The organism is Microbacterium sp. B35-04, from assembly GCF_010634885.1.
In the GTDB taxonomy this organism is placed as follows: Bacteria; Actinomycetota; Actinomycetes; order Actinomycetales; family Microbacteriaceae; genus Microbacterium.
In genome coordinates this window covers 1-50257 of the sequence record NZ_MWLP01000068.1, presented here as the reverse complement: position 1 = coordinate 50257, position 50257 = coordinate 1, and the positions used below count along the sequence as shown (strand labels likewise).

The 50257-nt window shown below is 71.1% G+C and carries 51 protein-coding genes; 19 read left to right on the top strand and 32 right to left on the bottom strand.

Annotated features, from left to right (window positions below; all coding sequences use genetic code 11):
* The 7 genes from B1729_RS15160 to B1729_RS15130 all read right to left on the bottom strand — a co-directional run.
* Positions 1-327, bottom strand: a 327-nt coding sequence (locus tag B1729_RS15160) for a siderophore-interacting protein (RefSeq protein WP_204318940.1), incomplete at its 3' end; no start/stop codon positions are given.
* 40 nt (positions 328-367) lie between these two features.
* A complete protein-coding gene (locus tag B1729_RS15155) occupies positions 368-1120 on the bottom strand; it encodes an ATP-binding cassette domain-containing protein (protein ID WP_163633568.1) in 753 nt (250 codons plus the stop codon).
* Positions 1120-2112 (bottom strand): iron chelate uptake ABC transporter family permease subunit, encoded by a 993-nt coding sequence (locus B1729_RS15150; protein ID WP_163633567.1) that lies wholly within the window; start codon positions 2110-2112, stop codon positions 1120-1122. The genes B1729_RS15155 and B1729_RS15150 overlap by 1 nt, the downstream gene beginning before the upstream one ends.
* A complete protein-coding gene (locus B1729_RS15145; RefSeq protein ID WP_163618386.1) occupies positions 2109-3062 on the bottom strand; it encodes an iron chelate uptake ABC transporter family permease subunit in 954 nt (317 codons plus the stop codon). Before B1729_RS15145 ends, B1729_RS15150 begins: the two co-directional genes overlap by 4 nt.
* A gap of 80 nt (positions 3063-3142) precedes the next feature.
* The gene (locus tag B1729_RS15140) at positions 3143-4177 is read right to left on the bottom strand and encodes an ABC transporter substrate-binding protein (protein WP_163618277.1); all 1035 of its coding nucleotides are present in this window, start codon (positions 4175-4177) and stop codon (positions 3143-3145) included.
* A 105-nt stretch (positions 4178-4282) separates the two neighbouring features.
* The gene (locus B1729_RS15135) at positions 4283-4468 is read right to left on the bottom strand and encodes a DUF1918 domain-containing protein (protein WP_163618278.1); all 186 of its coding nucleotides are present in this window, start codon (positions 4466-4468) and stop codon (positions 4283-4285) included.
* Between the two features lie 172 nt (positions 4469-4640).
* A complete protein-coding gene (locus tag B1729_RS15130) occupies positions 4641-4865 on the bottom strand; it encodes a hypothetical protein (RefSeq protein ID WP_159842119.1) in 225 nt (74 codons plus the stop codon).
* Positions 4866-4963: 98 nt separating this feature from the next.
* On the opposite strand from B1729_RS15130, the gene B1729_RS15125 reads away from it, so the two are divergent.
* Positions 4964-5881, top strand: a complete 918-nt coding sequence (locus B1729_RS15125; RefSeq protein WP_163633564.1) for an aldo/keto reductase — start codon at positions 4964-4966, stop codon at positions 5879-5881.
* An 11-nt stretch (positions 5882-5892) separates the two neighbouring features.
* On the opposite strand, the gene B1729_RS15120 is transcribed toward B1729_RS15125, so the two are convergent.
* From B1729_RS15120 to B1729_RS15110, 3 genes are all read right to left on the bottom strand, one after another.
* Positions 5893-6309, bottom strand: coding sequence for a VOC family protein (locus B1729_RS15120; protein WP_163618280.1), 417 nt, complete (start codon positions 6307-6309; stop codon positions 5893-5895).
* 148 nt (positions 6310-6457) lie between these two features.
* Positions 6458-7471, bottom strand: a complete 1014-nt coding sequence (locus B1729_RS15115; RefSeq protein ID WP_204260084.1) for a DNA-3-methyladenine glycosylase 2 family protein — start codon at positions 7469-7471, stop codon at positions 6458-6460.
* A gap of 51 nt (positions 7472-7522) precedes the next feature.
* The gene (locus B1729_RS15110; RefSeq protein ID WP_163618281.1) at positions 7523-8278 is read right to left on the bottom strand and encodes a winged helix-turn-helix domain-containing protein; all 756 of its coding nucleotides are present in this window, start codon (positions 8276-8278) and stop codon (positions 7523-7525) included.
* A 588-nt stretch (positions 8279-8866) separates the two neighbouring features.
* On the opposite strand from B1729_RS15110, the gene B1729_RS15105 reads away from it, so the two are divergent.
* The 4 genes from B1729_RS15105 to B1729_RS15090 all read left to right on the top strand — a co-directional run bounded on the left by B1729_RS15105 (position 8867) and on the right by B1729_RS15090 (position 10716).
* Positions 8867-9160, top strand: coding sequence for a GNAT family N-acetyltransferase (locus tag B1729_RS15105; protein ID WP_163618282.1), 294 nt, complete (start codon positions 8867-8869; stop codon positions 9158-9160).
* 113 nt (positions 9161-9273) lie between these two features.
* Entirely contained in the window at positions 9274-9513 is a 240-nt protein-coding gene (locus B1729_RS15100; RefSeq protein WP_163618283.1) for a hypothetical protein, read from the top strand.
* A 1-nt stretch (position 9514) separates the two neighbouring features.
* Positions 9515-10213, top strand: coding sequence for a hypothetical protein (locus tag B1729_RS15095; protein ID WP_163618284.1), 699 nt, complete (start codon positions 9515-9517; stop codon positions 10211-10213).
* A 56-nt stretch (positions 10214-10269) separates the two neighbouring features.
* Positions 10270-10716 (top strand): DUF1622 domain-containing protein, encoded by a 447-nt coding sequence (locus B1729_RS15090; protein WP_204260091.1) that lies wholly within the window; start codon positions 10270-10272, stop codon positions 10714-10716.
* Positions 10717-10720: 4 nt separating this feature from the next.
* On the opposite strand, the gene B1729_RS15085 is transcribed toward B1729_RS15090, so the two are convergent.
* From B1729_RS15085 to B1729_RS15075, 3 genes are all read right to left on the bottom strand, one after another.
* A complete protein-coding gene (locus tag B1729_RS15085) occupies positions 10721-10936 on the bottom strand; it encodes a hypothetical protein (protein ID WP_163618286.1) in 216 nt (71 codons plus the stop codon).
* A 110-nt stretch (positions 10937-11046) separates the two neighbouring features.
* Positions 11047-11778 (bottom strand): alpha/beta hydrolase, encoded by a 732-nt coding sequence (locus B1729_RS15080; RefSeq protein WP_163618287.1) that lies wholly within the window; start codon positions 11776-11778, stop codon positions 11047-11049.
* Positions 11779-11781: 3 nt separating this feature from the next.
* Positions 11782-12342 (bottom strand): hypothetical protein, encoded by a 561-nt coding sequence (locus tag B1729_RS15075; RefSeq protein WP_163618288.1) that lies wholly within the window; start codon positions 12340-12342, stop codon positions 11782-11784.
* Between the two features lie 119 nt (positions 12343-12461).
* On the opposite strand from B1729_RS15075, the gene B1729_RS15070 reads away from it, so the two are divergent.
* The gene (locus B1729_RS15070; RefSeq protein ID WP_163633562.1) at positions 12462-13682 is read left to right on the top strand and encodes an exonuclease SbcCD subunit D; all 1221 of its coding nucleotides are present in this window, start codon (positions 12462-12464) and stop codon (positions 13680-13682) included.
* Positions 13679-16687, top strand: a complete 3009-nt coding sequence (locus tag B1729_RS15065; protein WP_163633560.1) for an AAA family ATPase — start codon at positions 13679-13681, stop codon at positions 16685-16687. Before B1729_RS15070 ends, B1729_RS15065 begins: the two co-directional genes overlap by 4 nt.
* Before the next feature lie 39 nt (positions 16688-16726).
* Here the strand turns inward: B1729_RS15065 and B1729_RS15060 are convergent, their stop codons facing one another.
* Positions 16727-17284 (bottom strand): nucleoside phosphorylase, encoded by a 558-nt coding sequence (locus B1729_RS15060; protein ID WP_163633558.1) that lies wholly within the window; start codon positions 17282-17284, stop codon positions 16727-16729.
* Between the two features lie 221 nt (positions 17285-17505).
* Here B1729_RS15060 and B1729_RS15055 point away from each other — a divergent pair, with 221 nt between their 5' ends.
* Positions 17506-19044: an MFS transporter gene (locus tag B1729_RS15055; protein ID WP_163618292.1), complete on the top strand. Its 1539-nt coding sequence runs from the start codon at positions 17506-17508 to the stop codon at positions 19042-19044.
* A 173-nt stretch (positions 19045-19217) separates the two neighbouring features.
* On the opposite strand, the gene B1729_RS15050 is transcribed toward B1729_RS15055, so the two are convergent.
* A complete protein-coding gene (locus B1729_RS15050; protein WP_163633556.1) occupies positions 19218-20702 on the bottom strand; it encodes a lipase maturation factor family protein in 1485 nt (494 codons plus the stop codon).
* Positions 20703-21009: 307 nt separating this feature from the next.
* Here B1729_RS15050 and B1729_RS15045 point away from each other — a divergent pair, with 307 nt between their 5' ends.
* A complete protein-coding gene (locus B1729_RS15045; protein WP_163618294.1) occupies positions 21010-21588 on the top strand; it encodes a hypothetical protein in 579 nt (192 codons plus the stop codon).
* Between the two features lie 148 nt (positions 21589-21736).
* Here B1729_RS15045 and B1729_RS15040 read toward each other — a convergent pair whose 3' ends face one another.
* Positions 21737-23815 (bottom strand): NAD(+) synthase, encoded by a 2079-nt coding sequence (locus B1729_RS15040; protein ID WP_163618295.1) that lies wholly within the window; start codon positions 23813-23815, stop codon positions 21737-21739.
* A gap of 155 nt (positions 23816-23970) precedes the next feature.
* Here B1729_RS15040 and B1729_RS15035 point away from each other — a divergent pair, with 155 nt between their 5' ends.
* The 4 genes from B1729_RS15035 (at position 23971) to B1729_RS15020 (ending at position 30216) form a co-directional block, all read left to right on the top strand.
* Positions 23971-27717: a bifunctional RecB family nuclease/DEAD/DEAH box helicase gene (locus tag B1729_RS15035; RefSeq protein WP_163633554.1), complete on the top strand. Its 3747-nt coding sequence runs from the start codon at positions 23971-23973 to the stop codon at positions 27715-27717.
* Between the two features lie 91 nt (positions 27718-27808).
* On the top strand, positions 27809-28129 hold the full coding sequence (locus tag B1729_RS15030; RefSeq protein WP_163618297.1) for a DUF3467 domain-containing protein: 321 nt from the start codon (positions 27809-27811) through the stop codon (positions 28127-28129).
* Between the two features lie 225 nt (positions 28130-28354).
* Positions 28355-28912: a hypothetical protein gene (locus B1729_RS15025; RefSeq protein ID WP_163618298.1), complete on the top strand. Its 558-nt coding sequence runs from the start codon at positions 28355-28357 to the stop codon at positions 28910-28912.
* Positions 28909-30216: a type III PLP-dependent enzyme gene (locus tag B1729_RS15020; RefSeq protein WP_163618299.1), complete on the top strand. Its 1308-nt coding sequence runs from the start codon at positions 28909-28911 to the stop codon at positions 30214-30216. Before B1729_RS15025 ends, B1729_RS15020 begins: the two co-directional genes overlap by 4 nt.
* Before the next feature lie 54 nt (positions 30217-30270).
* On the opposite strand, the gene upp is transcribed toward B1729_RS15020, so the two are convergent.
* A complete protein-coding gene (upp, locus tag B1729_RS15015; RefSeq protein WP_163618300.1) occupies positions 30271-30903 on the bottom strand; it encodes a uracil phosphoribosyltransferase in 633 nt (210 codons plus the stop codon).
* A 191-nt stretch (positions 30904-31094) separates the two neighbouring features.
* Between upp and B1729_RS15010 the strand changes: the two genes are divergently transcribed.
* Both B1729_RS15010 and B1729_RS15005 read left to right on the top strand, forming a co-directional pair.
* Positions 31095-31526: a nucleoside deaminase gene (locus B1729_RS15010; RefSeq protein WP_163618388.1), complete on the top strand. Its 432-nt coding sequence runs from the start codon at positions 31095-31097 to the stop codon at positions 31524-31526.
* Between the two features lie 176 nt (positions 31527-31702).
* Positions 31703-32425, top strand: a complete 723-nt coding sequence (locus tag B1729_RS15005) for a DUF2306 domain-containing protein (RefSeq protein WP_163618301.1) — start codon at positions 31703-31705, stop codon at positions 32423-32425.
* Between the two features lie 112 nt (positions 32426-32537).
* Here B1729_RS15005 and B1729_RS15000 read toward each other — a convergent pair whose 3' ends face one another.
* The 12 genes from B1729_RS15000 to B1729_RS14950 form a co-directional block, all read right to left on the bottom strand.
* Positions 32538-33464 (bottom strand): LLM class F420-dependent oxidoreductase, encoded by a 927-nt coding sequence (locus B1729_RS15000; protein ID WP_163618389.1) that lies wholly within the window; start codon positions 33462-33464, stop codon positions 32538-32540.
* A 100-nt stretch (positions 33465-33564) separates the two neighbouring features.
* On the bottom strand, positions 33565-34536 hold the full coding sequence (locus tag B1729_RS14995) for a cation diffusion facilitator family transporter (protein WP_163618302.1): 972 nt from the start codon (positions 34534-34536) through the stop codon (positions 33565-33567).
* A 75-nt stretch (positions 34537-34611) separates the two neighbouring features.
* The gene (locus B1729_RS14990; RefSeq protein ID WP_163633552.1) at positions 34612-35724 is read right to left on the bottom strand and encodes an alpha/beta fold hydrolase; all 1113 of its coding nucleotides are present in this window, start codon (positions 35722-35724) and stop codon (positions 34612-34614) included.
* A gap of 164 nt (positions 35725-35888) precedes the next feature.
* A complete protein-coding gene (locus B1729_RS14985) occupies positions 35889-36563 on the bottom strand; it encodes an SRPBCC domain-containing protein (RefSeq protein WP_163633550.1) in 675 nt (224 codons plus the stop codon).
* Position 36564: 1 nt separating this feature from the next.
* Positions 36565-36963 (bottom strand): metalloregulator ArsR/SmtB family transcription factor, encoded by a 399-nt coding sequence (locus B1729_RS14980; RefSeq protein ID WP_163633548.1) that lies wholly within the window; start codon positions 36961-36963, stop codon positions 36565-36567.
* 66 nt (positions 36964-37029) lie between these two features.
* Entirely contained in the window at positions 37030-37794 is a 765-nt protein-coding gene (locus tag B1729_RS14975) for an aspartate/glutamate racemase family protein (protein WP_163618305.1), read from the bottom strand.
* A complete protein-coding gene (locus B1729_RS14970) occupies positions 37791-39014 on the bottom strand; it encodes an amidohydrolase family protein (RefSeq protein WP_163618306.1) in 1224 nt (407 codons plus the stop codon). Before B1729_RS14970 ends, B1729_RS14975 begins: the two co-directional genes overlap by 4 nt.
* Positions 39015-39099: 85 nt before the next feature.
* A complete protein-coding gene (locus B1729_RS14965) occupies positions 39100-40638 on the bottom strand; it encodes an ABC transporter substrate-binding protein (RefSeq protein WP_163618307.1) in 1539 nt (512 codons plus the stop codon).
* Between the two features lie 11 nt (positions 40639-40649).
* On the bottom strand, positions 40650-41489 hold the full coding sequence (locus tag B1729_RS20640) for an ATP-binding cassette domain-containing protein (protein WP_204260085.1): 840 nt from the start codon (positions 41487-41489) through the stop codon (positions 40650-40652).
* A 2-nt stretch (positions 41490-41491) separates the two neighbouring features.
* The gene (locus B1729_RS20635; protein ID WP_204260086.1) at positions 41492-42502 is read right to left on the bottom strand and encodes an ABC transporter ATP-binding protein; all 1011 of its coding nucleotides are present in this window, start codon (positions 42500-42502) and stop codon (positions 41492-41494) included.
* Entirely contained in the window at positions 42499-43407 is a 909-nt protein-coding gene (locus B1729_RS14955; protein WP_163633546.1) for an ABC transporter permease, read from the bottom strand. Before B1729_RS14955 ends, B1729_RS20635 begins: the two co-directional genes overlap by 4 nt.
* Entirely contained in the window at positions 43404-44342 is a 939-nt protein-coding gene (locus B1729_RS14950) for an ABC transporter permease (RefSeq protein ID WP_204318939.1), read from the bottom strand. The genes B1729_RS14955 and B1729_RS14950 overlap by 4 nt, the downstream gene beginning before the upstream one ends.
* Positions 44343-44584: 242 nt before the next feature.
* Between B1729_RS14950 and B1729_RS14945 the strand changes: the two genes are divergently transcribed.
* Genes B1729_RS14945 through proC form a run of 3 tightly spaced genes read left to right on the top strand, consistent with a single transcriptional unit; the run spans position 44585 to position 47152 of the window.
* Entirely contained in the window at positions 44585-45586 is a 1002-nt protein-coding gene (locus B1729_RS14945; RefSeq protein ID WP_163633542.1) for an ornithine cyclodeaminase family protein, read from the top strand.
* 16 nt (positions 45587-45602) lie between these two features.
* Entirely contained in the window at positions 45603-46280 is a 678-nt protein-coding gene (locus tag B1729_RS14940) for a GntR family transcriptional regulator (RefSeq protein ID WP_163618311.1), read from the top strand.
* Positions 46281-46309: 29 nt separating this feature from the next.
* Positions 46310-47152 (top strand): pyrroline-5-carboxylate reductase, encoded by an 843-nt coding sequence (proC, locus tag B1729_RS14935; protein WP_163618312.1) that lies wholly within the window; start codon positions 46310-46312, stop codon positions 47150-47152.
* A gap of 15 nt (positions 47153-47167) precedes the next feature.
* Here proC and B1729_RS14930 read toward each other — a convergent pair whose 3' ends face one another.
* From B1729_RS14930 to B1729_RS14920, 3 genes are read right to left on the bottom strand one after another with little or no spacing between them, the layout of a single operon-like run.
* Entirely contained in the window at positions 47168-47560 is a 393-nt protein-coding gene (locus B1729_RS14930; RefSeq protein WP_163633540.1) for a nuclear transport factor 2 family protein, read from the bottom strand.
* A gap of 42 nt (positions 47561-47602) precedes the next feature.
* The gene (locus B1729_RS14925) at positions 47603-48274 is read right to left on the bottom strand and encodes a TrkA family potassium uptake protein (RefSeq protein ID WP_163618314.1); all 672 of its coding nucleotides are present in this window, start codon (positions 48272-48274) and stop codon (positions 47603-47605) included.
* Positions 48267-49679 (bottom strand): potassium transporter TrkG, encoded by a 1413-nt coding sequence (locus tag B1729_RS14920; protein WP_163618391.1) that lies wholly within the window; start codon positions 49677-49679, stop codon positions 48267-48269. Before B1729_RS14920 ends, B1729_RS14925 begins: the two co-directional genes overlap by 8 nt.
* A gap of 128 nt (positions 49680-49807) precedes the next feature.
* On the opposite strand from B1729_RS14920, the gene B1729_RS14915 reads away from it, so the two are divergent.
* A complete protein-coding gene (locus B1729_RS14915) occupies positions 49808-50215 on the top strand; it encodes a metalloregulator ArsR/SmtB family transcription factor (protein ID WP_163618315.1) in 408 nt (135 codons plus the stop codon).
* Positions 50216-50257 lie beyond the last annotated feature (42 nt).

Here is a 50257-nt window from a genome sequence, read left to right as displayed (position 1 = left end):
CCCCCCCCCCCCCGCCGCGCCCCCCGCCGTGCCCGCCGCAGGATCGCCGTGGATGGCGAACTCGAGCTCGAGCCAGCCCTCGCCCCATGCCAGCGGTGTGTATTCGCGGCTCGGAGCTGCGCGCAGCTCTTCGACGGACTGCGGGTCGCCGTCGGGGAAGAAGATCCGGAGGTGGTCGTCGGCGCCGAGCGAGGCGAATCCGGCGAGCTCATCGCCCTGCAGGCGCACGCGCACGTACGAGGGGGTGAGCCACTCCCGCGCGGCGAGGGTCACACGGCGGAAGCGCAGCTCGAGGCCGGTGGGCTCGAGCGAGAAGGCGGAGGTCATGGGTTCTCTCTTTCGGTGGCAGTGGGTATGGGCGCTCGGGTCATTCCCAGAGCACGATGGGGCGGCCGGCGATGTCGACCACGCGTGCCGGAGTGTCGTACAGCGCGGCGAGGCGCTCCTCGGTGACGACCTCGGCCACGGTTCCGTGGTGCACGACGCGGCCGGCCCGCATCGCGACGATGTCGTCGGAGTACTGCGCGGCGACGTTGATGTCGTGCAGTACGACGACCACGGTCATCCCGCGCTCATCGGCGAGGCGGCGCACGAGCTTCATGAGCGCCACGCCGTGGCGTGGGTCGAGGTTGTTGAGCGGCTCGTCGAGGAGCAGATGGTCGGTGTCCTGCGCGAGCGCCATGGCGACGAACGCGCGCTGGCGCTGACCGCCCGACAGCTCGTCGAGGAAGCGCCTCCGCACCTCGTCGAGGTCGAGCAGCTCGATCGCGTCGTCGACGTGGGCACGGTCGTCGGGGGTGCGCCCCGAGCCGCCGTGCGGAAAGCGTCCGTACGCGACGAGGTCCTCGACGCTGAGCCGGATCGCGAGGTGGTTGTCCTGACGCAGGATCGCCAGGCGCCGCGCGAGGTCGCGCGACTTCGTGGCGGTCACGTCCAGGCCGTCCACCGTGATGACGCCGCCGTCGGTGCCGACGAGGCGCCCGACGGCGGCGAGCAGCGTCGACTTGCCGGCGCCGTTCGGGCCGATGATGGCGGTGACGCCGGGTCGGATGTCGATCGACACGTCGTCGACGGCGACCAGCGCGCCGTGGCGTTTGACCACCGAGTCGGTGCGGATCATCAGCGGGCCCTTCCGGTGAGAACGAGGACGATGAAGAACAGCCCGCCGACGAACTCGATCACAACCGGGAGTTCGGTGCCGAAGCCGAGCAGACGGGACAGGATCAGCTGGCCGCCGACCAGTGCGATCACGCCGATGGCGATGGCGGCGGGCACGCTGCGCAGGTGACGGTGGCCGACCGCGCCGTACGCCAGGTTCGCGACGATCAGACCGAAGAAGGTCACCGGGCCGACCAGTGCGGTGGATGCCGCCACCATCGCCGCGATCGCCACGATCACCTGCATCACCACGCGGCGGTGCGGGACGCCGAGCGAGATCGCGGTGCTCTCGCCGAGCGACAGCACGTCCAGCTCGCGACGGATCGGCCAGAGCGAGGCCAGCGCCACGATCACGAGGACGCCGGTGGGCAGCAGCAGCTCCCGATCCACCGACGTGAAGCTCGCGAACGTCAGATCCTGCAGGATCGCGAACGTGTCTGGGTCGAGCAGGCGCTGCAGGAACCCGGTGACCGAGCGGAACAGCACGCCGAGCACCAGCCCGGCGAGCACGATCACGTGCAGGTCGAGGCGGCGTCGCAGGAACAGCCACCAGTACAGCAGCACGATCGAGCCCGCCATCAGCACGAGCTCGACCAGCCACGACGCGAGCGGTGGCGCCGACACCAGCAGCGCCGGCCCGATCGCGAACGCGACGAGGGTCTGGATCGCGAGGAACACGGCGTCGAAGCCCATGATGCCGGGCGTCAGGATGCGGTTGGCCGTGATCGTCTGGAAGAGGACGGTGGATGCCCCCACCGCCGCCGCGGCGATCACCATGCCCGCGATGGTGCGGGTGCGCAGGCCCAGCGCGTACTCCCACTTGCCCGGCAGGTCGGTTAAGAGGAACACGAGCACGATCGCGGCCGCGAGCGCCGTGAGCGCCCACAGCGCGCCGGTCGGATGCCGCAGGCTCCGGGTCGCGCGGCGGGCGCCGTCGAGGAAGGTGGCGGTCATCGCGTCGCCTCCTGACGCGCCGGGGTGCGCGGGCGGCGTTGAGCCGCGGCATCCACCGGCTTCGCCGTCCCCAGCAGCAGCCAGAGGAAGACGACGCCGCCCAGCACTCCCATCACGATCGAGATCGGGAGCTCGAACGGAAAGCGCACGACGCGCCCGATGATGTCGCAGAGCAGGACGATCGCCGCGCCCAGCAGCGCGACCAGCGGGACCGCGCGCCGCATGTTGTCGCCGATGAGGCGGCTGACGATGTTCGGCGCGATCAACCCCAGGAACGGCAGGGCGCCGGTGACGACCATCAGGATGCCGGTGACCAGCGCGATGATCGTGACCCCGACGCCCATCACCGCACGGGTGTCCAGGCCAAGGCCGCGCGCGGCGTCGTCGCCGAGTCCGGCCACCGTGAAGCGGTCCGCGGCGATCCAAGCCACCAGCGCTGCGGCCGCCGCGAGGTAGAGGATCTCGTACCGGCCCCGGAGGATGCTCGAGAAGTCGCCGATGCCCCAGCTGAGCAGCTCCTGCAGCATGTTCGAGCGATAGGCCACGAACGTGGTGACGGCTCCGATCACGCCGCCGTAGAGGATGCCGACGATGGGCACGAGCACGCTCGAGCGCGACGGGATGCGGCGGGCCAGAGCCAGGAAGCCGAACACGCCGACCAGCGCGCCGATGGTGGCGAAGATCGCCTTGCCCCAGATCGGGAGACCGGGAACCGACATGAGCACGGCCAACAGCGCCAGGCTCGCGGCATCCGTCGCCCCTGTCGTCCCGGGCTCGACGAACCGGTTGCGCACCAGCAGCTGCATGATGAGGCCGGTGATGGCGAAGGCGGCGCCGGCGAGCACGAGAGCGACGGTGCGCGGGATGCGGCTGGCGAAGAGGATGAATCCGTCGAGTTCGGCGACGCCGATGAACAGCGAGATCGTCGCGAGGGCGGCCACCGTGGCCACCCCCGCGACGATCCAGAGCGTGGGGGAGATGCGGGTCAGGACTCCGCGCTCCCCACTCGGACTTCGTGCGGCACGACGGCTCAGCCGGCGATGGCCTCGTGCACCGAGGTGAGCACGTTCTCGATGGCGGTCAGGCCGTTGATGACGATGTAGAGCTCGCTGGCGGGCAGGTAGACGAGGTGATCGTCCTGCGCGGCGGTCGTCTGTGCCACGAGCTCGTTGTCGAGGGTCTCTTCGGCGCTGGAGCCCTCGCCGGTGGCGGCGCCACGGTCGAACGCGAAGATCCAGTCGGGGTTCGCGGTGAGGATGAACTCGTTCGTCACGGTGTCGCCGTGGGGCGAGCCCTCGGCGCCCGGAAGCTCCGCGGCGACGACCGCCGGGGTCCAGCCGAGCTCGTCGAAGAAGTAGCCGAAGCGCGAGCCCTCGCCGAACGCGCCGACCTCGCCGCCCGAGACGGACAGGACGAGGGCGGTGCCCTCGGCGTCGGACTCGATGGTGGAGACGAGCTCCTCGATGCCGGCGGTGAGCTCGGCGACCTCGTCCTCCTTGCCGAAGATCTCGCCCAGCTGCGCGGCCCGCTCGAGGCCGGCGCTCGGGTCGAAGGTACCGGCGTACGCGCCCGTCAGGTCGATCGTCGTGGCGATCTCGGACAGCTCGTCGTACTGGCCCGTGCTGCGCGCGGCGGTCACGATGAGTTCGGGCTCGAGCTCGGCGACGGCCTCGAAGTCGGGCTCGAAGAGCGTGCCGACCTTCGGCAGATCGGCGTACTCCGAGAGGTAGTCGGGGAGCACCGCGTCGGGGATGCCGACTACGGCCTCGCCGGCGCCGATCGCGTCGAGCGTGTCGAGCGTGGCGATGTCGAAGGTGACGACCGAGGCGGGGTTCGCCTCGACCTCGACGGCCTCGCGGTCGACCTCGGTGTCCTCCTGGTACGACGACTCGCCGTCCCGCTCGACCAGCACCAGGGTGGGCTTGGCGTTCTCGACGACGACGGTCGCCGACTCCGCAGCCGCGGCGGGTTCTTCGGTCGCGGAAGGCGACGAACAGGCGGTGAGGGCGAGAGCGGTGACGCTCAGAGCGGCGGCGGGCAGAAGCAGGCGCGATCTCTTGTGCATGTAGGTAAGGCTATCCTAAGCAGGAGATCGTCTGATTTTGATAGAGTCCGCATCCGCGACGCCGGCACCCGGAAACTCGGGACACGCGTCGTCCTCGGCCGTCCGTCAGGACGCGTGCCGGACTTCGCAGTCGCTTCCGGGGGACAGGATCGCCTCGTGCCCGTCGTCGTAGCGCACCACGAGCAGCGGATTCTCCCCGCTGCCGCGCACCTCGATCACCTCGCCCGAACGCTCTGCCGCTCCTACGATGCGGCCGTGGATGACCACGCGGTCGCCGACATTCGCCTGCATGCGGACCACCTCCTGGCGCACACGATACGACGCTCGGGCCGCGATGGGTAGGGAGTCCGTGAAGCGGATCGGACCGTCGCGGAGGCGCGGCGTATCGTGCCTCCGGCGAGAGCAGCGCGCCTTCGGCGGTGCTGGGTGCGCGCCTTCGGTGGCTAGCGCTGCTTCGGCGGGGCTAGAGCTGGGCGCCGTCGTCGTCGCGGTTCTCCAGGCCCACGCTGCGCCCTCGCCACGACTCGTAGGCCATGAGCCAGCCGATCGATACCGCGGCGGCGAGCACGACGCCCAGCAGCACATTGCCCCAGATCAGCCCGAACACGATCCCCAGTGTGAACATCAGGGCCGTTCCGAGCGCCCAGCCCGAGTGGCCGCGGGTCCAGCCCTTCCGCGTGGTGGTCATGCCGAAAGCCTAGGGGCGCGATCGTGGCCGGGGGCGCATCTGCGCTCCCGGCTCTGGATAGGTTGGAGGTCGACGATCCCGCACACGGAACGGAAGCCATGACCCTGAACGTCAGCCCGATCACCCTCGGCACCTCCGGCCTCGGCCGTAACACGGTCCCGGGCTCCCCCGAAGAGGACGCCGCCGTCGCCTTCGCGGAGCAGCTCTTCGCCACCACGCACGCCTTCCTCGACACCTCGAACAACTATGCGGGCGGTCGCTCGGAGGCGGTGCTGGGACTCGCGATCGCACGCATCGGGACGGATGCCGCGACCCGCGTCATCTCGAAGGTCGACGCCGATCCCGACACGGGCGCGTTCGACCGCGACCGCGTGCTGCGCTCGTTCGACGAGACCGTGACGCGCCTCGGCGTCGATCGCCTGCCGCTGCTGCACCTCCACGATCCCTACACGGTGACCTTCGACGAGGCGATCGGCCGTGGCGGCGCCGTCGAGGGGCTCATCGAGCTGCGCGAGTCGGGCAGGGTCGATGCCATCGGCGTCGCGGCGGGACCGGTCGGGCTCATGGCCCGCTACGTCGGAACGGGCCTCTTCGACGCCGTGCTGGTGCACAACCGCTTCACGGTCGTCGACAGCTCCGCCGCGCCGGTGTTCGCCGACGCCCGTGAGCGCGGGATGACGGTGTTCAACGCGGCACCGTTCGGCGCCGGCATCCTCGCCACCGGTCCACGCGAGGGTGCGATGTACGGCTATCGCCCCGCGACGCCTGAGCTGCAGGAGTGGGTCTCGCGGCTGGAACGCGTCTGCGCGTCGTTCGGCGTGACGCTGCCGGCCGTCGCACTGCAGTTCTCGCTGCGGTCGCCGCTCGTCGACTCGACGGTGGTAGGACTGTCGTCGGCGCCGCGCCTCGCGCAGCTCGAACAGCTCGCCGCGACGCCGATTCCTGACGACCTCTGGACGGAGCTCGAAGCCCTCGGCCCGGCGCCGACGACCATCGATGACAGCGAATACGCCTGACCGACGGGATCTCAGGGCTGCGTCGCGTTGACCGCGACCATCCAGTCGATGCCGTAACGGTCGGTGAGCATGCCGAACCGGCCGCCCCACGGGGGAGTGTCGAACGGCATCGTGACGGTGCCGCCGTCGGCCAGCTTGTCCCAGAACCCCTGCAGTGCCGCCTCGTCGTCGCCGCTCACCGACACCGAGATGCCCGCCGGCTTCTCGTACGGCATGCCCGTCGGGGTGTCGGCCCCCATGAGCGTGAACCCGTCCGGGGTCTCCAGCTGGGCGTGCATCACGAGGTCGTTCTCGGCGGGATCCTGCACCATGCCCTCGTACTGGCCGAAGGTGTCGATCGTGAGATCGCCGCCGAACACGGACTGGTAGAACGTCATCGCCTCGCGGGCTTCGTTCTTGAAAGACAGGTACGGGTTGAGGCTGGGCATGTCGAACTCCTGGATCTGGTCGATGGATGCCGCGCCCGGCCGCGTGGCGGGTCCCAGTGTCGTCCGGGCCTCCGACATCCGCAAGGGACGCCGGATGACGCGGCGTCGAACATCCGGAGGCGCCTCTGCGGCCTCCGGATCCGGCGACTCAGCGGTCGCGGTGATCCTCGGGGTGCAGGCGCGGTCCACGGCGGGGCTCTCGCACGCCGCTCGCTCCGATCAGCCTGATCACCCGCTGCCGCTGGCCCGGCCAATCTGCCAGGAGCCGCAGCATCCCATCGTCGTCGACGCGGTGGCCGGTGAGCGCGTAGCCGACCTCATGGGCGACGTGATAGTCGCCGACGCTCACGGCGTCGGGGTCGCCCAGCGCCCGGATGCGGGTCTCAGCAGAGGTCCAGGGGCCGATGCCGTGCTGGCTCACGAGCACGCGATCGACGGCCTCGCCATCTTCGGCGGCGAGGACGGTGCGTACGATCGCGTCGCCGCGGCGGGCCGCGCGCACGATGGTCTTCGACTGCGGCGGCTCCAGCCCGGCGCGGTGCCAGACCCAGGACGGCACGTGCTGCCATCCGTCGATGGTCGGCGGCGCGAACATGGGCGCCGGCGTCGGCCCGGGGGCACGCTCGCCGCACCAGGTGACGACGCGCCGCCACGCGGCGAACGCCTGCACGCCGGTGACCTTCTGCTCGAAGATCGCGCTCACCAGCGCGTCGAAGACGAGTCCGGTGCGCGACAGGCGCAGTCCGGGATTGCGGTGGTGGGCGTCGGCGATGAGGGGATGCCGTGTCGCATCGAACCCTTCGGCGTCGTCCTCCGCGCCGCACAGTGCGGGCAGCTGCGCGAGCGCCCACTCGCGTCCCGGTCCCCAGGCTGCGGCGCGGATGACGCCCGGGTGCGTCTCGCGGATCGCCAGCGTGGCGACGCCCGCCGGCGTCCGGCTCACCCGCCAGATCACGGCGCCCGAGACGGCCATCGTGGGGTCGCCAGCGCCGCGGCGCTGGTACAGCACCGTGCGGCGCAGGTCGAGCGGGTGCCGCGGCCGGTACTCCGTCTCGAGGGGCCGACCCGGATCGGGGCGGGGGTCGCGGGGGCGGTGCTGTCGGTGCGACGCAGGCGCCTCGGCATCCCCGGTGCGGGGAATGCGCGAGAGCGACGTGGTCATGCGGCCCACCCTACGCCTCGGCCTCCGACATCCCTGCCGGACCGGCGGCGCTCAGAAGCGGTCGGGCGACGGGGTGCCGTGGCCGTAGCGGATCACGACGTCGGCGTGGCGGTCGAAGCGGTAGCCGACGCCGCGCACCGTGCGCACGATGTCTTCGTAGCGGCCGAGCTTGGCGCGCAGACGCCGCACGTGCACGTCGATGGTGCGCTCGCCCGGGGCGTCGTCGTCGGTGGTGCCCTGCCAGAGGGAGGTGACGAGCTCGGTGCGCTCGATCGTGCGGCCCTCGCGGAGCACGAGGTACTGCAGCAGCTCGAACTCCTTGAAGGTGAACGCCGCCGACTCGCCGTCGATGAGCACGCGCTTGCGCGAGATGTCGACGACCACGCCGCCGGCCGACGGGTCTTCGTCCTCCGGCTCCTCCTGCTTGGTGCGGGCGACCGCAGAAGGCTCGTGGAGGGCGAGGCGCACGACGTCGACATCGCGTCCGCCGGCGCCGACCGGCGCGAGGGCGACGGTGGCGTACGTCTCGGCGGAGGGTGCGAGCTCGGCGATCGTGCGGCGCAGCGCGTCGACGAGCACACCGAGGCTCACACCCGACGCGGCCGCCTTCGCCTCGTCGAGGCCGACGTAGAGGGCGAAGCCGCGCGGCGCGGTGCCGGCGGGGAGAGCACGAGAGGCGGCCTGCGGGGCCTCGGCGGCCGGCGCGGCGGCCGGGGCGTCGGATGCCTCGGCGACGGCCGGGTGGTTCACGGCGCGGAGGTGGCGGACGGCGGTGGTGGGACGGTCGAGGAGAGCGGTGGTCGACATGATGATGGTCCTTGCGGGAGGAACCCGGAGAGCTGAGCCGGGTTGGATGTGCTGCGGCCCGGATCGTCGGAGGCGATGAGGCCGTCGGCCGATGAAGGCCTGTGCCCGACGGTGGGCGATGTGCGAAGCGGATCCGGGTGCGCGTGATCGACGCACGAAACCGGTGCTTCGGGGGGGCTCCGTGCGATCCGTTTTCAGAAGCGGAGGAGGAGTCCGACGGGGGTCACCGTGCTAGTGGCACATTCGACAACACATGGCAACGCGACCGGCCATCATCATGCCGGCAGTCCTGTTCGCCTCCCGGGCGGACAGATACAGCGCGTTGTCAGTCATGTGGCCGATTATGACGGACTTTGTCGGAAAACGTCAAATCGCACGGATGCAGAGCCCCGATCGTTTCGGAATGTGACAGATTGCTCACTCCGCGGCGCGGAGGTCTCAGCCCCCGGGCCGATCGCGCGGTCGACGCGTGGCACGTGGGGGGTCGACAGGCCTCCGCCTGAGGGCCAGCAGGGCGCCGCCTGAGCGTTTTCCGCGACATGGCGAGCGGCTGATCCCGATGGCGGAGGGCGGGCGTAGCCTGTGCGGGTGACCGAGCTGCGCTTCACCAAAGAGACGGACGCGTCGCGCTACACGCTGCACCGGGGCGATGACCTCGTGAGTGTGCTCGACTACCGCGACGACGGACGCACCGTGGCCATGACACGCGCCTACACAGTGCCCACGTTCCGCGGGCACGGCTATGCCGGCGAGCTCGTCGGCCGTGCCGTCCAAGAGATCGAGCAGACCGGCGATCGCGAGGTCGTGCCGGTGTGCTGGTACGTCGCGGACTGGTTCGAGGAGAACCCCCGCCACCGCGGCATCCTGCGCGCCCGCTCCTGACGCGATCGGCCGCTCCCGGCCGATCGCCCTTCGGGCATCGTCCATCCCTTGTCAAGCCCATGCCGCCGGGCACCCCGCCCGGCGAAGCTGGGGGAAGACGAGAGGAGTCCGCGATGGATCGCGATCGGTCGAACGACCAGGAACTTCCCGAAGGCGTCATCAATGCCGCTCCAGCCGGTGGCTGGGAGGGCGTCGACGATCAGGAGTCCCGCGAGCGCAGCGCCGCGATGACGGATGCCGAGCTGCTGACGGATGCCGCGCTGCAGCCGGACGACCCGGTGGAGGGGGAGGCGGCCCGGCAGGGCGCCGACCCCGACCTTGCGACCGACGGCGGACGAGGAGAGGAACCCTGAGATGAGCACGACAGGTAACGAGTACGAGCAGCCGGGAGTGAACTACCCGGATCGGGAGGACGCCGGCGGCGCGACCGAGACGCCGGGCGACGACGACGCCGTTCGCGACCAGCAGACCGACACCGCTCCGGCGATGGGCGAGCCGGGGCCCGACGCCCAGCCGGCTCGGGCGTGGACCGAGTCGTCAGGGCAGGAGACCGCCGGACAGACGCCGACCGCATCGGGCACGGGCGCCGCTTCGAACGCGGCGGGCCAGGAGCAGTCGGCGGCCGGGCAGGCTGGAGGAGCAGCGGCCGCCGGACCCTCCGAAGGAGCGCTGAGCGGCGAGCCGAGCCACGAGGCCGTCGGGATCGGGGTCGTCGACGACGCAGATCACCACGGCAGTGACGCCGGCCGCGACACCCTCACCGTGAGCGAGGCTCAGCGTACGCCGGGCGCGCTCGGAACCGAGCAGGAGCAGCGGCTGCCGGCGATGGCACAGAACAACGCGTCCGAGGTCGACAAGGTCGCGGGCATCGTCGTGCAGACGCGCTCCGACGTCGGCGGCGAGCCACTGGAACGCATCGCCGAGGTGCTGCGCCAGCGCCTCACCCAGGCGGGCGTCGAGCTTCCCGAGCACGACATCGAAGAGCTGGCGCGCCAGGTCTCGACCGGTGACGCGGACGGACCTGCCGACTCCGGACGCGGGCCGTCGGCCTGACACCGCGATTCCCGCACTGTCGCGCACGCGCCCGGCCCTAGGCTGGGCGCGTGCGCATGGAGGAGCTGTTCACCGCCGTCGCCGTCGGATTCGAGGCGGTCGGCGCCGCGGCGATGATCGCGGGATTCCTGATCGCGCTCGTTCTCGGTGCCCGCTCGCTCGCACGTCATGAGGGCGGGCAGGCGGCCTTCACCGTCCTGCGCACGACGCTCGGCGCGGCGATCCTGCTCGGGCTCGAGGTGCTGGTCGCCGCCGACCTGATTCGCACCATCACCTCCAAGCCCTCGCTCGAAGACGCCGCGATCCTCGGACTGATCGTCCTGATCCGCACCGTCCTGTCGATCTCGATCCAGATCGAGATCGAGGGCACGCTCCCGTGGCGTCGCGCGCTGCTGCGCAGCGGCGGTCAGATGATCGGCGACGCCGTGGCTCGCGATCGCGAGGCCGGGCGGCAGGCGCCCGCCGCGCGCGGATCCGTGGACCCGGACCCGCGCGTCGGCTAGGACCCTAAGCGACCGCGCACACCGTGGTGCGCTCGTCGGCCGTGTGCAGGCCGATCGGCCGCGGCCAGGCGACCTGTGCGGGGCGCGGGGCACGGACTGTCGGCATCCGCTCCGAAGCGGCGATCTTCCGCTCCCGAATGGCCGTGAGGAGTGCGTGCTCGCGCTCCCGCGTCCAGGTGTCGTGACGGTACTGCTGTTCGGCGGCGTATACAGCGAACATGGTTTCCTCCGTTGGTTCCGACAGAGAGAACCTACGCGGGGGGTCCGACATTGCCGGGTCACGTCCGGATGGCAGGAATCCGTCGCAGAGCGGCGGTCTCGCGCCCGGTGTCAGCCCGCTCCGGCGAACGTGCGGATGAGGCGGGCGGCGGGCGCGGCATCCCGGATCATCGTCTCGTGGCCGTGCCCCGGCACCTCCGCCAGCCGTCCGTCGGGCATGGTCTCGGCGATGCGGAGGCACCATTCCCGCGGAGCCACCAGGTCGTCCTCGCCCCGCAGCACCAGCGCCGGCACGCGGGCCTGGGCGAGGACGTCCTCGGGGCGGTGTGCGAGCATGGCGCGGAACTTCGCGCGGATCCGGGGACCCGCATGGACGTACTCCCGCGCACCCGCAGCGATCACACGGGGACTCTCGACGGCGATGTCGCGGAGCAGCCGCCACAGCTGCCGCGGGGCCGTGCGGGCGGCGGGATCGACGGTCGGCCCGACGAGGACGATGCGGTCGACGACGGACGGATGCCGCACCCCGATCTCGAGCGCGATCTGCGCTCCCATCGAATGCCCGACCACGACGGCGGGAACGCCGACCCGCTCCCGAAGATAGGCGGCCACGAGATCGGCCATCCGCTCGATCGTGAGCACCCGGGCGGGCTCGGGCGCCTCGCCGTAGCCGGGAAGGTCGAGGGCGATGACCTCGCCGTCGCCCAGGTGGCGGGTGAGATCGGCGAAGACGGTGCGGCCCATTCCGATGCCGTGCACGAGCACGTACACGCAGCGCCCGGACCCTCGGCGCTCGGCGATCATCGTCGCGCCGGCATGCGCGAACTCCTCCACCTCCGGCATCGGTCAGGCGGCGCCCGGCTGATCGCGCAGACCCACCCGATCGGGGATGTCGAAATGCACGCGGGGGAGCCACGCCGAAGGCTCCGGCCACGGCCGCGACGCGGGAAGGGCGCGCAGCCGCGCCCGCAGCGCCGATCCGGACGCCTCCACCGGCAGCACGCGAGAGGGGGCGTGGTGCGCCAGGGCGCCCAGCCACCAGTGCCGCCAGGTGCCCTCGATCGCCTCGGGCCCCGCCACGACGTAGTAGTCCGGCATGACCGCCTCGCCGGTCTCGAACAGCGACAGCAGAGCATCGACCTCGGTCTCGAGCGAGCCGAGGGTGCAGCGCTCCTCGTACAGCTCCACCCACGCTGCGGCGACGTGCTCGAGCGGATCGGCGTCGTGCACCACGTAAGGCGTCGACACGGAAGACACCAGGTGCGCGGCGACGGCGGGCTGGGCCTCGCGCAGCGACAGTGCGACGAGTGCCGGAACGTCGGCGAGGCCGGTCAGCAGTTCTTCGCTGCCTGCTCCCACGAGGGCCACCACGGTCGATCGGGGAGCGGTGTCTGCGTTGTGCGCCATGTTCCACGATACGTCCGGAGACGCCGCCGCGGGTGGGCGCCTCGCCGGGGTCGCTTCGGGGTGGGCCGTCTGCGGCCTGCCTCGGCGGGGATGTCCGGGGCGGAACGTACCGTGTGAGCATGCGGATCCTGCACACCTCGGACTGGCACATCGGGCGGTCGTTCCACGGCCACGCCACGCTCGATGCGCTGCGCGGCGTGCTCGAAGCCCTCGTCGCGCAGGTGCGAGAGCATCGCGTCGAGCTCGTGATCGTCGCGGGCGACGTGTTCGACTCGGCGACGCCTGCCGCCGGGGCCTACACGCTCCTCTCCGAGACGCTGCGCGGTCTCGCCGACGCCGGCGCGACGGTCGTCGTCACGAGCGGCAACCATGACTCGGCCGCACGACTCGGCTTCCAGTCGGCGCTCCTGCGCGACGGCGTGCACGTGGTCACCGATCCCGCCACCATCGGCACGCCGATCACGGTCCACGACGAGCACGGTCCGGTCCACGTGTACGGCATCCCGTATCTCGAGCCGGTGCTGCTGCGCAGCACCTGGCCCGGAGTGCGCACGCAGGCCGATGTGCTGGCCCGCGCGATGCAGTTGATCCGCACGGATGCCGTTGCCCGCGGGGGCCGGTCCATCGCTGTCGCGCACTGCTTCGCGGCGGGGGTCGAGCCGACGCCCCACCTCGAGCGCGACATCCAGCAGGGCGGGCTCGACGTCGTGCCGCTGTCGACATTCGACGGCGTCGACTACGTCGCGCTCGGTCACATCCATGGGCGCCAGCGGCTCTCACCGCGCGTGCGATACGCCGGAGCACCGCTCCACTACAGCATCGACGAGGGGCACAAGCCGCGCGGGTCGTGGCTCGTCGAACTCGGCGCAGACGGGCTCGTGCAGGAGGGCCAGGGGAGCGAGGGTGCCGTCCTCGGCACGCCGGCGAACCCTGCGGAAGGCGCTGTGGAGGGCACCGCGGAGTGGCTGCCGTTGCCGGTGCCCCGGAGGCTCGTGACGCTCACGGCGACGCTCGACGAGCTGCTCGCCGACGAGCGCTTCGCCGGCCACGCTGGCGACTGGGTGCGCGCCGAATACACCGACCCGCTGCCGCAGCGGGATCCGATGCGCCGGCTGCTCGCGCGGTTCCCTCACTGCGCCGAAGTCCGCCACGCGCCGACGACGCCGCGTGCGGACGACGCACGCACCTATGCGCAGCGCGTGCGCACTGCTCGCAACGAGGCCGAGCTGGTCGACGCGTTCCTCACGCATGTCCGTGAGGGCGAGGGGGCATCGGCCCGGGAGGCCGAGATCGTCGGCGAACTGCTGGACGAGCGCATCCGGGTGGAGGCGAAGGCGTGAGGCTGCACCGCCTCGAGCTCACCGGGTTCGGGCCCTTCCGCGAGCGCCAGAGCGTCGACTTCGAGGCGTTCGAGGGCGACGGCATCTTCCTCATCTCCGGACGCACCGGTGCCGGCAAGTCGAGCATCCTCGACGGCGTCTGTTTCGCGCTGTACGGCAGCGTGCCCCGCTACGAGTCGGGCGACAAGAGGCTCCGCAGCGACCATTGCGAGCCCGGAGACCCGACCGAGGTGCGCCTGGAGTTCACGGTCGGCGACCGGCGCTGGCGGGTCACCCGTGCACCGGAGTACCTGCGGCCGTCCCTCCGGGGCGCGGGACTCACCACCGAGCCGACCCGGGCCGAGCTCGAGGAGCTCGTCGACGGCGCCTGGGTCGGGCGCGCGGGCAAGCCTCGCGACGTCGGCCTGTTGCTGGACGACGTGCTCGGCCTCAACGCCCAGCAGTTCCAGCAGGTGATCCTGCTCGCCCAGAACCGGTTCTCGCGCTTCCTGCTCGCCTCGGGCACCGAACGCCAGTCGCTGCTGCGGGCGCTCTTCGGAACGCGGCGCTACGAGGAGTACGCGCGGGAGCTGGGCGAGCGCAGCAAGGCCGCGCAGCACGAACTCGACGCGCTGGGCGAGCGGGCGCGCACGCTGCTGGAGCAGGCGGAGCGCCTCATCGCGACCCATGAGCCGCCGGTCGACGATGGGGATGACGCGGCGCCGACTTTGGACCTGCCGGCACGCCGTGCCGCGGTGGACCTGGGCGCGCAGCGCGCCGCGTACCGCCTCGACACGCTCGCGCGTGAGCGGGCCGCCGCAGACGACGCGCGGGCAGCGGCCGAAGCCGCACACGCCGACCGGGTGGCCCTGGCGAAGGCGCAGGCCGAGCTCGGCCGGGCACGCGAGCGCCTCACGACCCTCGAAGCGGCCACCGCCGAGATCGCTGACGATCGGCGGCGGCTGCAGCATGCACGGTCGGCGGAGGTGCTGCGGGCTCCTTTGGAGGCGGCGCTGAACGCGGACCACCTGGCGGCGTCCAGCGCATCCGCGGCCGCTGATGCGGATGCCGCGTGGAAGCGGCTGGCGGCCGGCAGCGACGACGAGCTCACCGCCGACCTGTCCCAGGTGGTCGAACGTCTCACCGGGGAGCTCGCCGTGTGGACCGCTGCGCTCGCGCACGAGACGGCGCTCGTGGAAGGCGAGGAGCGGGTCAGGGATGCCTGCGCCGAGGCCGTGCGGCTCGAGACCGACATCGTCGCGCTCGACGCCCACCGTGCCGAGGTGCCGGCAGAGCTCGCGCGCCTCGACGCGGAGCTCGAGGCCGAGCGGGAAGCCGCCGCCCGTCGTGACCCGGCGCGCGTGCGGCACGACGAGACGTCGAACCGGCTGGCGGCCGCCGTCGAGGCCGAGCGGCTGAAAGCCGCGCAGCGCGACGCCGAGATCGCCCATCGCGATGCATCCGCAACCGCCGCTGCGGCGGCGGTGGCCGTCGCCCGGTTGCTGCAGCGCCGTCTGGACGGGTATGCGGGCGAGCTCGCGACGACGCTCGTCGACGGCGAGCCCTGCGCCGTCTGCGGCGCGACCGAACACCCCGCGCCTGCGGAGCCTGCCGACGATCCGGTGACCGACGACATGCTCGCCGCCGCCGAGGCGGAGCGCGACACGACGGCGGCCCGCGAGCGCACCGCCGCCGACGTGGCGAAGGCGGCGCGGGAGCGGCATGCCGACGCGGCCGCTCGCGCCGGCGGACAGCCGGTCGAGGCGCTGCGCGAGCAGCTCGCCACCGCGGCCGACGAGCTCGCCGCCGCAGAGCGCGCGGTGGGTCGCCGCGACGCGCTCGCGGCCCGTCACGCCGAGCTCGCCGCGCTCGACGCCGAGGCGGAGGCGTCGCGTGCGGACCTCGTGGACCTCCTCGCCGCCGCGCGTACGCGGATCGCCGCGCTGACCGCGAGCGTCGACGGCGCGCGCCGGGCGGTGGACGCCGCTCGCGGCGACCACGCGAGCGTGGCCGAGCGGGTGGCGCAGGCGACGGCCGTTCGCGACGCCGCCCGAGTCGCAGCCGACGCGCGCGCCGACGCCGAGCGGGCTGCGACACGAGCCGCACAAGCGCGGGCCGACGCGGACGAGCGGATCGTGGCATCCGTCTTCGATGACGCCGCAGCGGCGATGGTCGCCCTCTTGGGACCCGCTGAGACGGAGGCGCTGGCGGAGAAGATCGCGGCCCACGACACCCGACTCGCGGCGACGCGGGCGCGGGTGCTCGAGCTCGAGCTCGAACTGGCGGGTGCGCCGGACGAACCGGTCGACACCGTCGCATCGCGGGGTGCGCTCGACGCCGCCGACGCTGCGCGCACAGCGGCGCTCCGCGCCGAGCGCGACGCGCACAGCGTCGTCGAGCGCCTGCGCGACCTGGGCCTGCAGATCGACGAGGCCTACGCCGGTGTGGCGGCACGGGCCGCCGACGCCGCAGCCATCACGCGGCTCGCAGACACCGTCGCAGGCCGAGCGCCCAACACGATGAAGATGGACCTCGAGACCTTCGTGCTCGCCGCCGAGCTCGAAGAGATCGTCGCGGCGGCCAACCTTCGCCTGAGCGAGATGTCGTCGGGACGCTACCTGCTGCAGCACACCGATGCGCGCGCCGCGCGCGGGGCGGCGTCGGGACTCGGCCTCGAGATCATGGACGCCTTCACCGGCCAGGCGCGTCCCGCCCAGTCGCTGTCGGGCGGCGAGACCTTCCTGGCCTCGCTCGCCCTGGCGCTCGGACTCGCCGAGGTGGTCACGGCCCGGGCCGGCGGCATCCGTCTCGACACGCTGTTCGTCGACGAAGGATTCGGCTCCCTCGACGAGGAGACGCTCGACCTGGCCATGCGCACGCTCGATGAGCTTCGCCAGGGAGGACGCATGGTCGGCGTCATCAGCCATGTCGCAGCGATGAAGGAGCAGCTGCCCGCCCAGCTCGCCGTCGAAGCCACACCCCAGGGCCCGAGCGTCATCACCCAGGACGACCTCGCCCGCGTGTGACCTCGCTCCGCTCCGCCGCGGCGGGCCGGACCAGTCGGATCAGACGCCGTAATCCGCGCGGACGCGGTCGCGCAGCTGGTGGCTGCACGCCGTCACCGTGGCGTGCCAGTCGGTGATCGCACCGTCCTGCGCGCGATCCGACACCGCCTTCAGCACGCGGATCGGCACCTCGAACCGCTGGGCGACCCAGATGTAGGCGTACGTCTCCATGTCGACCAGGCCCGCGCCGAGGGGCCGGATCACCGCGACGGCCTCGGCATCGTCGACGAAATGATCGCCGGTCGCGATCGTCACGCCGTCCGCGCCGAGCTCGACGAGGGGTGGCAGCGAGACATGCTGGCCGACGATGCCGTCGATGTCGGTGACGTCGTGCTGCAGCGCCGCAGCGATCTCGTACACGTCGGCGTCGAGCCGGGCGTCGATCGCGCCAGCGGTGCCGACCACCACGATCTCGTCGTACGCGGTGGCATCGAGCGCCCGCGTCAATGCGTAGGTGGCCTGCAGCTTGCCGGGGCCGGTGACGAGCCGGTCGAAGCCGGGCAGGTCATCGGGAAAGGCCACGAGTTCGGAGGCGAGGGCGGCGACGAGGAGTCTCACCGTCCCATCATGTCCCGCTTTCTTGGGAGCATGTCCCGGAAAGGAGTGCTCAGGGCGCCGCCGGCGAGCGAAATCGGGACACGGATGCCGCGGCCGAGCCATCGGGACACGGATGCCGCGGCCGAGCCACCGGGACGCGGATGCCGCGGCCGACATACCCGGACACGGCCGCCGCCCGCCGCCCCCGCGCCGCGCGGGGGATCAGGGCTAGCCTGAACGAGATGCCTGAGTCCCCGTCGCGATCATCGAAGACCACGAGCACGGCCCGCGCCGTGCCGGCCACCACCGCCGTCATCCCCATCTCGCCGGCCGCGCGCTGGCGGGCGTTCTGGGTCTGCGTCTCGGTGGCGGCGATCACGATCCTCGACATGACGAAGGTGAACGTCGCCCTGCCGTCGATCGGCGAGGTGCTCGGGGCGAGCTCGACGCAGCTCCAGCTGATCGTGTCGGGGTTCGTGCTCACCTTCGGACTCGTGCTCGTGCCCATGGGACGCCTCGGCGACCAGCGCTCGCGCCGCACCCTGTTCATCGTCGGACTGTCGCTGTACACGATCACCAGCGTGATCTGCGCCCTCGCGCCCACGGCGACCGTGCTGCTCGTCGGCAGGCTGCTGCAGGGCGTGGCCGCCGGCATCCAGATGCCGCAGGTGCTCGGCATGGCGCAGGAGCTGTTCCAGGGCAGGGAGCGCGCCCGCGCGTTCGGTCTGTTCGGCGCGACGATCGGCGTCGCGACCGCCTTCGGCCCGACCCTGGGCGGCCTCCTCATCGCCCTCGGCGGCCCGACGGACGGGTGGCGGCTCATCTTCTGGATGAACGTGCCCCTCTGTCTCGCCGCCATCGGCCTCGCGCTCTGGTTGCTGCCCGATACACGCACGAGGTCGCAGCGCCGCGTGCAGCTCGACCCCGTCGGGGTGCTGCTGTTCGGCGCCAGCGTCGTCTCGCTGATGTGGCCGTTCCTGTTCACGACGGGCGCACCGACCGACAACCCCGCGCGGTGGTGGCTGCTCGTCGCGTTCGCCCTGTTCGTCTCCGCCTTCGTCGCCTGGGAACGTCACTATGCGGCGCGCGGGCGCAGTCCGCTCATCCCGCTCAAGCTGTTCCGCATCGCGTCGTATCGCAACGGCACGCTCCTGCAGACGGCGTACTTCACCGCGGCGCCCGCGCTGTTCCTCGTGACGACCCTGTTCCTGCAGATCGGCCTGGGCCTCGAACCCGTGTACGCGGGGATGGTCTCCATCGGCTTCGCCCTCGCGAGCGCCGTCACGTCGTGGGTCGGCGGCAACCTGGTGAGCAGTCACGGCCGCGTCGTGGTGGTGTGGGGGCTCGTCGGCATGCTCGCCTGCGTCGGCGGCCTCATGCTCGCGGCGCTGTATGCCCCGCCCGCGTGGACCCCCTACCTCATGGCGGCGATCATGACCGTCGGCGGCGCCGGCGGCGGCCTGGTGATCGCCCCGAACCAGACCCTCACACTCGCCGAGATCCCGGTCAAGCGGGGCGGCGTCGCAGGCTCCGTCGGCCAGCTCGGCCAGCGCATCGGCGCGGCCGTGGGCACCGCGGTCGCACTGTCGCTGTTCTACTCGGCCATCTATCGCGAGTCCGGCACGCACGACGAGCTGGTCGTGTACCACGACGCGTACGCGTTCGGGATGCTGTCGGTCGCGCTCTTCCTCGCCCTCGCGTTCGTCGTGTCGATCGTCGACCTGACGGCGCGCCGCAAGGTCGGGGAGCGCGCGTCGGCCACAGACTCCCCGGTGCCCTGACCGTCGCTTCACCTGTCACGACGCGCGGTGACGTCGCGCCCGATGCCGCGCGTCGTGACCCCGAGCGCTGAGCCCGCGGTCGTTGGGTCGCTTCCGGTGTCACGACGGGCGGTGACGTCGCGCTCGACGCCGCGTGCGGTGACCCCGAGCACGAACTCGCGCGATGGGCGCGCTCAGCGGCGCAGGGACACCGGTCCCATGACCGGGCGTCGCCGGTCGCGCGCCCACCGGGTGCGCGTTTCGCGGAACTCTGCATGCGTGGTGAACCGGTAGCGGTACGACACCGCTCGCACCCATCGCGGGCGCCGGCCGTCGAACGGATCGTGGGCGAGCAGGCGCAGGGTCGGGGCATCCGCCTCCAGCAGCCTCACCAGGAACGTCGTGAACCAGTCGTCGAGCGAGCGCCCGAGGGGCAGGAACCACATGAGCCAGTCGAGCCGCAGGTGGTACGGCGCGTACTGCCGGGGGATCCGGCGCAGATCACCCGGTTTCCCCTTGAAGCCGTACTCGTGCCAGGTCGCCCCCGTCGGATCCTCGTCCATCGTGCCCTCGACGACGATCTCGATCCGCTGCTTGGTCACCGTGCCGAACGCGCCGTACGCGTTCGCGAGCTGCCAGCGGTTGAACGACGCGTTCATGAGCTGGCGGTGCGCGAACAGGTTGTGCAGCGGCTGCCAGCTCAGCACCAGGTAGAGCACGCCCACGGCGCCGGTCACGACGACCCAGTAAAGCGGCATCCCGTCGATGATCCATGGGGGATCGGATGCCGGAGGCCCGGGCGCTGCACCGATCCCGGGCACGCCGATCGCCGAGGACGCCAGGACGACCGTGATCCAGTTGAGCCAGGCGAAGTTGCCGGTGATGATGAGCCACAGCTGCGTCGCGATCACGATGGCCGCCGCGACCGCGCCGACGATCGCGGGCACGGGGCCGGGCACCCACAGGCCGAGCAGCGGAGCGAACAGGAACCACGGCACGACGAGCTGCGCGAAGTGGTTGCCCACGACCTCGCCGCGGTGGAACCAGGCCGGAAGCAGGTGAGCCTGGCGGCTGAGCGGGCCCGGCATCGGCTGGGTCTCGTGGTGGTACATCAGGGCCGTGAGGTCGCGCCACTCGCGGCCGCCGCGGATCTTGATCATGCCCGCGCCGAACTCGAGGCGGAACACGAGCCACCAGAAGAGCACGATCACGACGGTGGGCGGCGGCTGCGCGTGCGAGCCGAGGAACGCGGCGAGGAATCCGGCCTCGAGCAGCAGCATCTCCCACCCGAAGCCGTAGAAGGTCTGGCCGAGGCTCGTGATCGACATGTAGCCGAGCCACAGTGCGAGGAAGCACAGCATGGGCACCCAAGGCGGACCGAGCTGAGGGATGCCGATCACCAGCGCCGTCGCGACCACGATGCCGGCCGCGCACAGCGCGACGAGCCGCCGGTCGGTGTACCGCACGTGACGGAACAGCGTGGGATGAAGCAGCCGCCGCCCGCGTTTCGAGGAGTGCGCCCAGGCGAGCAGCTCGGTCGCGGGAAGCAGCCCGTGCTCGCCGAGGAGGGGCCGGAACTGGTTCAGCGTCGAGATGAACGCGACGACGAAGAGGGCCGCGATGCCCCGCTGGAGCACCTGGCGCGCGAACTCGAAATCGACGGCGGCGAAACCGTTCACGGTCCCATCCTTCCCACCGCCCGCGGACGTCCGACAGGGGCTTGACCGGCCGCCGCCGGCCCCGAGCGCCATCCCCGAAGGCCGCACCTGCGGCCTTCGCGTGCGGTCGCCCGTGCCCGAATCGAGAGCGAAAAGCAGGGTCGGTGACGGAACACTCCGGGCGACGGCATCCGTTCAGGGCGTGTTGCCGTGACGGAGCAGGCTTTTCGTAGGCGAGGGTCGGCCTCACGTGCGTGGCGATCTTCCTGCCCGAGCGGCTGCGCGACAGGATGGAGCTGCGGACGGGCCGCGGAGAATGAGGTGGATCATGCAATCGGTGCTTCTCGACACTCCGGCGGGGATCACGGCGCGGCTGGGCTGGGACCCGAAGCTCCCGGACCACGACCGAAAGCGCCTCCTCGCCAAGGAGATCGTCTCCGCGAAGCTGGGGATCGAACCGAAGGCCGTCCGCGTCGAGCGCGAGGCGCCCCGGACGTTCGGCTTCCACACCCAGCTCATCGCCGAGGTGGGCGGCACCGAGCTGCCGCTGAAGATCCGCAACGTCAACTTCCGCGCCGCCACCGTCGTCGCCGTCACCGACCCCGACGTGATGCTCGGGCTCGACCTGCGCGACGTGCATCCCGACGACGCCGAGCTGCACCTGATGAAGCGCCACTCGCACCTGTTCGACGAGAGCGACCTCGGCAAGCTCATCGCCCACTGGACGCGGGTGCAGGCGGTGCGCGACGCCGACGGTCGCGGAGCGCGGGTCGCCGCCGACCATGTGCGGCTCGACACCCCGCTCACCAAGGGCTGGATCCCCGACCGGAAGGTGTTCTACCAGCTGGCCGATCTCTCGCGCGACAGCTGGGTGATCACGCTCGCGTACACCCACGCGCCCGCCTGACCCTCGGCCTGCTGTCGTTCCCGAGGTTCGTGGGGCTCGTGCGTCGTGCCCAGAACAGGTGATCTGGCGTACGCAGGACGATTCCGGCTGGATTCTCCTGTCTGCGCCAGATCACCTGATCTCGGCAAGGGCGACGCCGCTCTCGCGGTCAGCCCTCGACGAGCTCGGGGAGGGCGCCCTCGAGCTCGGCGAGCCACACGCGGGCGTTCCCGTCGGACGGCGCACGCCAGTCGCCCCGTGGCGACAGCGAGCCCGCCGGCGACACCTTCGGGCCGTTCGGGATCGCCGAGCGCTTGAACTGCGCGAACGCGAAGTAGCGCTGGAGGAACACCTGCAGCCACTTGGCGACCGTGGGCAGGTCGTAGGCGTACCGGTCCTCGTCGGGGAACCCGGGGGGCCACGCGCCGACCTCGGCATCGCCCCAGGCGTGCGCGGCGAGGTACGCGATCTTCGACGGGCGGAACCCGAACCGCAGCACGTGGTACAGCGTGAAGTCGTGCAGGGCGTAGGGGCCGATGCGGTCCTCGGTCGACTGGATCTTGCCGTCCTGGCCGGCGGGAACGAGCTCGGGCGAGATCTCGGTGTCGAGCACGGACTGCAGGACCTCGCGGGCGCGGTCGCTGAGTTCGGTGGAACCGCCCTCGTCCGCACGGTGCGAGATCACCCAGCGGATGACGTGCTGGATCAGCGTCTTGGGTACGCCGGTGTTGACGGCGTAGTGGCTCATGTGATCGCCGACGCCGTAGGTGGCCCAGCCGAGCGCCAGCTCCGAGAGGTCCGAGGTGCCGATCACCATGCCGCCGTGGTGGTTCGCGAGGCGGAAGAGGTAGTCGGTGCGCAGGCCCGCCTGCACGTTCTCGAAGGTGATGTCGTGCACCGGCTCGCCGTCGGCGAACGGGTGGTCGAGGCGCTCGAGCATCTCGATGGCGAGCGGGCGGATGTCGATCGTCTCGATCGACGCCCCGACCGCCTCGGCGAGGGCGATGGCATTGGATTTGGTGTGCTCGCTCGTCGCGAACCCGGGCATCGTGTAGGCGAGGATGTCGCTGCGCGGGCGACCCATGAGGTCCATGGCGCGTGCCACCACGAGCAGCGCATGGGTCGAGTCGAGCCCGCCGCTCACGCCGATCACCGGCTTCGGACCGCCGATGGCGCGCATGCGCTGCACGAGACCCGACACCTGGATGTTGAACGCCTCGTAGCAGTCCAGCGCCAGGCGCTCGGGGTCGTCGGGCACGAACGGGAAGCGGTCGAGGCTGCGGCGGAGGCCCACGTCGGTCGCCGGCGGGTCGAGGCGGAAGTGCACGGTGCGGAAGGCGGCATCCGCGTTCGTCGTCCGTCGGTTGTCGTCGAACGTGCCCTGGCGCAGGCGGTCCTGGCGCAGGCGGTCGAGGTCGACGTCGGCGACCGAGCGGCGCGGCCCATCGGGGAAGCGCTCGGTCTCGACGAGCAGGTTGCCGCCCTCGTAGATCATGGTCTGGCCGTCCCACGAGACGTCGTTCGTGGACTCCCCGCCGCCCGCGGCCGCGTAGGCGTACGCGGCGAGGCACCGCAGAGACTGCGACTTGCACAGGTCTTTGCGGTCCTCGGCGCGGGCGATCGTGATCGGGCTGCCGCTGAGGTTGAGCAGCACGGTCGCCCCGGCCAGGGCGGCGCTCGACGACGGCGGGATGGGCACCCAGACGTCTTCGCACACCTCCGCGTGCACGACGAGGCCGGGGATGTCGAGCGCCTCGAACAGCAGGTCGGGGCCGAAGGGAGCCTCCAGAGCGCCGACGCGGATGTCCTGGTCGCCCTGGTCGTCGCCCGCCGCGTACCAGCGCCGCTCATAGAACTCGCGGTACGTGGGCAGGTACGACTTCGGCGCGACGCCCAGCAGCTCGCCGCGGTGGATCACGAGCGCGCAGTTGTAGAGGCGGTTGCGGTGGCGCAGCGGCGCGCCGACGACGAGCACCGGCAGAAGATCCGCGGATGCCTCGACCAGCCGCTCGACCGCGGAGACCACCGCGTCGAGCACGGGGTCCTGCATCACCAGGTCGTCGATGGCGTAGCCGGTGAGGCACAGCTCCGGGAAGACCGCCACGGCCACGGCATCCGCATCGCACTCCCGCGCCGCGGCGAGCACCGCCTCGGCGTTGGCCGCGGGGTCGGCGATCGAGACCGGGATCGTGCAGGCCGCGACGCGGGCGAACCCGTGCCGATATGCGCTCTCGAAGGGCAGGCTCATGCGCTCCAGTCTGGCAGGTGGCGCGCTGAGACCGCCGGGGTTCCGCCTCTCGCACTGTGCTGCTCCGGGCCGTGAATCCCCGCGGGGTGACCGATTCCACACCGGTTCGAGGGCTGTCGGATGCCGCGGCTAGGGTCGTCAAGGAAGGGGAGTGCATGCGATACATCGAGGACGAAGGCCGGATCGTCTGGAGCGCCAGCGATCTCAAGGCGGCCGCAGAATGCGAATTCGCCTGGCTGCGTGCGATCGACGCGCGGCTGGGGCGCGTCGCGGCGGTCGAAGAGCCCGAAGACCTCACCCTCGAGCGCGCGGGGCGCCTCGGCACCGTGCATGAGCGCAACGTGCTCGCCGACTACGTCGCGCGGTACGGCGACCGGGTGGCACAGATCCCCGAGGTGAGATCGTCGGATGCCGCCGCCCTCGCCGATGCGGTCGCGCGAACGAACGCGGCACTCGCCTCGGCCGCAGAGGTCGTCTACCAGGCGGCGTTCTCGACCGACTCGTTCGTGGGCTTCGCGGACTTCCTCGTCCGCGACCCTTCGACAGGCTCAGGGACCGCAGCGCCGGGGTCCGCGGATGCCGGCAGACCGTGGATCGTGCAGGACACGAAGCTCGCACGCCACGCCCGCGTCACCGCACTCATGCAGCTCGCGGCCTACGTCGACCAACTCGACCGGCTGGGTGTGCCCCGCTCTCACCGTGTGCAGCTGCTCCTCGGTGACGGCAGCGTCAGCGAGCACGAGGTCGACGATCTTCTTCCGGTCTTCCGGCTGCGGCGCGAGCGGCTGGCCGCGCTGATCGCCGACCGGCGCCTCGAGTCGGGCGCCGCGGGCGAGCCGATCGCATGGGGCGACCCGCGCGGCGAGCTCGGCGTCGTCGCGTGCGGGCGCTGTGCGACGTGCGATGCGGAGGTCGTGGCATCCCGTGATCTGCTCCTCGTGGCCGGCATGCGACCGGTGCAGCGCGAGCGGCTGCGAGCCGCCGGCATCGACACGATCGAGCAGCTCGCACAGGCGCCTGCGGGACCCGTGGGGATGAACCCCGATGTCTTCACCTCGCTGCGCACGCAGGCCCGCCTGCAGCTCGGGAGCCCGGCGGGCACACCGCCGCTCGTGGCCCCGAAGCCCCCCGCCGCCCGGCACGCGGTGACCGTCGACGCGGCGATCGCGCCCGACGGCACCGCGGTGGTCGAGGGCGTCGGTGCGCACACTGCCGTCGCCGACGGCAGTCTCGCGGTGCTCCTCGCCGAGGCGTCGCCGCCGATCGAGGCGCCGCCGATTCCCGTGTTCGAGGTCGTGGCGCCGCAGGCGCTGGGTGCACTGCCCCGACCCGATCACGGCGATATGTTCTTCGACTTCGAGGGCGACCCGCTGCACACCGAGCCGCCGGTGCCGGGCGAGCCGACGCAGTGGGGCATCGACTACCTCTTCGGCTGGGTCGACACGCGCGAGCAGTACACGGCGCTGTGGGCGCACTCCTTCGGCGACGAGAAGCGCGCGCTCGAGACGTTCCTGGACATCGTGAACCTGCGACGGCAGCAGTTTCCGGGGATGCACATCTACCACTACGCGCCATACGAGCCCTCGCATCTGCTCGCGATGGCGGCACGGCACGGGGTGCGCGAGGCCGACGTCGACCGGCTGCTGCGCGACGGCGTGTTCGTCGACCTGTACCCGATCGTGCGCCGCGCGCTGCGCGTCGGATCGCGCTCGTACTCGATCAAGAAGCTCGAGCCGCTCTACATGGGCGACGAGGTGCGCACGAGCGACGTGCAGAAGGGCGACGACTCGATCGTGCGCTACGTCGAGGCCCGGGCGCTCGAGGCCGACGGTGCCACGGCCGAGGCGGCGCTCGTGCTCGACGACCTCGCCGACTACAACCGCTATGACTGCGTGTCGACGCGGCGCCTGCGCGACTGGCTCGTCGACCGTGCCCGCGAAGCCGCCCTCGTGCCCTCGCCGAACCCCGAGCCCGACGAGCGCGCCTACGAACCGTCGGCCCGCGCGACCGTCCTCGACGCGCTGGCACTGCAGCACCCGGAAGACTCGGTGCCCGCGCGAACGCTGCGGCTGGGTGCGGCCGCGATCGACTACTACCCGCGAGAGGCGAAGTCGTTCTGGGCGACCCACTTCCTGCGTCTGCGCGAGCCGGTCTCGCTCTGGGACGAGACACGCGACGTGGTGACGATCGATCCGGCGCGCACCCGCGTCCGCGAGGACTGGCACTTCCTCGAGAGCGGCAGAGGCGGTGAGCGCCGCGTCGTCGGACTGCGCGGTGACCTCGCACCCGGCACCCGCATCAGCGAAGGGACGAACCCGTTCGCGCTGTACGAGCTGCCGGCGCCCTACGAATTCGATGCGTCGCCCCGATGGATTCACTCCTACCGTTCGGTCACCGTGCTCGAGGTGCTCGACGACGGCGCCGTGATCGAAGAGACAGCGGTCAACGGTGAAACCTGGGAGCGGCTGCCTCTGGCGCTCACGCCGCAGGCGCCGCCCGCGGCGGGCAACCAGCAGGCGGCCATCGACGCGTGGGCGGATGCCGTCATCGACGCGGCGCCGGAGCTTCCGGCCGACCCGGCCACCGACATCCTGTGCCGCCGCCCTCCCCGCCTGCTCCATCCCGCCCTTCCGGCGGCGGGAGCAGCGGGATCGGCGGGCAGCACGCTGCCCGTGGCCGGGGACGACGCCGTCGAGGCCATCGCCCGCGCGGTGCGGGCGCTCGACCGCAGCTACCTGGCCGTGCAGGGCCCTCCGGGCACGGGCAAGACCTATGTCGGCTCCCACGTGATCGCCCGGCTCGTGCGGGATCACGGTTACAAGGTCGGCGTCGTCGCGCAGGGCCACGCGACGATCGAGCACCTCCTCGAGCGCGTGATCGCCGCGGGGGTTCCCGCGTCGCAGGTGGGCAAGGCCCCGAAGGACCCGTCGGCCGCCCACGCGTTCACGGTGCTGCCCAAGAACGGCGTCGCGGCGTTCACGGCCGAGCACGAGGCATCCGGATTCGTCATCGGCGGCACCGCCTGGGACTTCAGCCATGAGGGCCGCGTCCCGCGTGGCAGCCTCGACCTGCTCGTCGTCGACGAGGCCGGGCAGTTCTCGCTCGCCTCGACCATCGCCGTGTCGCTCGCCGCACCGCGTCTGCTGCTGCTCGGCGACCCCCAGCAGCTGCCGCAGGTGAGCCAGGGCACCCACCCCGCCCCCGTCGACACCTCGGCGCTCGGCTGGGTCATGGACGGCGCCGACGTCATCCCGCCCGAGTACGGATACTTCCTCGCAGAGACCCGGCGGATGCGACCCGAGGTCGCCGCGCCGGTGTCGACGCTCTCGTACCGCGGCGAGCTCGCCGCACACCCGTCGACGGCGCTGCGCCGGCTCGACGGCATCCGTCCCGGGCTCGTCCCGATCGCGCTGCGCCATCACGGCAACGCGACCCAGTCGCTCGAAGAAGCGGCCGAGGTCGCGCGGCTGGTGACCGATCTGATCGGCCGCGAATGGACGGATGCCGCAACGAACGACAGCGACGGCGCCTCCGTCGCGCTGCCGCCGCGGCCGCTGGAGCAGTGCGACCTCATCGTCGTCACTCCCTACAACGCCCAGCAGGTGGCGGTCGAGGCGGCTCTCGCCGCCGCAGGGTTCCCCGACGTCCCCGTCGGCACCGTCGACAAGTTCCAGGGCAAGGAGGCGGCTGTCGCGATCGTGTCGCTGGCAGCATCGAGCGGCCGCGACGCACCGCGGGGGCTCGAGTTCCTGCTGCTGCGCAACCGCCTGAACGTCGCGATCTCGCGCGCCATGCACACCGCGTTCCTGGTCTACTCGCCGGGGCTCCTCGACGACCTGCCGTACACCCCGGAGGGGGTGGCCCGGCTCAGCGGGTTCGCGCGGCTCGTCGGTCGCGGCTGAGCGCCGCGTAGACTCGCGCACACGTCGCACACGACAGCCCGAGCCTCTCCCGCGGGCCACCGCGAGAGACGCCGCCCGAACAGGAGCCCGCATGGCCGACGACTCAGCGCAGCAGTTCGAGATCGACCTCCCGCCCGAGCTCATCGGCGGCGCCTATGCCGACTTCGCGAACGTCTGGCACACGCCGACGGTGTTCGTGATGGACTTCCTGACCCTCGCGCAGCCGCCGCGGGAGCAGGTCGACGCCGAGACCGGCCAGCGTCACACCGTGGTGCCGGCCCGTGTGGTCAGCCGCATCCGGATCCCGCCCGACCAGGTATTCGAGCTCGCCAAGGCGCTCACCCAGCAGCTCGAGTTCTGGGAACGCGAGACGGGCCGCCGCAATCCGCAGGAGCCGCCGCTGGGCGACTGAGCCCTCCGCAGCTTCGATCCCTCGCGGGGTAGTCCGCTGCCCCCGGCATGTCAACCCCTTTGGGGTGCGGATCCGGCCCACGTAACCTTGCCACGCGCCAGAGGGCGCAGAGGCGCGGCATCCGTTCGGCGAGGGGCGGATGTCGCGCCGTATTGCGCGCCGGCGGTGCACCGCGCGCCGTATCATCGCAGACCCTTCCTCCTCTGTCAGACGGAGGGGGAAGCCATGGCAACGATCGATCAGTCGCACACGACGACTGCGACCGACTCCGAACGCACCGCGACGCCTCCGGAAGCGGACGGCCGGCCGCGGCGCCGGACGCTGGTGTTCTGGATCGCCCGGTACCTTCCGGCCGAGGTGGCGGGCACCGCTGCGATGGTGTTCGGCGGCCTGCTCGCGTCGGTGTGGACCACCGCGACCCCGCTCATCGCCCTCGCGGCGCTCGTCGGCGAGATCGTCGGCTTCTACGCCGTCCTGGCCGTCACCATCTACCTCGAGCAGGTGCCGGTCACCGCCACCCGTCGCCGCGCTCTCGGGCGAACCGGCGTGCTGCTGGTCGCCGAGTTCGGCGCAGCCGAGCTCCTGGACACGGTCCTGGTTCGACCGGCGGCGCTCATGCTCGGCATCTGGCTCGTTCCCGATCCGGTCTGGGGGATGCTGCTCGGCAAGGTCGCCGCCGACATCGTGTTCTATGCCGTGGCGGCCGGGGCGTTCACGGTCACCGCACGCACCGGGCTGCGCGACGGACGTCGCACTGGCCGGGCCGCAGGGGTGCTGACATGAACCTTTCCGCGGTGCGGCGTGAGCCGCGTACGACGCCCGCCTTCGGCGATCGACGGCGGGCCGAGGCATCCGCTCTCCTGTCGTCGGTGGCCGCCCGCGCCGCGGTCGCCCGGCACGGCACGCCTCTTCTGCTGCTCGAGCCGGATCGGGTCCGCCGCCAGTATCGGCGGCTGCGCGAGGCTCTTCCGTTCGTCGGGTTCCACTACGCGGTGAAGGCGCTCGCGCACGACGCCGTGCTCGACGTGCTCGACGACGCCGGATGCGGGTTCGACGTCGCCACCGGCGAGGAGCTCGCGATGCTGACCCGCCGCGGCGTCGACACGTCGCGGATCATCCACACGCATCCGATCAAGAAGCCCGCTGAGATCGCTGAGGCGCTCGCCGCCGGAGTGCGCACGTTCGTGGTCGACAACGCCGTCGAGATCGACAAGTTCCGTGGCGCGCCGGCTGACACGCGGCTGCTGGTGCGGCTGGCGTACCGCAGTCCGCACGCGAAGAGCGACCTCTCGACGAAGTTCGGCGTCGGACCCTTCGAGGCCGCCCGCCTGGTCGAGAACGCGCTCGCCGCCGGCGTGGCCGTGGCCGGATTCAGCTATCACGTCGGCAGCCAGCTCGACGATCCGGGCCGGTTCGCATCCGCTGCTGCCGACACGCTGGAGCTCATGGGAATCCTGGAGCGGCGCTGCAACGTGCAGTTCGACACGCTCGACATCGGCGGAGGATTCCCCGCTTCGTACGACGCAGAGTCAGCCGCCGTCGACGACATCGCCGCGGTGCTGCGGCCGGTGCTCGCCCCGCACGCGCGCCGGCTCGACATCATCGCCGAGCCCGGCCGGGTGATGGTGGCCGACGCGATGACGCTCGTGACGAGCGTGGTGGGCATCGCCGAGCGGGGCGACGGACGGTGGTACTACCTGGATGACGGCCTCTACGGCTCGTACTCGAACGTGCTCACCGAAGACGTGCATCCGCTGGTGTTCGCGGCGCGCGACCTGACCAGCACCGATCCCTGGACGGGCCGGCTCTCCGCCGGCGCACACGCCGGCGACCACCGCTGGGCGACGCTCGCCGGACCGACCTGCGACTCGTCGGACGTGATCGCGCGGGAGGTCCTGCTGCCCGAGCTGCACGTCGGCGACCTGCTCGTGAGCCCCACGATGGGCGCCTACACCACGGTCACGGCGACACGGTTCAACGGTCGCCCCTTCACTCCGGTGGCCGTGGTCGGGCGGGGTGCGGCTGCCGCTCGGACGACCGTTGACGCCGTCGCGGGTTCGGACGTCCGCCGCGTGCCGATCGTCTGACCCGGTGGACGAAGGCGCGGGCGCAGGACCCACGCACGCGGGCCGAGCCTCGGCTCAGACTGTCCCGTACAGCCGGTCGCCGGCGTCGCCGAGGCCGGGCACGATGTAGCCGTGCTCGTTGAGTCGCTCGTCCATCGCGCCGAGCACGAGGGTGACGTCGCGGCCCGCGACCTGCTTCTCGATCGCGGCGACGCCCTCGGGCGCACCGAGGATGCAGATCGCCGTCACGTCCTGGGCGCCGCGCTGGAACAGGAACTCGATCGCGGCGCCGAGCGAGCCGCCGGTCGCGAGCATGGGATCGAGCACGAAGCACTGGCGGTCGCTCAGGTCGTCGGGCAGGCGCTCGGCGTAGGTCGACGGCTCGAGCGTCTCGTGATCGCGGACCATGCCGAGAAAGCCCACCTCGGCGGTAGGGATGAGCTTGACCATGCCTTCGAGCATGCCGAGGCCGGCGCGCAGGATGGGCACGACGAGCGGGCGGGGCTCGCTGATCTTCACGCCGGTCGTGGTGGTGACCGGCGTCTGGATCTCGATCGGCGCCACGCGGACATTGCGTGTCGCCTCGTACGCGAGGAGCGTGACGAGCTCCTCGGTGAGCTGACGGAACACGGGTGATGACGTGCGCTGGTCGCGCAGCACCGTGAGCTTGTGGGTGATGAGCGGGTGGTCCGCGACGTGCAGGCGCATAGAGACAGGGTAGTGCCGCCTCGTACTCCCGCCCGCGCGAAAGGACTGGCGGGTCACGGCGACACGCGGGTGATGGATGCCGGCAGCCCGGCGCATCACGTCACCGGCCCGTGTTTTCGCACGGAAACCTGGGCGGGGATCGGTCGGGATAGCCTCGTGCTGTGAACCTGGATCCCGCCGACCTCGCCGCCATGGACCGCGCGCTGGCGCTCGCCGCAGCGGCGGGCGAGACAGGGGATGTACCGGTCGGTGCGGTGGTGACGGATGCCGCGGGAGCGGTGATCGCCGAGGGGCGCAACCTCCGCGAGCTCGAGCACGACCCGACGGCGCACGCCGAGGTGGTGGCGCTGCGGGCCGCGGCCGCGGCGCGCGGTGCCTGGAACCTCGAGGGGTGCACGCTCGTGGTCACGCTGGAGCCGTGCGTCATGTGCGCGGGCGCCGTGCTGCAGTCGCGCGTCTCGCGGCTCGTCTTCGGCGCCTGGGACGAGAAGGCGGGCGCGGCGGGGTCGGTGTACGACGTCGTGCGCGACCGGCGCCTGCCCTATCGCGCCGAGGTCGTCGCGGGCGTGCGCGAGGCCGAGGCATCCGCTCTCCTGCGCGCGTTCTTCGACGCCCGCCGCTGACCCGCCCCCCGTCTCCCTTGACTTGGCGTACATGTACGCGACACGCCGGCGTGTCGCGTACATATACGCCAAGTCAACGCGGGGACGCGGGGACGCGGGGCGGGGGCGAACCGCCGGGGTGATCAGGGGGCCTGCACCCTGCTGCGGCTGTGCCGCGCGGGCCTAGCGTGACGCACGTGACCCGCCTCATCGAACCCGTCCGCACCGCCCCCGCCGTCGCGCGGCCCGGCGGCATCCGCTCCCGCATCGGCTGGACGTTCGTCCTGCTGACGGCGCTCGCGATCGTCGCGTACTCCGCCCTGCCGTACTTCACCGCCTCGCTGGCCGACCTCGCCGGGCAGGAGGTCGGGCTCGCGCCGACGTACGCGACGGTGCACCCGTTCGTGCAGGGCGCCCTGTACGTCCACATCGTGGGCGGGGCGGTCGCGCTCGTGACCGGACCGCTGCAGTTCTGGCGTGGCCTGCGCACGCGAGCCCCGCGTGTTCACCGCTGGACCGGGCGCGTCTACCTCGTGGCAGTCGCGATCGGCGCGGCCGGCGGCCTCGTCATCGCTCCCTCGAGCCCGGCGGGCTACGTCGGGTTCTTCGGGTTCGGGACGCTCGCAGTGCTGTGGCTCGTCACCGGCTGGCGGGCGTATCGCGCGATCCGCCGGGGCGACGTACCGAGTCACCGGGCGTGGATGATCCGTAACTACGCACTGACCTACTCCGGCGTGATGCTGCGCATCTGGCTGCCGTTCCTGCTCTTCGCTCCGGTGGCTCTGGGGCAGCCGCTGCACGACGGCTCCTTCGCGAACGCCTACGCCGCGGTGCCGTTCCTGTGCTGGCTGCCGAACCTGGTGTTCGCGGAGTGGCTCATCCGCCGCCGCGGGCTGCCGTCGTACCGCCTGCCCGTCTGAGGCCGCGCGGCGCGGCGACGTTCACCGATCTGGACTCGCGAAAGGGTATGTTTCCGCACGCGCGACCCTGCGGAAACATACCCTTTCGCGATTCCGAACCCCGCAGGACGGATCAGCGGGGGAGGTGCGGGAGCACCTCGGTGCCGAGGTACTCGACGTGCGCGACGTCCTGCAGGTCGAGCAGCTGGAAGTAGACCCGCTCGATGCCGAACGACCGGTAGAGCGCGATGCGCTCGCCGATCTCCGCGGCGTCGCCCACGATGTTCGTGCCGTCCCGTACGTCGGCGATCGTCTTGCCGATCCTTCCGGCGCGCCCGGTGATCTCGGCGTCGTCGCGCCCGGCGAAGGTCGACATCGCGACCGACAGCCGCACCGTGGCCGGGTCGCGGCCGATGCGCTCGCAGGCGGCGCGCAGATTGTCGATGCGCTCGGCGATCTGGTGGTCTTCGGGGAAGCCGATGTTGTACTCGCGGGCGAAGCGTGCGACGAGGTCGGGGGTGCGCCGGGGGCCGCCGCCGCCGATGATCACGGGCACCGGCTGCTGCACCGGCTTCGGCAGGGCCGGTGCCTCGGTCAAGCGGTAATTCGCGCCGCTGAAGCTGTACGCACCGCCGACGGGCGTCGCCCAGAGGCCGGTCACGATCTCGAGCTGCTCCTCTAGCAGGTCGAATCTCTTGGCGGGGAACGGGATGCCGTAGGCCTGGTGCTCGCGCTCGAACCAGCCGGCTCCGAGCCCGAGCTCGACGCGTCCGCCCGACATCGCGTCGACCTGGGCGACCTGGATCGCGAGCGAGCCGGGGTGCCGGAAGGTGACGGGCGAGACGAGCGTGCCGATCCGGATCCGCGAGGTCTCGCGGGCGAGGCCCGCAAGCGTCGTCCAGGCGTCCGTCGGTCCGGGTAGGCCGTCGCCCATCCCGCTCAGGTAGTGGTCCGAGCGGAAGTACCCGGTGAAGCCGAGCCGCTCCGCGGTCTGGGCGTAGGCGAGTTCGTCGGCGTAGGTGGACCCCAGCTGAGGCTCGGTGAAGATGCAGTACTCGATGATCGATCCCTGTGCTGTCTCGCGGGCGGTGCGAAGGGTCGCGGTCGCCAGGTCGGTTCGCGATCCTCGCGGCGGCGGAACCCCTCGAGGGGCGGAAGGGTCAGTCGGCCGAACTGATGACGAACTGCGACGTCGGCGGCTCGGGGTCGGAGCCCGGCCGGTAGATGTCGGGCTCGAGGTAGATCACCCGGGCCGCGGGCACCGCCTCTCGCACCCGCGCCTCGACCTTGTTGATGTCGGCGGCGATGCGCTCGAGGGTGGCGTCGGCGGCGAAGCCGAGCTTCGCCGCGACGAGGAGCTCGTCCGGGCCGAGGTAGAGCGTCTTGATGTGGATGAGGTTCTGGACCTCAGGCCCGCTGGTGATGGCGGCCACGATGCGCTGGTGATCGGCATCCGTCGCGCCCTCGCCCACGAGGAGGCTCTTCGTCTCGATGCCGAGGACGATGGCGATGAGGATCAGCAGCGTGCCGATCATCAGCGTGCCGAGCGCGTCGAAGAGCGGGTTGCCGGTGATCACGGTGAGGCCGACGCCGAAGAGCGCGAACACCAAGCCGATGAGCGCGCCGATGTCCTCCAGAAGGACGACGGGAAGCTCGGGCGCCTTAGCGTGACGGACGAACGACACCCACGACTGGCCGCGGGCGCGCACATGATTGCTCTCGCGCACGGCGGTGCGCAGCGAGAACGACTCGAGGCCGATGGCGACGACGAGCACGACGATCGGCAGCCACCACCATCTCTCATCGAGCGCGTGCGGGTGGGTGAGCTTCTCGACGCCCTCGTAGATGGCGAACAGGCCGCCGACGGAGAACAGGATGATCGAGACGACGAACGCGTAGACGTATCGCTCGCGGCCGTAGCCGAAGGGGTGCTCGCTGTCGGCCATCTTCTTGGCCTTGCGGCCTCCGAGCATCAGGAGCAGCTGGTTGCCCGAGTCGGCGACCGAGTGGATTGCCTCCGCGAGCATCGAGGCCGAGCCCGAGAGGAACCAGGCGATGAACTTCGCCACGGCGATGCCCATGTTCGCCAGAAACGCCGCAAGGATCGCCTTGCTGCCACCGGAAGCACTCATGCCGACGAGTCTACGGATGCCGGGGCTTCGCTCGTGCGCCGCGTCCGCTGACCCCGCGTCTCACCCCCGCGCGTATCAGTCGGACGAGCGGAGGATGATCGCCTCGGTCGGGGGCGCGGGGTCGTGGCGGCGACCCACGTAGCCGATGACCTCCAGCAGCGCGTGGCGGAACTCGGCGGGCCGCTCGAGGTGCGGGGTATGGCCGACGCCCTCGAGGCTCCGCTCGGTCACCTCGCCGCCGGCATCCGCATAGCGTGCGAGCACGTCCCGCGTCTGCGACACCATCGGCTGCGGTGGAGCCACCTCGTCACCGGGCCAGTCCGGCACGATGCCGAGCTTGCCGAGGTTGTTGTAGTCGGAGAGCGACGCGTCCGAGATGATCGGGTCGAGGGTGCCGTGCATCCAGAGGATCGGCGGCTTCTCCCGGAGGTCGACGATCGCCGACACATCGAAATGCCCCGGGGTCATGGTGTTCACCACGCCGATGCGCCCCGCGGCGAAGCCGGGCCAGTTCTCGCTGGCCACCGCATCGCCCGGATAGTTGCCGGTGGCGGTCGACGTCGTCAGCATCGACTCGACCCACACGTCCTCATGCTCGCTCTGGTACCCCTGAGCCACATACCCCGACCGGAAGACGCTCCGCGGCGAGGTCGGCGCGTCGGCCGTCGTGTCGTGGTCGATCAGGCGCTGCACGAAATCGGGGTTCACCGTCCCGCCGCCGCAGCCCGCGTCGTCGTCGGTGAGGCGCGTCCCATCGCGACGGGTTCCGCCGAGGCCGTACGGCGAGACAGGGGATTCGAGGGTGAGGCTCAGCACGGGTTGCTCGAGCGCATACTGCATCGCGACGCCCGCGCCCATCGACCAGCCGACGAGATGCGCGGTCGGGATGTCGAGCGCCTGCAGCGTGGCGGCGACGTCGTCGCTGAAGTCGCGCACGCCGCGCGTGGCGTCGATGGGTGCGTGCTCGGTGCCGCCGTACCCGCGCAGGTCGATTGCGATGACCCGCAGGTCGGTGGGCAGATCGAGCATCAGCTCCTGCCAGAAGAGCGCCGACGACAGGTTGCCGTGGATCAGCACCACGGTCCGCTCCGGCGGGGTCGCGGGGTCGTCGCCCGCGCGCTCGAGCACATTGACGGCCAGTCCCGGCGTCTCCACGCTGCGCGCCTCGATGCCGTCGAAGAGGGTCATGTCGGAAGCCTCCCACGTCCTGCGGGAGCACCTGCGTCCCCGCACTCCGAGGATAGACCGGTCGCCGTCGTGGCGAACGGGCTGATCGATGACGGATGCCGCGGGCCGCGGCTGGGCCCACGCGGCCGGAGGCGCCGCCCGACCCGTCTGGGCCTACGCTCGCCTCACTCCTCGGCTGTGGCGGGCGCGGGCTCTCCGGTGTAGAACGCGTAGGTGTTGTCGGCCGCGCGGGCAGCTGCCGCGCGGTCGGTGCCGTCCGCGGCGTGGGCGGTGCCCCAGGCGTCGGCGGCACCCCGGTAGAAGGACCTGCCCTCGTCGGTGAACGCCCACGCCTCAGCCTCTTTCGGAGACGGGCCGTCGCCGCCGGTGAGGTGGAGGGCGAGGCCCAGGAGGCCGCCGTCCCACCCGACACCGGTGGCCCCGGGGCCGTACAGGTCCCAGAACTCGGCGGGGACGTCGTCGGTGCGCGCGATGTGCTCGAGTTCGAACCGTGTCGCGTCCTCGCCCTCGGCCGTCAGCCGCACCGTGAGCCAGGTCACGCCGCCGCCGTACTCCCAGGTGGCCTTGAAGTGCGCCGAGCCGTTCGCCGGGGGTGCGCATTCCTGGATCTCCCCGCCCGCGTTGCCCTCGATCTGGTACCGGCCGCCGAGGACGAGATCGCCCGTGATCGGCTGGAACCAGCGCGCGATGCGCTCCGTGGTGGTGACGGCGTCCCACACGTCGTCGATGGGGGACGGATACGTCTGTGCGAGCGTCTGCACGCGCGCCGGGTAGCCGTCGATCTCTTCGCTCGCGATCTCGCGGGTCACCGCGTCGAGCTGGTGCTGTACGTCGACCATGTCATTCCTCCTGAGGGTCGGTCGTGTCGGATTCATCGGGCTCGGCATCCGTCTGCTGCTCCTCTTCGGCCGCGAGCCGCCGTTGTCGGCGTCCCCGTGCGAGCTCGGTGCCGAGCGCGTCGAGGTGGGGCTGCCAGAAGCGTCGGAACGGGTCGAACCACGCCGCCGCGTTCTCGAGAGGTTCGGGCGCGATCGCGTAGAGCCGCCTGACGCCCTCGGGGCGCACGGTTGCGAAGCCCGACTCCCGCAGCACGCGCAGGTGCTGCGAGACGGCGGGCTGGGAGATGCCGAACTCGCGCTGCACGTCCTCGCCGATCTCGCCCGCGCTGCGCTCGCCCTCCGCCAGGAGTTCGAGGATGCGCCGGCGAACCGGATCACCGAGGATGTCGAGTGCGTGCATGGCATCCATACTTGCTCGATGACTTATATAAGTCAAGGGCTATGGAGAATCAGTTCGAAGATCGGGTCACGGGGCCGTGCGGGGGAGGAGCTCGCCCAACCTGCCCGGGCGCGCACCGAGCCACGGCTTCGTCCCGTCGGACGGCGCGTAGGGCCCCGCCTTGCTCGTGCGCTTTCCGAGCGCCACGAGCGACTCGGCCAGCGCGACGGCGCTGGCCACCCCATCGATGACGGGGAGCCCCAGCGCCTTCTCGAGCTCGTCGTCGAGCCCGGCGAATCCCGCACAGCCCAGCACCACCACGTCCGCGCCACGCGCGACGACGGCGCGCGCGGCCTGCAGCAGCGCGGACCTCGTGCTCTCGGGCTCGTCGGTGATGTGGGAGACCGCGACGTCGCTGGCGACGATCCCGGCGCATCGGTCGTGCACGCCCGCATTCCTCAGACTGTCCTCGATGCCGGCGATGGCGCTCGACACCGTCGTGACGACCCCGAACCTGTGTCCGACGAGGCACGCGACATACGCCGAGGCCTCGGTGATGTCCACGACGGGCTGGCGCACCGCCTGGCGCATGCCCTCGCGCCCGTGCTCTCCGTAGCCGGCCATCACCACCGCATCGAACGGGTGCGCGTACGCCAGCACCGCGTCGATCGTGGCCACCGCCGTGGCGAAGCTCTCGAGGTATCCCTCGGCCGACCGCGGGCCCCAGGACGGCCCGATCCCGACGATGCGGGTGCCGTCGCGGGCCGCATCGCGGGCGATCGCGGCGATCGCGGAGGTCATCGCCTCGTCGGTGTTGCAGTTCACCACGAGGATGGTGGCGGCTGTGCTCATCGCAGTTCGCCGTCAGCTGCCACCACACGCCCGCGGTGGATCACCGTGCGCTCCGCGAACCGGTCCATCACCGCGGCGGCGGGTGTCTCACCGCGCAGCACCACCAGCTCGGCCGGGTCGCCGATGTCCACTCCGGGCCGGGCGTCGGCACCGATGCGCCGCAGGGAGGTGTCGATCACTCCGGCGCCGCCCCACGTGCCGACCGCGAGCGCGGACTCGATGAGGTCGTCGCGCGAGTACCCCTGCGTGTACGCCAGCAGCCACGTGCGCTCGAGCATGTCGCCGTTGCCCCAGGGCGACCAGTAGTCCCGCTGCCCGTCCATGCCGAGGCCCACGCGCACGTCCGCGGAGATGAGCTGCTGCAGCGGCAGGTCCAGCGGCACGGCCAGCGAGCCCTTCGGTGCGATCGTGGTCAGCGCGATGTCGAGCTCGGCGAGGGCGTCGATCGCGGCAGAGACTGCGGGCGTGCCGGAGGCGAGCGAGAAGGCGTGCGAGACCGTCACGCGCCCGCGCAGGTCGAGGGCGCGGGTGCGCTCCACGATGAGATCGAGCGAGAACAGGCCCATCGAGCCGCCCTCATGCAGATGGATGTCGATGCCGACGCCGTGCCGCTCCGCGAGGTCGAAGACGGTGTCGAGATGACGAACGGGGTCGCGGTCGATCTCGCACGGGTCGATGCCGCCGATCAGATCGGCGCCGTTGCGGAGCGCCTCGTCGAGGAGATCGGGCACGCCTTCTTCGAGATGGATGCCGACCTGGGGGAACGCCACGATCTCGACGTCCGCGCGGTCCTGGTGGGCCTCTCGCGCCGCCAGCACACCCTCGAACTTCTCGAGCCCCGAGTCGGCGTCGACCTGCGCGTGGCTGCGGACGCGGGTGACGCCCTGCGCGACCATGCGCCCGAGCGTGTACGTGGCGCGCTCCGCGACCGGCAGTTCGGCGGTGCGCCAGTTCGCACGGTCGTTCATGATGTGGGACCAGCGCGTTTCGCCCGCGGTGTTCGGGCGGAAGGGCAGTCCCAGCCGGGTCGAGTCCAAGTGCACGTGCACGTCGCTGAAGGACGGAAGCAGGATGCCGCCGCGGCCGTCGACGGTCTCGACGGACTCCGGCGGGGTCTCGGACGAGACCGGCGCGATGTCGATGATCCCGCTGTCGTCGAGGACGACGTCGGCAGGCACGCCGCCCCAGGGCCGGACATTGCGGAGGACGGTGATCGGCATGGGTGCTCGCTCTCGGATCAGGGGTCGGGGTGGTGGTACGGCAGAGCCGGCCGGCCGGGTGCGGCCGGCCGGCTCTGCGGGCGGGTCAGTCGGCGAAGGTCACGTCCGAGAGGGAGTACTCCCCGTCCACGCGCGGCGTCCAGTCGATGCCGGGGGCCACCGCGTAGTCGGCGACGGGGGTGAACAGCGGGATGAGATAGGCCGACGCGAAGTTCGCCTGCGCAAGGCGGTCGAACACGGCGATCCGATCCGCACCGGCGACGGTGCGCTGCTCCGCCACCAGCGCCGCAGTCTCGGGGCTCTTGGCATAGTCGTTCTGCCCGCCGGCGAACATGTTGGTGATCGGCATGTCGCCGTCCATCGTCGAAGGCGCCCACGTGTTGAGGTAGAGCCCCGCCATGTCGACGGTGCCGTAGATGCGGTTGGACAGGCTCGCCTGATCCATGCCGACGAGCTCCACGGTGATGCCGACCGCCTCGAGGTAGCCGCCCACCGCCTGGGCGATCTCGGCGCTCATCGGAATCCGTCCGTCCGTCGCGTACTCCAGGGCGATGGGGGTGCCGTCGTACCCTGCCTCCGCGAGGAGCGACTGGGCGAGCTGCGGATCGAACGCGGGACCCTCGGCGTCTTCGACGTAGCCGGTGACGTTGGGAGCCACGATCTGGTCGTTCGCCACCGCGCGGTCGGCGAGCACGGCGCTCACGAGTTCCTCGCCGTCGATCGCGTGCCAGACGGCCTGCCGGATGCGGGCGTCGGCGAGCGGCCCGGTGGTGGAGTTGATGCCGAGGAACGTCGCGCCGTTGGACGGGCGGGAGGCGACGTCGACGCCGCTGCCCTCGATCGCCGACACCTGGTTGGGCGAGATGAGGGCGATGTCGAGGCTGCCGGAGATGACGCCGTTGAGGCGGGCCTCCTCGTCGGCGACGGTCTGGAAGGTGAGCGTCTCGACCTCGGGCGCGCCGCCCCAGTACTCCTCGTTCGCCTCGAGGACGTAGTCGACCCCCCGCGTCCAGCTGACGAACGAGAAGGGACCGCTTCCGACGGGTGCCTTGGCGAACTCCTCAGAGCCCAGCTCCGTGTACACCTCCTGCGGCACAATTGACTGGGCCGTCGTGATCGACGGCCACGGTGAGAACGGCGAGTTGAGCGTGAACACGACGGTCGTGGCATCCGTCGCAGCGACGGACTCGAGCATCCCCATGTAGCCGAGGTTGTCCGAGTCGGGAGTGGCGAGCACCGTCTCGTACGTGAAGACCACGTCCTCCGCGGTCAGCGGCGTGCCGTCGTGGAACTCGACGTCGTCGCGGATCGTGAAGGACCACTGTGTGAAGTCGTCGTTCGACGACCACTCGGTGGCGAGCGAGGGCTGGATGGCGCCGTCCTCGTCCAGCTTCGTGAGCTGGTCGAACAGGTTGTAGTAGATGTTGTAGCCCGCGAGGGAGCCGTCCACGATGGGGTCGGGCGAATTCTCGGGCTCCGTCACGACGCCGATCGTGAGTTCGTTGCCCGGTGCGGCGCCGGTACTCCCGGTCGCGGCGCATCCCGCCAAGGCCAGGGCGCCGGCCACGACGATCGCGGCGCCTGGCGCTGCGCGGTGCAGCCGGGTCGTAGGTGTGCGTGACATGTGATCCTCTTTCAGCTGTTCTCGGCGATGCGGTGCGGTGCGGGTGGAGCGTCCGACCTGAGGTGCGGGTCGGGGATCGGGATGGCGGACAGCAGCGTCCGCGTGTACTCGTGCCGCGGCGTCTCGAAGACGCGGTCGGTGTCGCCCTGCTCGACGATCCGTCCCTCGCGCATCACGGCGACGCGGTCGGACAGATAGCGGACCACGGAGAGATCGTGGGCGATGAACAGGTACGACAGACCGTGCTTCTCCTGGAGATCGGTCAAGAGGTTGATCACCTGCGCCTGCACCGAGACGTCGAGCGCCGACACGGGCTCATCGAGCACGAGGACCTCGGGCCGCAGTGCGAGCGCGCGGGCGATCCCGATGCGCTGACGCTGGCCGCCCGAGAACTGCGCCGGCGTGCGCCGCAGTGTGTCGGCCCCGATTCCGACGTCGGCCAGCAGCTCGACGACGCGGTCCTTGGAGTAGGCACCGACGATCTGCAGCGGCTCGGCCACGATGTCGTGGACGCTCAGACGCGGGTCGAGCGACGAGTACGGGTCCTGGAAGACGAGCTGAACACGGTTCTGCACGGCGCGGCGTCGCGTCGGCGGCAGCTCGTCGAGCTTCTCGCCCAGCACGCGGATGGTTCCCGACACCGGGGTGTTCAAGCCGAAGACCGTCCGCACGAGGGTGGACTTGCCGCAGCCGGACTCGCCGACGAGCCCGAGAGTCTCGCCACGGGCGAGGGTGAGCGAGACTCCGTCGACCGCCTTCACGACGTGCCGGCGGGACAGGCCCGTTCGGCGCGTGAAATGCACGTGCAGGTCGTCGATCTCGAGGACCGGGGCATCCACCGAGCGCAGCACGTTCACGAGGCGACCGCCCGCGCGAACTCGCCCACGCTGTCGACGTGGTGACAGGCGGCGGCGTGTCCACCGGCGAGGGGGACCAGACCCGGCTGCGTGCGGATGCACTCCTCGGACTTCGCCGCCAGTTCGCACCGCGGTGCGAACGCGCAGCCCTGCGGGCGACCGGCGGGTGCCGGGGGCGAGCCGGGGATCGCGTACGCCCGGCCCGATCGGCGATCCACCGCGAGGAGGCTCGCGAGCAGTCCTGCGGTGTAAGGATGCCGCGGCCTGTCGAAGATGTCCCACACGGAACCGCGTTCGACGATCCGGCCGGAGTACATGATGCAGATCTCGTCCGCGGTCTGCGCGACCAGACCGAGGTCGTGCGTGATGAGGACCATCGCTGCGCCGCTGCGCCGACGTGCATCGGCGAGGAGCTCCATGATCTGCGCCTGGATCGTGACGTCCAGTGCGGTCGTCGGCTCATCGGCAACCAGCAGCCGCGGATCATGGGCGATCGCCATGGCGATCACCGCACGCTGGCGCATCCCGCCGGACCACTGGTGCGGGTATGCCCGCGCACGCTCGGCCGGATCGGAGACGCCCACCGAGCGCAGAAGTTCCTCGACGCGCTCGTCGAGCTGGTCCGCCGACCGCCGCTCTCCGTGCAGCCGCACGGCGCGTGCGATCTGCGCTCCGACGCGCTTCACCGGGTTCAGTGCGGTCATCGGGTCTTGGAAGACCATCGCGAGCTCATCGCCCCGCAGCGCGCGCAGTTCGCGCTCGGGCATTCCGAGCAGGTCCCGGCCGCGGTACGAGACCGAACCTCCCAGCACCTCCACCCCAGCCGGCAGCAGGCCGAGTACGGCGGCCATGGTCAGGCTCTTGCCCGAGCCGGACTCTCCGACCAGGCACAGCACCTCACCCTCGCCGACGCTGAAGGACACGCCGTCGACGATGCGGACTTCGCCGTCGCGGCCGCGGGTCCCGACGACGAGATCGTCGACGCGCAGCAGTTCTCGAGTGGTCATCGAGCGGCCTTTCTCTTGCGGCGGCGGAGGGTGTGCAATTCTCGTTCGGCCGTGAAGCGCTGGCTCACGAGGTTCGTCCCGATCACGACGAGGAAGATCGCGATGCCCGGGATGATCGCGAGGTACGGCGCATCACGCACGTACTTCTGGCCCTCGCTGATGAGCAGACCCCACGAGGGGGTGGGCGGCTGGACGCCGAGGCCCAGATAGTCGAAGGAGGATGTGAGCAGCAGCACCCCGCCGATGTCTGCGGAGGCCAGGATCAGCATCTGCACGCTGACGTGGGGTGCGATGTGGGTGGTGACGGTCCAGACGGGTGTCGCGCCCTGGATGCGAGGAGCCACGACGAAGTCCCGCTCCCGCAGCGACATCGCGGTGCTGCGGGCGACACGCGCGTAGCCCACCCAGAAGGTCGCGGCCAGCGTCACGACCATGAGCCACACGCTCGGCCCGAGCGCGGCCGACATCGCGATGAGCACCAGGATGACGGGCATCGCGAGCTGCACATCGGCCCACGCCATGAGGGCGTTGTCCACCCGGCCGCCCGCGTAGCCGGCGATCATGCCGGTCGCCATGCCGATCAGCGCGTTGAAGACCACGACGACGATCACGATCCCGAGCGACACCTGCCCGCCGAGCGCGAGGCGGCTCGCGAGGTCGCGGCCGAGCATGTCGGTGCCGAGCACGTGCTGGGCATCCGTGAACGGCGGCGCGAGCGTCGCGCTGAGGTCCTGGGTGTACGGGTCGTAGCCGGGCAGCAACGGGACGACGAAGAGATAGACGGCGACCAGCCCGAGCAGTCCGAACCCCAGACGCTCGAGCCCGGTGAACCTGGGGAAGCGGAAGCGTGCGGCGGTATCAGGTGCCGGCGCGGCGGCGATGCGATCGGACTCCGTGGTGCTCATGCGGCCCGCCTCACTCTCGGGTCGAGCAGCGCGCCGACCACGTCGACCAGCGCGTTGCAGAGGATGAACAGAAGGGCGACGACGATGAGACCCGACTGCACGACGGGGAAGTCGCGCGAGTACACCGCGCTCAGCATGAGCTGGCCCATGCCCGGCCACGCGAAGACGTTCTCGACGATCACGAGCCCGCCGAGGAAGGCGCCGAGGCTGATGCCGGCGATCGTGAGCACCGGCAGCGCCGCGTTGGGGAGCAGCTCGGCGAGGACGACATGCGAGCGACGCTCGCCGCGGGCGAGAGCGGTTCGTGCGTAGTCGAGCTGAAACTGCTCGCCGAGGGAGTTGTCGAGCAGACGCAGGTAGACGACGAACTGCGCGGTCGCGATCGTGACGGCCGGCATCACGATCGCCAGCGGGTCGCGGTTGCCCAGCGAGGGAAGCCAGCCGAGGGCGACCGAGAAGACGAGCACCAGCAGCAGCCCGAAGAAGAAATCCGGGATCGCCTGCCGAGCGGAGCCGAGCCCCAGCAGCGTGGTGCGCAGCGTCCGGCTCGCGGTGAGCTGGATCAGCACCGCCGCGGACCCGGCGAGGACCACCCCGAGCACGAGGCCCACGGCGCCCAGCTGGAGCGATGCGGGAAGACGCTCGAGCACCAGCTCCATGGAGGACACCCCGGGCTGCCTGTAGGAGTCGCCGAAGTCGCCGGTCAGGACCCCCGCGAGGTAGTCGACGTACTGCTGCCACAGCGGCAGATCGAAGCCCAGCTGGCTGTCCAGCGCGTCGATCTGCTCCGTCGTCGCGGTGTCGCCCAGCAGCAGCGCCGCTGGACTGCCGCTCAAGCGCCCCAGCAGGAACGCGATGGTCACGACGATGAAGATCGTGACCAGCGACTGCACCGCGCGACGCCCGAGCACCTTTCCCATTCCGCTGCCTTCCATCAATTGGATGATTTGGTATACAGAATCGAGGATGGATGTTTCATCGGCGTGACGTGGAGTTACTGGCAGGTGAAACTCTGCGAGCTCGCAATCGACCACCCGGGCCACGCTTAGCCTTGAAATAACTGGAGTGGCGATTGCCTGCACCCACTCAGCCGGTGAGGATGGCCCACTTCATGTCATCGCGCGTCATCCCCTAACCTGTTCGAACAGACTCCATTTGGGATACAGAAAGGAATTCGATGGGCACACGCACGCTGACGTCCACCGACGTCGAACGCCTCGTCGAGTGGGAGGGGCTGCTCGCCGCCCTCGAGCGTGTCCATCGTGAGCTCGCGACCGGTCGAGCCGTTCAGCCGGCCCCCGTGCCGCTGCGGGACCCGTCGGCGGAGGCCGCAGATTCGCCGGCCGTGGTCCCGATGCTGTCGTTCGCTCCCGACCTGGGGCTGTTCGCCGTGAAGGTGCTCGCCGACGCACCGCGCAACCGCGAACTGGGGCGCCCGGCGCAGCGTTCAACGGTCAGCCTGTATGCCGCCGACACCGGCGAATGCCTCGCCATCGTCGACGGCCGGGCGCTCACGAGGATCCGCACCGCGGCGGCGACGACCATGGCCACGCGGGCACTCGCGCGCCCCGACTCTCGGACGCTCGCGCTGCTCGGCTCGGGCGCGCTCGCGATGGAGCACGCCGCGGCGCTCGGCCGGGCATTCGAGCTCGACGAGATCCGGGTGTGGTCCCGATCGGCCGACCGGGCCGGAAGCGCGAGTGACGGATTGCGCGCCCTCGGGATCCCCGCCGTCGCCGCCGCGTCCGCAGCGGACGCTGTGCGGGAGGCCGACATCGTCTGCACGCTGACCCCTTCGCTCTCGCCGATCCTCAGCGCGGGCATGCTCGCGCCGGGGGTGCATGTGAATGCCGTCGGCTCTCCGCCGCGACGTGCCTACAGCGAGCTCGAGTCGAGCGTCTTCGCGCGGGCGGCTGTCGTCGCCGTCGACAGCCGGCAGGTCGCCTGGGCGGACTCCGGCAACGTGCGCAACGCCGTGACTTCGGGTGCCGTCGCCGAGGCGGACATCGTCGAGATCGGCGAGGTGCTGGAGGGACTCGTGCCCGGACGCACCTCCCCGGAGGACACCACGATCTTCAACTCGGTGGGGATCGGTCTGCAGGATCTGGCCGCCGCCGATCACATCCTGCGGCGCGCCGCCGCCGCGGGTGCTGGCACGATGGTCACGATCCGCGAATGACCGAATCGAGGGCGCGATGACCGACACGCTCGTGGCGACCGATGAATCGCTGGCGGCGCAGGCGTACCAGACGCTGCGCCGCGGCATCATCGTCGGGCGGTTCGAGGAGGGCTCGGCCCTCAAGGAGCACCGGCTCGCCGTCGAGCTCCAGGTCTCGCGCATCCCGATCCGTGCGGCGATCGCACGGCTCGACAACGACGGTTTCGTCCGCACGGCCCCACGGCGCAGTGCGCGCGTGGAGGGCTGGACCGATCGCTCGATCAACGAGCTGTTCGATGTGCGCCTGAGCCTCGAGACGCTGGCTGCGCGCCGGGCGGCGCAGAACGTCCTGCATGGGGCCGATGCGACGCGGCTCGACGCCTCGCTCGATTTCGCCCACGGCGCCGTGGCCGACGGGGACCGCCTCGCGATCGCCGAGGCGCACGCGCGGTTTCACGACAGCATCGTCGACGTCGCCGACAGCAGCCTGCTGTCGGCGCTCATGCGCGCGGTGCTCGGGCGCATGACGTGGCTGTTCTACCTCACCGGCGCGGGGCGCGATCCGGCGGTGCAGTCCCACGAGCACGACGAGCTGCTGGCCGCCATCGCCGCCGGCAACGATCGGCTGGCCGAGAGCCTGGCGTTCTCCCACATCGAGAAGGGCCGGGAGCCGTCGTTGTCGATCATCCTGGACGCCCCCGCGCGCAGCGCCTGACACGACGAGGGGCCTCCTAGGATGGCGGGATGACGGACACCCCCGCGCTCCCGCCCATCGCGATCCTCGGCGCCGGCTCGATGGGCGGGGCGATCGCTCGCGGCCTGTCGCGCTCCGGACTCGCTGCCGGGGGAGTGACGACCACCAACCGCTCGCGCGCGAAGGCCGCCGAACTCGATGGTCTCGTCGGCGTGTCGAGCATCGCCCTCGAAGAGCACCCGACCGGGAACACGGATGCCGCGGCCGCCGCGGACGTCGTGCTGGTGGGGGTCAAGCCGGCGATGGTCCCCGACCTCCTCACGGAGATCGCCCCGGCACTGAGCCCCGGCGCCATCGTCGTGAGCCTGGCCGCCGGCGTCACGATCGCGACGTTCGAGCGGATCCTCGGCGAGGGCGTCGCGGTGCTGCGCTCGATGCCCAACACGCCCGCGCTCGTCGGGCGCGCGGTCACGGGGCTCGCAGCCGGATCCCTCGCCGACCAGGCGGCCGTCGCCACCGCCCGCCGGCTGTTCGAGACCGTGGGGACCGTCATCGAGGTGCCGGAGGCGCAGATCGACGCGCTCTCGACGATCTCGGGCTCCGGTCCGGCCTACTTCTTCCTCCTCGTGGAGGAGTTCACGAAGGCCGCGCTCGGCAAGGGGTTCTCCGAGGCGGAGTCGCGGCTCATGGCCGAGCAGACCTTCATCGGTGCCGCGGCGCTGCTCGAGGCATCCGGTGAAGACCCTGCGGAGCTGCGTCGACGGGTGACGAGTCCGAAGGGCACCACGGAACGGGCGATCGCCGTGTTCCAGGAGGCGCGTCTCGACGACGTCTTCGTGGCGGCGACCGACGCGGCGCTCGCCCGTGCGAGGGAACTCGCGCAGGGCGGGTGAGCCCTCGGCGGCGGATCAGTCGCGGGGCTGCGTCATGTACCACTCGGTGAACGAGCGCGCCCGTCCGTCCTCGTCGAGGTCGACCACCCACAGGTTGCGGTAGACGCGCCCGTCAGGCAGCTCGTCGTTCGGGGCGTAGTCCGTTCGCGCATCCACGAAGACGCGGTCACCGTCGACGCCGGCGATCTCCCACTCGAACTCGTATGTGCCGGGTTCGTCGCGCGCCTCGAGCCAGCCGGCGACGATGGCGTCGGCCCCGGCCCACGGCTCACCCCAGGGCTGGGTGAAGTACACGGCATCGTCGGTGAAGAGGGCCCGGATGTCGTCGGGCTCGTACGTCTTCCATGCCTTCTCGTACGCTTCGACCCAGCGCCTGGCAGCGGCATCCGTCGTGTTGCGCTCTGTCATGCCGCGAGTATGCCGCGCAGCGGGGACATCCGACAGAGGGCCTCAGCGCTCGAGCGACGCGAACCGCTCGATGTCGGAGTTCGTGCCCGACACGATGATGAGGTCGTGGTTGGTCACCACGGTGTTCGCCTCGGCGTACCGGAACGGCTTGCCCGGGCTCTTCACGCCGACGACGGTGACGTTGTACTTGGTGCGCACTCCGGACTCGTTGAGGCCGACGCCGCGGATGAACTTCGGCGGATACAGCTTCGCGAGGGCGAAGTCGTCGTCGAAGCGGATGAAGTCGAGCATCCGCCCGCTGACCAGGTGGGCGACGCGCTCGCCGGCCTCGCGCTCGGGATAGATGACGTGGTTGGCGCCGACGCGGGCGAGGATCTTGCCGTGCGACTGCGACACCGCCTTCGCCCAGATCTGCGGCACCTTCAAGTCGACGAGGTTGGCCGTGATGAGGACGGATGCCTCGATCGACGAGCCGACCGCGACGACGGCGACCGAGAAGTCCTGCGCGCCGATCTGCTTGAGCGCGTCGATGTTGCGGGCGTCGGCCTGCACCGTGTGGGTGACGCGCTCCGACCACTTCTGCACGAGGTCGAGGCTGTCGTCGATCGCGAGCACCTCGCGATCGAGCCGATCGAGCTCGCCCGCGCAGGCGGCACCGAAGCGCCCGAGTCCGATCACGAGAACGGGCGCATCGCCCCTGATTCGCTCAACCAACGATCGGCCTTTCCACGGGCAGCGAGTAGAGCTGCGAACGGGATGACGCGGCCACGGCCGCGGCGAGAGTCACTGTACCAACGCGACCCATGACGATCGTGATCGCCAGCACGTAGACGGCCGGATCGGGCAGCTGGGCGGTGAGCCCGGTCGACAGGCCGACCGTGGCGAAACCCGAGATGACGTCGAACAGCACGTCGCCGAGATCCGCCTTCGTGATCTGCGTGATGATGATCGTCGAGATCGCGACGATGGTCGCCCCCCAGGCGACCACCGAGAGGGCCACGCGAAGCACATCGCTGGGGATGCGCCGGCCGAACACCTGATTCGACGCGCGCCCCTTCGCCTCCGACACGACGGCCAATGCGATCACCGCGAGCGTGGTGACCTTGATGCCGCCGGCGGTCGACGCGGAGCCACCGCCGACGAACATGAGCATGCACGCCACCAGCAGGCTGGATTGATTCAGCTCGCCGATGTCGAGGATCGCGAAGCCGCCCGATCTCGTCATCGCCGAGAGGAAGAACGCCTGGAAGGTGGTGTCCCACGCGTCGTTCGTGCCCAGGGTGAGCAGGTTGTCGTACTCGAGCAGGAGGAACACCGCGCCGCCGAGGAAGAACAGCGCCACCGTGGTGATGATGGTGAGCTTCGCGTGCAGCGACCACCGCCGCACCCTCCAGCGCTGCCGCAGGAGGGTGTAGATGACGGGGAAGCCGATGGAACCGAGGAACACGCCGGCCATGAGCACCGTCAGGAAGAAGTAGTCGTGACGGAAGGGCTCGAGGCCCTCGGCGTTCGGTGTGAACCCCGTGTTCGTGAACGACATCGCGGCGTAGAACGGGGCCTCCCACAGCGCGACGTCCCACGGGACGCCCGCGAGCAGCAGCCCCGGATAGAGGAGGATCGCGATGATCACTTCGATGACGAGGGTCGAAAGCGCCACCGTCGCGAGCAGGCTGCCGATCTGGCCGAGCTGCACGGTCTGACCCTCGTTGACGGGTCCGCCGTGGGTGCGGAGGGGGTTCGAGTCGCTCGCGGCGATGAGTTTGGCGCGCAGTCCCAGGCGGCGCGAGATCACGAGACCCAGGATGGAGGCGAGCGTCAGCACGCCGAGTGCACCGATCTGGACGCCGACGAACACCAGCACATGGCCGAACGCGGACCAGTGCGTGGCCATGTCGACGGTCGCGAGTCCCGTGACGCAGATGGTCGACACGGCCGTGAAGAAGGCATCGGCGAACGGGGTGACCTGCCCGCTCGCCGCGGCGACCGGCAGCGAGAACAGTCCCGTGAAGAGCAGGATCAGCGACAGGAAGATGAGGATCGCGAATCGTGCGGGGGAGCGCTGCGTCAGGTCGCGGAAGAATTCCATGAACGCGTGGCCCAGCACGCGCAGGCGGCCCATGCCCGAGACGGGGGCGGCTCGCCTGCCATCCGTCATACGGGAATCCTCCTGATGCGAAACGGCATTCGTGTGAACCGCCGGCGGTCGTGATCATGGTACTCCGCAGGGCTCCCGACTAATCTGAGCACATGGCGGACATCTTCGACGTGATCGCAGACGGAACGCGTCGCGACATCCTGCGACTGCTGCTCGATCGATCATCCGCCGGAGAGCGCGGCACCAGCGTGTCGCACATCGTCACGGAGCTCGGCGCCAGCCAGCCGACGGTGTCGAAGCATCTCAAGGTGCTGCGTGACGCGCACCTGGTCTCGGTGCGCGAAGAGGGGCAGCACCGCTACTACAGCCTCTCCGCCGAGCCCCTGGACGAGGTCGACGACTGGCTCGTGCCGTTCCTCGACGGCGATGGCAGCGCCGGCGAAGAGGCCGCTGCGGGGCTGCCCGACTCCGCCGCCCACGCGGCCGAGGTGGTCGGCCGGGCCGCGGCATCCGCCAAGCACGCTTTCGAGAACGCCTTCAAGCGCCTGCCCGGCCGCTAGGACGACGACGGCGGTGACGGATGCCTCGACTCGAGGCATCCG

Coding starts and splice junctions, on each gene's coding strand:
- B1729_RS15070 (WP_163633562.1), top strand. CDS start 12,462: ATGCGGATCCTGCACACCTCGGACTGGCACATCGGGCGGTCGTTCCAC.
- B1729_RS15150 (WP_163633567.1), bottom strand. CDS start 2,112: ATGACCGCCACCTTCCTCGACGGCGCCCGCCGCGCGACCCGGAGCCTG.
- B1729_RS14920 (WP_163618391.1), bottom strand. CDS start 49,679: ATGGGCCGCCTGCGCGTGCTGGGCCACGCGTTCATGGAATTCTTCCGC.
- B1729_RS14915 (WP_163618315.1), top strand. CDS start 49,808: ATGGCGGACATCTTCGACGTGATCGCAGACGGAACGCGTCGCGACATC.
- B1729_RS14970 (WP_163618306.1), bottom strand. CDS start 39,014: ATGCCGATCACCGTCCTCCGCAATGTCCGGCCCTGGGGCGGCGTGCCT.
- B1729_RS14985 (WP_163633550.1), bottom strand. CDS start 36,563: ATGGTCGACGTACAGCACCAGCTCGACGCGGTGACCCGCGAGATCGCG.
- B1729_RS15115 (WP_204260084.1), bottom strand. CDS start 7,471: ATGACCACGTCGCTCTCGCGCATTCCCCGCACCGGGGATGCCGAGGCG.
- B1729_RS15110 (WP_163618281.1), bottom strand. CDS start 8,278: ATGTCGACCACCGCTCTCCTCGACCGTCCCACCACCGCCGTCCGCCAC.
- B1729_RS15135 (WP_163618278.1), bottom strand. CDS start 4,468: ATGCAGGCGAATGTCGGCGACCGCGTGGTCATCCACGGCCGCATCGTA.
- B1729_RS14945 (WP_163633542.1), top strand. CDS start 44,585: ATGGGCACACGCACGCTGACGTCCACCGACGTCGAACGCCTCGTCGAG.
- B1729_RS15140 (WP_163618277.1), bottom strand. CDS start 4,177: ATGCACAAGAGATCGCGCCTGCTTCTGCCCGCCGCCGCTCTGAGCGTC.
- B1729_RS14950 (WP_204318939.1), bottom strand. CDS start 44,342: ATGGAAGGCAGCGGAATGGGAAAGGTGCTCGGGCGTCGCGCGGTGCAG.
- B1729_RS15075 (WP_163618288.1), bottom strand. CDS start 12,342: ATGGCGCACAACGCAGACACCGCTCCCCGATCGACCGTGGTGGCCCTC.
- B1729_RS15095 (WP_163618284.1), top strand. CDS start 9,515: ATGAGCACGACAGGTAACGAGTACGAGCAGCCGGGAGTGAACTACCCG.
- B1729_RS15055 (WP_163618292.1), top strand. CDS start 17,506: ATGCCTGAGTCCCCGTCGCGATCATCGAAGACCACGAGCACGGCCCGC.
- B1729_RS15100 (WP_163618283.1), top strand. CDS start 9,274: ATGGATCGCGATCGGTCGAACGACCAGGAACTTCCCGAAGGCGTCATC.
- B1729_RS14980 (WP_163633548.1), bottom strand. CDS start 36,963: ATGCACGCACTCGACATCCTCGGTGATCCGGTTCGCCGGCGCATCCTC.
- B1729_RS15130 (WP_159842119.1), bottom strand. CDS start 4,865: ATGACCACCACGCGGAAGGGCTGGACCCGCGGCCACTCGGGCTGGGCG.
- B1729_RS15035 (WP_163633554.1), top strand. CDS start 23,971: ATGCGATACATCGAGGACGAAGGCCGGATCGTCTGGAGCGCCAGCGAT.
- proC (WP_163618312.1), top strand. CDS start 46,310: ATGACGGACACCCCCGCGCTCCCGCCCATCGCGATCCTCGGCGCCGGC.
- B1729_RS15090 (WP_204260091.1), top strand. CDS start 10,270: ATGGAGGAGCTGTTCACCGCCGTCGCCGTCGGATTCGAGGCGGTCGGC.
- B1729_RS15010 (WP_163618388.1), top strand. CDS start 31,095: ATGGACCGCGCGCTGGCGCTCGCCGCAGCGGCGGGCGAGACAGGGGAT.
- B1729_RS15085 (WP_163618286.1), bottom strand. CDS start 10,936: ATGTTCGCTGTATACGCCGCCGAACAGCAGTACCGTCACGACACCTGG.
- B1729_RS14955 (WP_163633546.1), bottom strand. CDS start 43,407: ATGAGCACCACGGAGTCCGATCGCATCGCCGCCGCGCCGGCACCTGAT.
- B1729_RS15040 (WP_163618295.1), bottom strand. CDS start 23,815: ATGAGCCTGCCCTTCGAGAGCGCATATCGGCACGGGTTCGCCCGCGTC.
- B1729_RS14975 (WP_163618305.1), bottom strand. CDS start 37,794: ATGAGCACAGCCGCCACCATCCTCGTGGTGAACTGCAACACCGACGAG.
- B1729_RS15030 (WP_163618297.1), top strand. CDS start 27,809: ATGGCCGACGACTCAGCGCAGCAGTTCGAGATCGACCTCCCGCCCGAG.
- B1729_RS15020 (WP_163618299.1), top strand. CDS start 28,909: ATGAACCTTTCCGCGGTGCGGCGTGAGCCGCGTACGACGCCCGCCTTC.
- B1729_RS14990 (WP_163633552.1), bottom strand. CDS start 35,724: ATGACCCTCTTCGACGGCATCGAGGCGCGCAGCGTGGAGACGCCGGGA.
- B1729_RS15025 (WP_163618298.1), top strand. CDS start 28,355: ATGGCAACGATCGATCAGTCGCACACGACGACTGCGACCGACTCCGAA.
- B1729_RS15045 (WP_163618294.1), top strand. CDS start 21,010: ATGCAATCGGTGCTTCTCGACACTCCGGCGGGGATCACGGCGCGGCTG.
- B1729_RS14965 (WP_163618307.1), bottom strand. CDS start 40,638: ATGTCACGCACACCTACGACCCGGCTGCACCGCGCAGCGCCAGGCGCC.
- B1729_RS14995 (WP_163618302.1), bottom strand. CDS start 34,536: ATGAGTGCTTCCGGTGGCAGCAAGGCGATCCTTGCGGCGTTTCTGGCG.
- B1729_RS14930 (WP_163633540.1), bottom strand. CDS start 47,560: ATGACAGAGCGCAACACGACGGATGCCGCTGCCAGGCGCTGGGTCGAA.
- B1729_RS15125 (WP_163633564.1), top strand. CDS start 4,964: ATGACCCTGAACGTCAGCCCGATCACCCTCGGCACCTCCGGCCTCGGC.
- upp (WP_163618300.1), bottom strand. CDS start 30,903: ATGCGCCTGCACGTCGCGGACCACCCGCTCATCACCCACAAGCTCACG.
- B1729_RS20635 (WP_204260086.1), bottom strand. CDS start 42,502: ATGACCACTCGAGAACTGCTGCGCGTCGACGATCTCGTCGTCGGGACC.
- B1729_RS14940 (WP_163618311.1), top strand. CDS start 45,603: ATGACCGACACGCTCGTGGCGACCGATGAATCGCTGGCGGCGCAGGCG.
- B1729_RS15120 (WP_163618280.1), bottom strand. CDS start 6,309: ATGCCCAGCCTCAACCCGTACCTGTCTTTCAAGAACGAAGCCCGCGAG.
- B1729_RS15155 (WP_163633568.1), bottom strand. CDS start 1,120: ATGATCCGCACCGACTCGGTGGTCAAACGCCACGGCGCGCTGGTCGCC.
- B1729_RS15080 (WP_163618287.1), bottom strand. CDS start 11,778: ATGCCGGAGGTGGAGGAGTTCGCGCATGCCGGCGCGACGATGATCGCC.